Here is a 57,671-nt window from a genome sequence, read left to right on the forward strand (position 1 = left end):
GCCGCCGCTGTTTCCGCCGAACCGGATTATCGACGGCAAGTTTGCGACGCCGTACCGCCGTTACGAGCTGCCGCTGAACAGCTCCGACGGGGCGCATTTTATGCATGGCATATTGCATAAACGGCCTTGGCAGATTCATTCTGCCGGCATTTTGGAAAATGGGGCGGCCGAGGTCGTCTTCTTGATGGAGATGGGCCAAGACGGTGAAATGTTTTCCTATTTTCCGCATGAATTTACATACGAGCTTGCTTATACGTTGTCCGAGAAGGGACTGCACCAGCAGGTGCGAATTACGAATCACAGCGGCGAGCCGATGCCGCTCGGCGTCGGATTTCATACTGCGCTGCGGGTGCCGTTTCACGAAGAAGGCCGGGAGGAGGATTATCGCCTGGCGATCTCCGTAGCGGAGCAGTGGGAGGTAACGCCGCTGTTCGTATCGACGGGCAAGCTGCTGCCTCTGAGCGAAAGCGACCGGGCGCTGCGCGGAGAAGGCATACGGCCGACGGGAACTCCGTATGCGAATCATTTTACCGGCGGGCCGATGGAACGCGGCGGCAAGCCGTTCTATGGGGCGGCCTTGACGGATACGCGCCGCAACATCAGCCTCGTCTACGAAGTCGATCCGAAATACGGCCATTGGACCGTATGGAACGACGACGGGCTCAGCGGCTTCGTATGTCCGGAGCCTCAGACCTGGGCGAACAACGCGCCGAATGTGGATGCGCCGGAATCGCTCACGGGCTTTCAACTGCTTGCTCCAGGCCAGAGTTGGCATGCATGGACGCGGATGTACGCAGAGCGGGGATCATCCGGCAGCAAGCCTTGAGGGAGCTGTCAATCCGACTCTGCTCCCGGCGGCCGGGGGATTTTAGCGATCGATCGGTAAGTGATGCCAAAAAGATCTTTCATGGAGGGATGAAACGTTGTCACTGAATGTCGGATTTGTCGGTACCGGAGGCTTTACGAGATTTCACTGCAATTTGCTGACCCAAATGGACGATGTTAACATCCGGGCTTTTTGCGCGACGAGTCTGAATAAGGCGGAACGCGCCGCGTCGGAGTGGGACGGGGCTCAAGGGTATGACGGCATTCATGCGATGCTGGATGGGACGAAGCTGGACGCGGTATATATCTGCGTGCCGCCGATGGCCCACGGGGAAGCCGAGCGGGCGCTGATCGAGCGCGGCATTCCGTTCTTCGTCGAGAAGCCGGTCGGAATCGACCTCGACCTGCCTTCGGCGCTGCTTGAGAGCATTCAGGCGAAGAAGCTGATCACTTCGGTCGGGTATCACTTCCGCTATATGGACTCCACACAGCGGGCACTCTCCATGCTGGGAGAGCGGACGCTCGGAATGGGGCTCGGCTATTGGATGGGCGGCATGCCGCGCGTGCCGTGGTGGCGCAAGCAGGACGGCTCCGGAGGGCAATTCATCGAGCAGACGACGCATATCGTCGATTTGATGCGTTACACGATGGGCGAAGCGGTTGAAGTGTACGCGGCCTACGGCAGCCGGGTGATGCATCTGGTTGAAGAAGGCGTGACGACGCCGGATGTCGGCACGGTGACGATCAAGCTGGCGAGCGGCGCGGTGGCGACGCTGTCGAATACGTGCATCCTGCCCGGAGGCGGGCGAATCGGACTGCATCTGTATACCGATCAAGGCGTGATGGAGCTGACGAAGGAATCGCTGAAGGATACGGGCAAATCGACCGTATTCGAATACCGCAACCAAACCAATCCATACGCATGCGCGCACGAAGCGTTCCTGCATGCGGTCCGGACGGGAGATACCTCCGGTATTCTTTCGCCGTACGAGGATGCGGTCAAGACGCAGGCGATTGCGGTCGCCGCGCTTCGCTCGGCTCAAGCAGGAGCGCCGATTCGGTTGGCATAGTGAATAAATAGAGCGACGGGCAGCCTGTACGGGCTGCTCTTTTTGTCGTCATTTTATCGCCATTCGGCCAATGGTTAAGCGTTTAAGCAAAAGTAAGCGCACTCAATTTGAAACTTTTGTAAAATCGCAAAATGAGTCTTTTCACGGGAAAGGAACTGTGCTACGATACCTGAGTTTAGAGTCGGAGCAACGGTACTTTTAGCGAAAAGGTGGGCAACATGGAATCCATTCACGGACAACAAGAGCAAGGCAAACGGCCGGAGCAGTTCAATCTGTTTTTTCTCACGTGGCCGATCTTTCTGGAAGTTTTTTTGTTTATGCTTATGGGCATCGCCGATACGTTCATGCTGAGCGCCATATCGGATAATGCGGTCTCGGGCGTCGGAGCGGCGAATCAATATTTGTTTATCGCGATTTTGATTCTTGAGGTGATCGGCAACGGGGCGTCGATTGTCGTATCGCAATATATCGGCTCGCGCAAATATATCGAAGCGGCCCGGATTTCCGCGCATGCGGTTACGCTCAATTTGCTGATCGGTGTTGTGATCAGCGCCTGCTTCGTTCTGTTCAGCGGCAGGCTGCTGGAGACGTTGAACTTGTCAGGCGAAATTCTCGCCTTCGCCCGCAGCTATTTGTATATTGTCGGCGGCGGCATCTTCCTGCAGGCGATCATCAATTCGCTTGCGGCGATCATCCGCGTGCACGGCTTCACCAAGGCGGCTATGCTCGTGTCGTTAGGGATGAACGTCGTTCACATTGCGGGCAACTATACGCTGATCTTCGGACATTTCGGCTTTCCGGAGCTGGGAGTTCAAGGGGCGGCGATCTCTTCGGTAGGCAGCCGGGCGGTTGCGCTGCTCGTATTCTTGTGGCTGCTGTACCGCGTCACCGAGGTGCGGATCGAGGTCAAATATTATTTTAACCTGAGCAAGGAATATATCGGCAAAATATTGAAAATCGGCATTCCGTCGGCGCTGGAGCAGGTTATGTACCATATTTGCCAGACGATCTTCCTGTTCTATGCGACGTTCCTCGGAGCGGAGGCGCTGGCGGCCAGACAATATGCCGCTAACATCTCGATGTTCATCTACTTGTTCGCCATTGCGATCGGCATGGGAACGGCGATTATTGTCGGCAGACTGGTCGGCGGCAATCGGCAGGATGAAGCTTATGCGCGCGTATTGAAAAGCGTGAAATGGGCCAGCGCCGCGACGCTGCTGATGGTTGCGGTCGTTATCACGCTGCGCAAGCAGCTGATGGGCATTTTCACGGTAGACCCGGAAATTATCCGGCTCGGCGCCAATGTGCTGCTGCTGAGCATCCTGCTGGAAACCGGGCGGACGATGAACATCGTGCTCATCAACTCGCTGCGCGCCGCCGGCGACGCCAAATACCCGCTGTGGGTCGGCATGTTTACGATGGTCGGGATGAGCTTGTCGCTGGGCTATTTGTTCGTCTTCAAGCTGGACATGGGCCTTGCCGGCATTTGGCTGGCGATCGCATCGGATGAATGGGCCCGCGCGGTCATTATGTATTTCCGGTGGAAGAGCCGGGCCTGGGAAAAGCACGGTCTGGTCAAGGCGGAGTTCAAAGAGCAATCGGTCGGAGCTTAAATGCGGGGCACGAAGAGAGAGGAGCGCCGCTCCTCAAGCGGGATGCGCCTGCGGTTAAGAACCTTCCGTTCCACTTTTGTGGGACGGGAGGTTCTTTGGCATATGCGGAATTATCGTAGTGCAATCTCCGGAGAAGCGGACGATCCCGCTGCTGATCTCCAACCTGGGCTCCAGCTATTCCCCGGATTTCGGCGTCATCATGACGGCCATCGTCATTTCGACGCTGCCGACGGCGCTTGTGTTTTTCCTGATGCAAAAGCAATTTGTCGCGAATAAAGATGCTCAAGCTTCATTGGGTCCAGAGGCGTTCGTTTATTCGCTGTCCGCAGGCACCTTCATCTTCATTTGCGGGCGTCCCTTCTCGGCGCGGTACAGCAAGGAGCAGAGGATGGCAATCGCTCCGACGATCGTCATGCCCCAGAAAATGTTGGCGTACGCATGAGGAAGCGGGAGATTCCGCTGCATCGTAAGCGAAGTGCCGGTAACGGCGACGCTGAAGGCCCCGCTGAAAAACTGCATCAATTGGAACAATCCCATGCCAGCGCCGATATATTGTTTGGGCACGATGCGCGAAATTTCGTTGGATACGCTTGTCGTGAGCGCCGAGAAGCTGATGCTGAGCAGCATGTAGCTGGCGACGATGGCAAAGACGGAATGCACTGCGAATAAAGCGAACAGTCCGGCAGCGGCGGCCAGAGGCCATGGAGCGTAACGGAACAGCGCGCTGTTGCCGAAGCGGTCGATCATTTTGCCGATCCAGTTCGAGGCGAGCATCGACAGGACGGCTCCGGGGAACAGCACAAGCCCCGATTGCCCCGGAGACATGGCGTACAGATGCGCCAGCACTTGCGGAAGCAGGAATAGCGTGACGAAGCTGCTCATATAAGCCATGATGCCGAGCGCGCTTAAGTTCAAATACGATTTGTTGCCGAACAGCGCAGGCTGGACGAAAGGATTGGCCGTGCGTTTAATCCGCTGCCAGAACAGGATGAGGGCGAGCAGCCCGGCGGCGAGCATAATCCAGGAGCGGCTGGTCAGAAACAGCAGCATCCCTGTCGTTCCGACGCCGATCAGGACGGCTCCGGCGATGTCGAAGGAGCCTCGCTGAGGCCGTTCCTTGGGCAGCAGCCGGTAAAACACGGGCACAAGCAGCAGCGTGGCGGCGGTGACGAGGAACAGATCGTTCCAGCCCAAATACTGGGTGATGGAACCGCCGATTACGGGACCGAGGCCGAGGCCGAGCGAGCTGGCCGACATGACCGTCGCCATTGCTTTGCCCCGGCGCGTCAGCGGAATGTAGCGGGTTAGCAGGACGATGCCGAGGGCTGGAACCGAAGCCGCGCCGGACGCTTGAATCAGCCTGGCGATCAGCAGCGGGATGAAATGATGGCTGAAGAGGCCGAGCAGCGAAGCGAAGCCCAGCGACAAGAGCCCGATCATGAACAGCTTGCGGATCGGCACGAAATCCGACAAGCGGGAATACGTGATGGAGGAGATCGCGAAGACGATCGAATACCCTGTCACGATCCACGAAGCCGCAATCGCCGATAAGCCGAAGTCTTGGGTAATCTGCGGCAGGGCGAGATTGAACATCATCGTGTTCATCACGACGAGAATGACGGTGAAGCCGAGCAGCGGAATGATCAGCCGCTCTTTGAAGGCGCCGCCGGCGGCGGTCTCCGCCGATGGATCATGGATTGCGGACGGTTGGTTCATGAGGTTAAGCCTCCTTTAGTGGCATCATGCCGCTCCTCAGCATGCTGTGTCCGAAGGGCATGAGGGATAGTTTGTCATTTAGTTCGATTGTTATCGAACAATAGAAATATAGCACGGGTTGTGGTATAATTCAACAGGTAAAGTGTAAATTTCCGGAAAAGGGGGCGATGTAATTGAAAATTTTATATCATCCCGCCGCGGAGGAAATACAACTCGGTTCCGTCCTCTACGCGCTAAGCGACCCGACCCGACTCTGTCTTGTGCATACCATTGCGAAGCAAGGGGAGCAGTCCTGCAGCACGTTTGAAGTGCCGATAGCCAAATCGACCTTGTCTCATCATATTCGTACGCTCAGGGAAGCGGGAATCGTCCGCGTCCGGATTCAGGGAACGCAGCATTTTGTCTCGCTCCGGACGGAAGATCTGGAGGTCCGGTTTCCGAATTTGCTGAGTACGATTCTGCAAGCCGCGCAGAATCATACGGTGACTGAAGAATTATAAGGCGCGGATCACTTATGGGAGCTCTATCGGCTGGAGACTACGGGGAGATCACAAGTAACTCCGTCGAACAGACTCTTAGAAGTCCGGGAAGAAGCAGCCATCGCCAAGCGAGAGCCATCTAGATAAGCGTGAGCGTTCGCCTTTGTTCCCGGATTTCAACTCATTCAAGGACTAACCATTCGATAAATCCGGGGGATGAGAGCGAGCAGAAGATCGAATGGGTGCCGCAGCGGGCTTTTTCACCGCACTGGTAGAGCGCATACTGCAAAACGAGGATTCATGCTGCTTCGCATCATCTTTTTTTCTATGGACAAACTAGGCCCTTCCCGTAAGTCATATCTCGGGAGGGGCTTTTTGCCGTGCAAGCTTAAGAAATGCGCGGATTGCGGGGATATCCGCTCACTTCGACGCTGAGGAAAGCTAACGGACGTCACAGCTGTAAATACGGTGCAATCCGCCGATTTCAAATCATAACGGACATGACAGCACCTATTGACCCGAATCTGCTGCCGAAATGCGACATTGGCGTCAAATAGCTGCAGCCATGTCCTTTAGAAATCCAAAAGTGCGATATTGTCGTCAATAACGGCAGCTATGTCCGTAAGAGTTATCGTCAGGCTCATTGCTTCGAGAGCGAGCGGCTGGCACCGGACACGGGTTAACGAAACAACTCGATGAAGCGGAGCAGCGCCGCGGTCATCAGCGCATCCTTTCTGCGGATGAACACAGTATCGACCCGGGCGAACGGATAGCTGGCCGGATGAACCCGAAGCGTTCCGTCCGCGACCTGTCGTTCCACAACGGACAAGGGAAGCAGGCTGATGCCGAGACCTGCCCGCGCGCAGCCGAGGATCGCTTCGAGCGAGCCGAACTCCATCATTTTGTCCGGATACACTCCTTCGTGGTGGAGCCATTGCTGCAGCTTGGCCCGATAGGAGCAGCCGGAGCGAAAGACGAGCAGCGTGCGATTGCAAAGCTCCTTCACCGAGCCGATCGGCGGATGAGCGGCGTCGGTGATGAGCGCGAGCTCCTCCTGGAGCACCGTTTCCTGCGCTAGCTCGGGGTGATCCACCGGACCGGCGACGAAGGCGCCGTCCAGCTCGTAGTGGAGCACGGAGTGCAGGTGCTGCTCGGTAGGGCCGGTCACTAGGGTTAAATCGACGCCGGGATACCGATGATGGTATTGGGCGAGCGCATCCGGCAGCCTGACGGCGGCGGTCGTCTCCATCGAGCCTATGCGGAGCGGGCCTGACGGCGTATCTTCGTCGCGCATCGCCTTGGAGGATTCCTCGATCAGCTGGAAAATCCGCTCGGTATAGTCAAGCAGCGTCCGTCCTTTGGCCGTGAGCGTGATGCCGCGGTTATGACGGTAAAACAAAGCCGTCTGAAAATGCTGCTCCAGCTGTTGAATTTTGGTCGTCACATTCGATTGGGCATAGTTCAGCTCCTGCGCCGCGCGGGTGATGCTGCCGGTTTGTGTGACGGTTTGAAATATTTTCAAAGCATGCAGGTCCATAGAGGCCGCCTCCTTAACAATGAATAACGATTTAAGTTAATCTGTCATCTGTTTTAGTGATGGGTGGAATCTTTATTATGTATTATACCAGATGACAAAGCATCGTATATGATTATAGGGAGAATGGCGGGCCGACGGCCTCGCCGGTGTAATCGGGGGGATGATGATCATGACAGGACAGCCGCGGCGGCAAGTGGCGGGCGGGATATGGGCATTGGCAATCGCGATGGGAGTCGGCCGCTTCGCTTACACGCCGATTTTGCCGCTGATGCAGCAGGAGCTTCATTTCTCCGACGCCTTCGCAGGCTATTTGGCTTCCAGCAACTATGCGGGCTATATGCTCGGAGCGCTGCTGGCCGGAGTGATTCCGTGGCACGGCAGACGGGCGCTCTATTATAGAATCGGCCTGACGGCAAGCGTGCTGACGACGGCAGCGATGGGGATGACCCATTCGCCCTCTTTATGGTTTGCGCTGCGCTTCGCGTCCGGGATCGTGAGCGCCTTCGTCTTCGTGCTTGCTTCCGCGATGGTGCTGGATGTGCTGGCAGCAAGGGGAAAGACGGCTTGGTCCGGCCTGTTTTACGGCGGCGTCGGAGCTGGCATTCTGGCCAGCGGTTTGCTCACTCCGCTGTTTGCCCGCTTGGGAAGCTGGCAAGGCGCATGGATCGGGCTCGGCTTGTTCAGCGCGGTCGGCGCCGTGTTCGCTTGGATGTGGGTTCAGGAGGGAGAGTCCGCAAGCGGCGCGGGCAAAACCGCATCGGATTCCGCCGCCGCGCCGCCCGCTCGCTGGCTGCCATGGCTGATCGCCTCGTACGGCCTGGAAGGGCTCGGCTACATCGTGACGGGCACGTTCATCGTCGCCATTGCGGACCAAATCCCCGGATTTGCCGGACATTCGATCTGGGTATGGGTGCTGGTCGGCGCCGCGGCCGCGCCTTCCTGCATCCTGTGGTCCTCGCTGGCCAAGAAGCTCGGCTTCGTGAGGACGCTGCTGTGGTCGATGCTGCTGCAGGCGGCGGGCATCGCGCTTCCGGCCTGGTGGAGCGCTCCGGGCGGCTTCGTGATCAGCGCCTTGTTATTCGGGGCTACCTTCATGGGCATCACTACGCTGGCCGCGACGCTGGGGAGGCAGATGAGCCCGAACCGCAGCAGCCGGGTCATCGGCATATTAACCGCCGTATACGGCACCGGTCAAATGCTCGGGCCTGCAGGAGCCGGCGCGTTGTTTTCGCTGACCGGCGATTACAACGGAGCGCTTCTCGGAGCGGCGGCCGTCGTCCTGGCGGGAGGCTGCCTGCTCTTAACCGGATTGCGATACGATAAACAAAGGAGAGATCGCGACAATGCCTTACGTCAACATTAAGATTACGAAGGAACACGTAACGCCGGAGAAAAAAGCGAAGCTAATCCGCGGAGTCACACAGCTGCTGGCGGATGTGATGGGGAAAAATCCGCAAACGACGGTCGTCGTCATCGACGAGGTCGATACCGATAATTGGGGAATCGGCGGAGAAACGGTCACGGTACGCAGGCAGCTTGGAAAATAAAGCTGGCCGATAGCGCTTTACTTTTCCGTATTCCGGTGTATAATGATCGGCAAAGGATGGAAAATCCGAACTGGAAAGGGACGGTCGTCCGCTTCATGCGGCAATTCCGTTCCTTTTTTTGCGTTGTTCATAAGCCGCGGCGCAGTCAGTGCAACGCCCCAAAAAAACAGCCCCGGGAATGAACCCGGAGCTGTCCTGCGCTTTAGTGGATGTCTTTTTTCTTAAAGCGGCCGCCCTTCACATCGTGAATGTTGCCGATCGCCAGGAAGGCGTTCGGATCGTGCTCGTCGACGATCGATTTCAGCTTCGCTTCCTCCAGACGCGTAATGACGCTAAAGATAACTTTTTTGTTATCTCCGCTAAAGGCGCCTTCCCCGTTCAAATAGGTGACGCCGCGGCCTAGCCGGAACGTGATCGCCTGCCCGATCGTTTCCGAGTGATCGCTGATGATCCATACCGATTTGGATTGATCCAAACCTTCAATCGTAATATCGATCATTTTAAAAGCGATGTAATAGGCAATCAGCGAGTACATCGCATGGTCCCAGCCGAAGACGAAGCCGGCGCTGCTAAGAATAAACAGGTTGAAAAACATCACGATTTCGCCGACCGAGAACGGTGTCTTTTTGCTGAACAGAATGGCGACAATCTCCGTCCCGTCGAGCGAGCCGCCCGAACGAATGACGAGGCCGACGCCGATCCCCAGAATGATGCCTCCGAATACGGCCGCGAGCAGCGGGTCCAGCGTGAACGGCTTGATCGAATGGAGCAGCGAGCTGCCCAGAGACATGATCAGAACCGAGAACAGCGTCGATAAGGCGAACGTTTTTCCGATTTGCTTGTAGCCGATCATCAGAAACGGCAGATTGAGCAGCACCAGGAAGATCCCTAACGGAATGTTGGACAAGTGCGATAAAATAATCGAAATACCTACAATGCCGCCGTCGATAATATGGTTCGGAACCAGAAATACTTCCAGACCTAACGAGAAGAACGCCGCGCCGAAGAACATAAAAAAGATGCGCTGCATAAATTTGGTGCGGGTTACTTTTTGATGCTGAGCTGTCGTTTGTTCATTCGATACCGGAATATTAGTCATTGAAAATCCCCTCTTCTTACGCTTATTCTTCCTATCTTGCTGTCGGGAACGAATAAGCAAATGCCACGTAATCCGAGGTGTATTTCAACGGAGCAAGCACGACCTTCTTAAGAATTTTGGGTATTTTGGAATGTAAGAAAATGATATAAATCACCAGCAAAAGCAGATAACACGGATCGGGACGATGTTCTTGTTCGTGCCAAGGGATCGGGGGAGGGAGAGCGGGAACGGTAATTTTGAACGATTCGGGCGCAACCCGCATAAAGGCTGGAGTTTCGTTGAACGGACTCAGCACATTTTGTTCGAAGGTAACGTTCTGCGAGATGGGCGGAGTTAACGGGAACAGTACCAGGCCTACGACAAACCAGACCAGAACGACCCAGCGACGACTGCGATGAAAGCTTCCCATAGTTTCCCCTCCAATCCTTATTGATGTGATCCGCATAAGAGTCCATTTAAAATTGTAACAAAAAAAGCCCCGGTTCGTCATCTTTTTGTTGAGAACATGCCGGACGAACCTATACCTAGCCTTTACGGGCTAAGACATATATACTGTAGGTAACCATTGATTTCAGCTAAAGGCGGAAGGGCATGCTGTTCTATTTAACATTTTTGTTCATGTTTGTAAGCTTAACGACCCTTGGTATTTATTTAAGCATAAAGCATAGAAGGAACCGGCTTATCTTCTGGACGACTGCGATTATTTTTTGCACCGGGCTGGTCGGACCGCAGATTATTTTAGAGAAGCGGATCGTCCCCTCGCTGACTCATCATGGCAGCGCTTTTATGATCGATTCGATGAATCTTCTGACGGGAACCCTTAATTTTTTCATCAGTACATTTCCGTATTATGCGATCCTTGTCTTTTATCTCATTTACAATAACTATATGAGGAAGGACAAGTGGATGCTAGGCGCATTAAGCGTGCCGCTTTGGATGACTTTGCTGATTCAGACGGATCTGTCCGTAAATAAATTGAATACGGCGTTTATTTCCGCGTGGGGGCTTGTATACGTGCTGGCTGTTTGGTGGTTAGCGATTCGTCCCGTCGTCATGGAGAAAGATTTGCGGAAGCGCGCGCATCATATCGCGATAGCTTTGATGTTTTTGGTTCCTGTAACGATTTTAAATGTGTATCATTTTTCGTCCTCTGTGATGGGCGACCGGATCTTGATTTTCATCCCTTACCTATGTGTCGGAAGCATCCTGCTTCTTCTTATTTTATATCTTAGGGGAGCTTTTTTGGGGCTGCAGCGAAAGTCCATCCGGACGGTTCATGTCGGCACAGCAATCATTCATCATTCGTTGAAAAATTCGATCGGGAAAATTAAACTGAATGCACTCAACATCCGAAAGAGCCTGACCATGAAGCGCTATGAAGAGATAGAACCGATGGTAGACAATCTGTTAACGACCCATGAAGCCATGATGAAGACGATGGCCACTATTTCACGTGCGGTGAGCGACAAGACGGAATTACATAAAGAGAGGCATGACCTGGCCATCATCTTGGATGAAATTGTGGACATCTGTAAGGCCTTCTCGAATATTCGCGTGGACAAATGCTACAGGACTCTCATGCTGCCTGTGGATAGACAGCTCCTTTCGGAGTGTATACTCAATATATGCAACAATGCAATCGAAGCGATGGAGGGGGAAGGGACCCTTCGGATCAAGACTGAAAGCCGGAGAAGGAAGGTTCTGCTTTCTATCGGCGATAACGGGCCAGGCATGAACAGCGTGCAGCTGCACAATGTCTTCGAGCCCTTCTTCTCTACGAAGCATCGAACGAGGGAGCATTTCGGCTTGGGGATGTATCATGTCAAACGAGTTATGGAGGCGCATGGAGGCAAGGTGGAGATCAGAAGTGCGCCGGGCCAAGGAACTACGGTCATACTGACTTTAAGACAAACGGTTTAAGGTGGTGCTATGGATCGGATCAGGGCAATGTATGTCGAGGATGATCAAGAATGGAGAAGCGGGCTGCAGCAATTTTTGGCCGGGCATGAACAAATCGATTTGTTTTCCTGCGTGTCTACGATTCAAGAATGCTTCACGCTGCTTCGTAACGAACACGCCGATATTGTGATCATGGATATTATCTTGAATGATTCCAAGGCGTCGGGGCTGGACGCAGCGCTGGATATTACCGTTCAGTTTCCTTACGTCAAAGTCATTATGCTGAGCTCGCTGGATCAAGATGACGAGATTTTTAATGAAGCGTTTCTGAACGGGGCTTACGATTATGTGTATAAATACGATTTCGAGCAACTGCCCGAGGTCATTCTCCTTGCTTATCAAAACAAGTCGTCCAAATACGGCGATCGTCTCAGAAAGCTCGTCTATGAAAAAAAGCGAAGCATGCTCAGCGACGGGGACTGCAGCCTGTTACGGGCCATCCTGGACGGGAAAACGCAGTATCAAATTTCGGTGGAGCTTAGTGTCAGCCTGGCGGCCGTGAAAAAGCATGTCGGGAGAATCATGAAAAAATTTCGTTGGGAGAAGTCGAGCCTGGAATTAGCCGAGAAATGCAAAAAATGGGGCTTGCTTGACCCGTAAATGAAAACAACCGTGAAAAACTGCTCTTGGGCTCATCCCAATGAGCAGTTTTTTATTGTTTAGGAAATGATGCGCAGCAATTTCCAGTGGATATCCGTGGGCACCCCCGAAAGGAATGTCTACCCATAGAACGATCCCAGAGGAATGGTTAGACGCCGATCCAGCTTAGGCTGGATGCGGACGGAATAAGCTTCAGAGCATCACGTCACTTTTGGGGGATTGGTTCCTGACCAAACGGGCGGCAGGTAGACATATAAGTGTCTACTTACTTTTTGTCTCCATTCGTGATTATAATTTTCGGTAAGGATAAATAGGTCAGAAGTAAAGGAGCCGAGTCATTTGTATACCTGGAATAAGAAGTCTGGACTAAGCAGGTTAGCGCTTCTATTTTTTTCGCGGCGCTAACGTTCGTGCTATTTGCAGACGGGAAGGCGTGGGCCTCGGGCTTTGCCTCTGGGGCCGGTACGGAGGAGAATCCTTATGTCATCACAACGGCGAGTGAGCTTAACCTTGTTCGCAATGATTTGAAAGCGCACTATAGGCTGGGCAATGATATTGATCTGACCACGGAATACCCGGTCTGGAAACCCATTTAGCAGCGCAGGTGTCTTGCGGGCCAAATCCAGCGGACCGACGGAAACGGGGCAGTATATGATGAACAAGACAAAAGTGAATTCAGGCGAAACCTGGTACGCAAGAGCGTATCTGGTTTACAAGGATAGCGCAGGCGCCGAGACGGTCATCTACAGCCGAAGCGTAGTCTCGGGCACGATGCCGTAATCATGGAAAGAAGGGAGGTTTCGAAGTTGAAGAAGCAATATGAAAAGCCGCAAATAGAAATTGAAGAGTATGAACTTACCAACATCTGCTCCCTTTCGGGCGGACTAGGGGATGGGGAAGACTTTTAATGCAAGCCGTGAACAAAGTAACGATAGCGGATCTCCATATGGAATGCGGGATGATCGATACTTCCTTTTTTGATAAACGGTTGTCCGCATACAAAAATGACGCTTTTACAAATCGAGATATGTGGTTACAGACGGTTGCCTGCGACGAGGTGGAGGAACCGCCCGGCGAAATCATCGAGCAAGTGAAATCCGCTACCATCGTTCGTACAAGCGAACATCAATTATGCAGATATGTAAGGGATCAACAGACGGGGAAGCTTGCGACGGCATTCTATTACAACCGGGATTATTCCGAGGTGCGGATTCACCTATGGAAAGGACGAAATCATCCGATATTTTCGTTGACCGATTGGGAATATATTTTTACGGGAGCTGCCTTCAGCAATCGGTTAACTCAGCTTGGGGGGGCCGTCCTGCACGGCTCATCCCTGGCGTTTGAGCATCAGGGGATTGTCTTTTCGGCGAATAGCGGCATCGGCAAGTCCACGCATGCGAATCTTTGGAAGGAACGTTTTGGCGAGGACGTTGTGATCGTCAACGACGATAAGCCCGCGATTCGCTTTTACGAAGGAATCCCCTATATCTTCGGGACGCCATGGAGCGGGAAGACGGATCTGAACATGAATGTCCGGGTGCCCCTGAAGGCGGTTGTATTCATTCGGCGTTCCGAACGCAATAGGATAGAGCGGTTGAATGCCAGGGACAGTATCTTCGAATTAACCGCTCAAATCGAGAGGCCTTATTACGACAGCGGATTAGGCTTAAAGACGCTCGAAAGAATCGAGAATCTGGTCGCAACGGTTCCCGTCTACAGATTGCATTGCAATAAGAGTCAGGAAGCGGTTGAGGTCGTTTATGATGAAATTATAGCGAAGAGGGGTTTCAAATATGAAACTGGTAAACGGTTTTAGCATCCATACGATTGCTGACAGCCAAATCGTTGTGCCCGTAGGCGCCGCCACGATCAGCTTCAAAGGAATGATCACCCTAAACGATAGCGGGGCGTTTTTGTGGAAGCAGCTGGGGACGGACAAGACCGAAGCGGAGCTGCTTCAAGCGATGCAGGAAGAATACGAAATCGATGCTGCAACGGCGATAGCGGATATTCGCGAGTTTGTGGACAAGCTGCAGCTTGCGGGCTTGTTGGAGTAATCGTTCCGCTATGCACAGATCAAGCGCGAAGATCACTCCGGATCAGCTATCCGCCCTGCTTTTGCCGATGCTCGAACTAAATTGGAATGTAGCGATTCCCGTGACGGGAAACAGTATGTATCCGTTGTGGAAGCATGGGCGGGACGAGGTTGTGCTAACGAAATGCGATCCATATGCTTTGAAAAAGGGAGATATTGTTCTGTATCGAAGATCGACGGGGCAGATGGTTCTGCATCGAATTGTCAAAGTAAGGCCGGATAGCTACGATATGTGCGGTGACGCCCAATCGCAGATTGAAAGCAAGCTGCCGCAAAAAAATGTTATGGCCGTCGTTACTTCCTTTACCCGCAAGGGCAGGGAATACAGCTGCGGGCAGTTCAGGTATAGGGTATATGCGAGTGTATGGATGTGGATCTTGCGGCTTCGGCGGATTGGAACAATAAGAAGAATATGAAATGAGCGGAGGAATTGTGCAATGGAGCATCAACCGGCATACTTTATTTCCTTGCTTGCCGCCTTTATTCATCAAAGGAGGTCCCCGGAGCAGCGGCAAATCGAATGGGAGCAGGTTTATCAACTGGGGAACATTCACTTCGTCGGCGGAATGATTTATTTAATGGCCAAGACGCAAGAACAGGGAAATAGGCCTCCTGCTGCATTATTGCAGATGATGAAACAAGATTTCACCTCAACGATTGTAAGAGCGCTCCATCAGGAAAGCGAAATGCTTCGAGTTATTGATGAACTCAGCCGGCTGCAGATTCCCCATCTCATCTTCAAAGGTTATGCGATAAAAAACTGCTATCCGGTGAAAGAAATGAGAACGATGGGGGATATCGATATTTTAATCAAGCCCGAGGACCGGGAGAAGTCCCATGAGCTTTTGCAAAGTATGGGTTTTAAACCGGGGATTGTCACCGGCGAGGTTTGGAGCTATTCGAAAGGCACCGTCCATCTTGAGATTCATACGCAGCTGTTGGTCAACAATATTAACAATAAATTTGATTATATGAACTACTTCTCGGACGTCTGGGACAAGGCCGTCATGCAGCCTAACGGATATACCTACGAGTTCTCGGTAAACGATCATTTACTGTATATGCTGGTTCATATGGCGAAGCATTTTTACGGTTACGGCTGCGGAATTCGGATGGTCATGGATGCCGCTATGTATATGATCTATTTTGAGAAGGAGCTGGATTGGGGATATTTGGAGCGGGAGCTTAAGAAGCTGAATCTGGTTTTATTCGCGCACAACATATTCGCCCTATGCCGGCGCTGGTTTGAAGTGAGCCCTCCCATCAAGCTTCCGACGATGAAAGAGGGCCTTTATGAGTTGATCGGCGAATATATTTTATCGGGGGGACCTTCGGGGCGAACCAAAGGGAGCCTCATATCGTCATGCTGCGTCAGGTTTATACGAATAATAAGGAAGTCAAGAAGGCCCCTTTAACCATAGGGGTATACTTGGAAATTTGCTTTCCAGGCTATGAGAAAATGGCCGAAATTCCTTACTGTTCATTTTTGAAAACAATGCCGTTCTTGCTGCCCGCAGCCTGGATTCTTCGCATCCTCCGAAACATGCTGCTAAATAGCAGAGACACGTTTCGCTTCGTTTGCGGAATTGTACAAGGCAAAAAGGATTTTAAGCAGCAGTATGAACTGCTGCTGAGGCTGGGCTTATAGGCCTGGGCAAAAAAAGGTTTCGGCCATTTGAATCTGGAAAAGCGTCTGCAAGAGCGAGTGGAAACCTCGAAGTGGAAACCTCTATCGACCGCAGGCCGCGACGAAATCTCCGCCTTTTTAGATCCGTCCAAGAGAGTTTTCAACGTCCGACCGGCGGATGCCCGCCGCACTGCGGACAAAATAGTCCCCGGCTTAGGAGCCTTGGCGTACGGCTCGGAAGACGGAGACTGCGGATTGCGCGGATACCGGACATTTACATCAATTTAAGTATAATTCTAACTTCCTGGACGCAAATAAACACACTAGCCGGATTGACCACGAACCAACCTAACCCCGCAAGGAGCATGAATAAAAAGGTCGTGCGGGTAAGACTAAGCCAACGATCCGTTATGCGCAAAGTACTTCCCCTCCGTTCGCACTCTTTTGCCGGATAAGTATGCTTGGGCCCGTTAAAGCGTACGCGAGGGCCAAAAACATGTCCTATCGGCAATCAAACCTCCTTTGATCGCGGCCGTCGTCCAATCAACCGGCTCTCGGATCAAGGCGTTCTTATTATTTAAGATATGCAGAGAAAGGGAAGTCTGTCCGGGGGGAAGGCGGCGGCCGGCAAGATTTTTATCGTTTCGGGGCGGACGGAAGGACTCCGTTCCCCCATAACGCTTGGGCCAGCAGCTCGTAAGAGCGGAGCCGCTGCGCATAATCCGGTATGGCCGTAACGACGATAAACTCGTCTACGCCGTATCGGCGGGACATTCGCTCCAGCTGCGCCTTCACTTGCTGCGGCGCGCCGACGAGAAGCTTCCGTCCGGCAGCGGGAGAAGGCTCTGCTGACGAGGCGGCGGCTCTCGCTTCCGGCGGAACGGACGCTTTGACCCGCTCGGCGAGCTGCCGCGCTTCCTCCTCCGTTTCCGCGCAGACGACGCCGACCGCTACGATGGCGCGCGGGGCCGGGCCCAAAGGCGACGGGACGAACGCCTCGCGATAGGCGGGAATCACTTCGTCCGCCTCCAGGTCGCTCATAAACTGCCCGAAGACGTACCCGGCTCCGTGACCGGCGGCGTAAGCCGCGCTCTTACGGCTCGTGCCGAGGAGCCAAAGCTGCGGCGCTATGTCGGGCACCGGCCTGGCCGTAACCGGCTCCCCGTCCCAAGCGTAGCTTCCCTGCAGCAGCTTGGATAGCGCGTCGAGCGAATCCGGCATCTGCCGTACCCGCTCCAGAAAGTTGCCGCTGAGCGCAAGGGTGACATGGGCCGATCCGCCCGGTGCCCGGCCGATGCCGAGGTCGATGCGGCCGGGGTACAAGCTGGCCAGCATGTGGAACGACTCGGCCACCTTCAGCGGACTGTAATGAGGCAGCAGCAGCGCGCCCGACCCCAGCCGGATCGTGCGGGTTACGGCCCCGATCGAGGCGAGCAGCACTTCGGGCGAAGTACAGGCCAGCCCCGGCATATCGTGATGCTCGGCGGTCCAGTAGCGCGTATAACCGAGCTTCTCGGCGGTTTGGGCGAGCTCTGTCGCATGCTTCAAGGCGGCGCTCGGAGACGCTTGATTCAGGACGGGGACGAGATCAAGCACGCTGAGTCGGATCGTCGAATGTTCGTTCATGATTCCTCCGTACAATGGTAGTGGTTGGTGCTGCAAACGGCCGGGCATCATCCTATTTGTCGGACGGCGCTCAGTTTGCCGTCAACAAGCTGCGGATCGTGCCGTCGACGATCATCTTCGCTTGCGCTCCGGGCGGGCGAACGGGGCCGAAGCGCGGGATCAGCTCGCGCGCCGTGAGCGGCTCCGGCCGGTCAACCCAGCCGGCCAGGCAGGCCAGCGCGCCGAGAAGCCGCTGAGGCGCGACGCCCTCGCCTCGCAGCGAGGCAAGCGTCAGCGAGCGGTCGCGCTTGGACAGGCGCTGGCCGCCCTCGTCCACGAGCAGCGGGACGTGGGCGAATGCGGGCGCTTCCAGCGCAAGCGCCTCGTACAGCATGAGCTGCCGGGGCGTCGAGTCCAGCAGGTCGGCGCCGCGCAGCACGTCGGTGATGCCCATGGCGGCATCGTCGACGGTGACGGCGAGCTGGTAGCTGAACATGCCGTCGGCTCTCTTGACGACGAAGTCTCCGAGCGCGTCGCCTGAGAACGTATGCGTTCCGGACAGCATGTCGCGGAACGTTACTTCCTGCTGCGGCATGATGAAGCGCAGCGCCGGCGTCTTCCCGGCGGCTTTGACCTGCCGCTCCTCCGCCGTAAGGAAGCGGCACCGCCCGGGGTAGACGCCGCCTTCGGACGCCAGCCCGTGGGGAGCGCTGCCGATGGAAGCCAGCTCGCGGCGGCTGCAGTAGCACGGGTACAAGCGGCCGGCCTGCTGCAGCCGTTCGATCGCTTCCATGTACAGCGGCTCGCGGCGGCTCTGCGCATAAGGGGCATAGGGGCCTCCGATTCCGGGCCCCTCATCCCAATCGATGCCGAGCCACAAGAGGTCGTTCTGCAGCTGTTCGGCATAGGAGGGACGGGAGCGCGCTTGATCGATATCTTCGATGCGCAGCACGAATTCGCCGCCGCATTGGCGCATTTGCAGCCAGGCGGCGAGCGCGGTGAAGGCATTGCCGATATGAAGCAGTCCCGATGGAGTAGGTGCAAAACGTCCGCGACGGTTCATCCTCTCACGCTCCTTAACCAATACAAAAAAGAGCAGAATAGTCGCTCTGCTCGGTCTTCTTCAAGTTATGTGCGACGAACCCGGTAAGCTCGTCGTATGCAAGGATAAATCATGGCGGAGCCGACGGGATTCGAACCCGCGGTCTCCTGCGTGACAGGCAGGCATGTTAGGCCTCTACACCACGGCTCCACACTTTGTATTGCGTTTTTCAACACAAGATCGATTTTACCACAAATAGGCATAATCTGACAAGCCTTTTTCTGTCTCGGAATAGGAAGTCGGTCAGGACCGATAATAGAGGCTTGGTTGCCGTTTTATATGTTTCGCCCAGCAGGCCCGTTTGCATCCGCGTCCGTACGAAACTCGCAGTCGCTGCGGATATAACGGATGCCGTTGATCGTTACGCTGAACGGCGTAATTTTGGTAATAATCCCGCCGTCCTCGACGCGGACCGGAATATCGTCGGCCGTCCGTTCCCACACGGACACCTTCAGCTGGAACAAGGAAGCGGCGAAGAGCTCCGTATCCGTATATAAGGCTTTGGAAATAAGCAAGGGAGTCACCTCCTGCACAAGTAATCGGCCGCCAATCATTTTCGACATAATGGTATATGATTCGACATTCATCCGCTTTTTCCTTTTATTGCGAGAGAGGAATTTGTCCATGCCAAAAGGAGGCCGATCCGAAACGAACGGCGACCTCCTTTTAACAATAAATGTATGAAAATCGGGGCTATGCCTGTTTGGCTTCGGTAGTGATCATCCAGTTTACGCCGTATTTATCCTCAAGCTGTCCGAACAGCGTTCCCCAGAATTCGGGCTGGAGCGGATGTCTCACTTGACCGCCCTCCGCAAGCTTGCCGAAGGCTTCATGGGCTTCCGATTCAGTAGCAAATTCCAGACTAAGATGGATTTGGTTGCCGCGGTGAATCGGCATGAAAGCGGCGTCGCACATGAAAATCGGGATGCCGGCGGCTACCATGCTAAGGTGCAGCACTTTGTCCTTGAGCGCTTCTTCCGGATCGGGAAGCTGCCCGTGTGTCATGACGGAGATAATCTCGCCTCCGAGCGCCCCAATATAAAAATCAGCTTGGGCTTTCGCGTCCTCGGAAAATAAATAGGGGGTTAATTTAGCCATAAATACATCATCCTTTCTTAGAAAGAGAGTTTTAAATTCATTTGATTTGTATCCAAGTATAGCAGGTAAGACATACGATGATTTCTTACGGATTGCTATAATTACATGCCGAGCTAATATTCGGCGCCTTTCGGGTCGGAATCGTGCATAGCCCGCCAAACGGCCCCGCTTGCTCGCTGCTTGCTATATTTCTAGTATGGACGGGGTGCTGCGGGAGTAATCCTGCGCAATGAAGAGCGCGGCTATTCGGGCAAATAGCCTTTTTTAACTATAGCGTACCACTCCTCCAGCTTCTTGCCCTCGTAGACGCCGAGCTTCTCCAGAATATGGCGGGTGAATTCTGCGGCAGCGCTGCCGTTCGCGGTAATAACCAAGCTGTCGCTGACTGATTGGGCTTCGATATAGCCGACATCGCCGCGATAGTCCGGAGCCCCCTGCTTCATCCATTCCAGCCTGTTTCCGGTATGCTTGACGTTATCCAGGAAGCCGTGGCGGGCCAGCATCGTAGTCGCGTCGCAAATCGCGGCGACCGGTATGCCGTTGTCCAAACAGCGTTTGACCAGCCGGGCGGCCTGCTGATTGACATCCTCTCTCCACCCGGTGCCTCCGGGGACGATAAGCATGGCGATCTCCGCCTGGACGGGATCTTTCGTCAGATCATAATGGGGGATGACTTGAAAGCCTCCCATAGATGTTTTGGGCTTAGTATCGATTGCGACGGTTTTGACCCGATACCCGTTGTCCGGGTTATTAAGCTCGGCCGCCGCGTAGCTTGCCTCCCAGTCGGCGAAGCCGTCCGTTATGAAAATCCAAACTTCCTTCATCAACGATCCCTCCATTGTGATAAGTCCGCTTTTTACAGCAGCATTTCTCTTTCAGTATAATGGATCTTCCCTGACAAATACGGTCAGTCGATACGTTGATGCAAAACGCCACTTAAATTGACACTCAAGCGGCCAGTCAGTATATTTAGCTATAAAGTGACCGAAAATGAAGCATGAAGAAAGTGTCCGGAATTTATGAGCCGGCAAAAGGAGTACGCTATGAAAAAAATAAAGGCGCTGGTTATTGCGCCCTATCGCGGACTGGTGGAGCTAACCTCCAGTCTCACCGATCAGCTCGGCGATTTTGATGTGACCGTCGTGCAGAGGGACTTGTCGGAATCTTTGCCGATCCGCCAATATGAAGAGGACGGCTATGACGTCATCATCAGCCGCGGCGGGACGGCTCAGCTCGTCCGCGACCGCTCCTCGCTGCCTGTAGTGGAGATTAAAATATCCGGCTATGATATTTTGCGGCTTATTACGCTGCTGAAAGAATATACAACGCCGATCGAAATGATCGGCTTTCCGAACATTATCGAAGCGGTCGTAGCCGTCTCGCGGCTGCTTGACGTGCATATTCCGCACACGGTCATCTATGAGCAGGACGAAGTGAACGCGGCGCTGGAAGCGGCGAGGAAGAAAGGGGCGCTCGTCATTGTCGGCGGCACCAATACGGTGCGGCTGGCCAAGGAGCAGGGGCTTCAAGGCATCCTGATTACATCCGGCAAGGAATCGGTGCTGGAGGCGTTCGAGAATGCCGGAAATTTGTGCCGGGCCGTGGGCCGTTACAAGGCCGAGGGGCGTATGCTGAGCTCGCTCGCTCAAGGAGCGGAGCAGGGAATGGCCGCCGTGCAGGCGGACGGGAATGTGAAGTTCATGAACGCCGCTTTCCTGGAGCTGCTGGGAACGCAGTCCGGCCCGGAAGCCGCTCAGGCGATGCGGCGGCGTTTTCCCGCCTTGCCGGAGATGCTGCGTCAAGCGGAGGAGAAGCCGGATGATTCGGCCGCCGCATTCGAGTTATACGACCCGACGTTCCGCTATAAGCTGACGGCTGCCCGGGGCGAGGACGAGACGGCGCTTTTTCATCTGTATGTGCGCCCGGTGACGGAAAGCGAAAGCGATATTCAGGTGCAGCGCCTGGAGCCGTTCCTCGGAACGTTTCCGCATCTCATTCGGGCCCGCGCCGATTTTCGGGACTCGCTGGCCTTTGCGGCGGAGCGTCTGGAGCGCCGACAGCCCGTTACCGTATACGGCGAGCAAGGAACAGGCAAACGGATTCTCGCCGGCACGCTGTGGAGGCAGCTTCGGCCGGAGGGGGGAGAGCTGCTGGAAGTTACCGTTCTGCGAAGCTCGGACGAAGCTTACCGCCAGGTGAAGCAGCTGCTGGAGGGAGCGGAGGAAGGCAGCATGATCTATTTGCGCGGAGCGGAGCGCCTGTCTCCCAAATATCAACGAAGACTCGCGGATACGGTTGCCAAATGCGCGGCGCTCATGATGTTCTCCTTCGAGAAAGCGCCGGACCGGCTTCAGGAAGAAGGGCTTTTGGAGCCGGACCTGTTCGCGCTGATGAGCGGAGCGATCGTCGAGATGAAGCCGCTGCGCAGCAACCCGCAGGAGCTGGAGGAGCTGATCCGCATATTTATATCGGAGAACAACGAGAAATACGGCAAGCAGGTCGTCGGCATCCGTCCGAAGGCGCAGGAAGCGCTCTATGAATATGCTTGGAAGGGAAATTTGATCGAGCTGCGGGATACGGTGAAAGAGCTTGTCAAAGCGGCCGAAGGGGAATATATCGATGAGGAACTGATTGCCGCGCTGGAGAAACGAAGAACGGAGCAAAGCCAGCCGGGGGCCGCAAGAACGCTCAATCTGGACCAGCCCCTTCAGAGCATTCAGAAAGAGATCGTTCAACTGGTGCTGCAGGAAGAGAACATGAATCAGTCCCGCGCCGCCAAGAGGCTCGGAATCAACCGTTCGACATTATGGCGAATGCTGAAAGACCCGACATGAGAGCTTCGATAAACAGGGCATTGCCGCGGTTTGCAGGCTGTGTATTACCCATTTCGGGCAAGCGCTTATCATCTATGCAACCTATATTCGATTCTGAGTGAGTAATCATTCGGAAGCCGGATATAGGTTTTTTTGTTGCATAATGCAACTATTATTGTTTTATAATGCAGCGCTCATTAAAAATACGTCGTATAATCAAATATAACTGTTGATATTTTAAACGATATTATCTATAATTCATTAAGTGAGATTTATGATTCATTAATGTTGTTAATTAAAACGATGCAATCGACTTTGGAAAAAAAGGAGGCTTTTACGGTGGAATTAAAGGGGATTATTCCTGCGATGCTGACGCCGCTCACGGAAGAGAAGCGAATCAACGAGCCTGTAGTGCGCCAATTGGCTAACCGGCTTATCGAATCGGGCGTTCACGGCATTTTCATTCTCGGAACGAACGGCGAATTTCATTTGCTGACAGCGGAAGAAAAGCGGTTCATGGCTCGGATCGTCATAGAGGAAGTGAAAGGCAGAGTTCCCGTCATTGTGGGCACGGGAGGCGGGACAACGGAAGATGTGATCGAGCTTTCCAAGCAAATGGAGCAATTGGGAGCGGACGCCATTTCCGTCATTACGCCGTTCTTTATAGCGCCATCGCAGGAGGAGCTTATCGTTCATTATACGAAGATTGCCGAAGCGGTGAAGCTGCCGGTCATTCTGTATAACATCCCTGCGCGGACCGGAGTGAATTTGGAGCCGGAGACGGCGGCCGTCTTGGCCAAAATTCCGAATATCATCGGCATTAAGGACAGCAGCGGCAATTTCGCCAACATCGAGCATTATATTCGCGTTACGAAGGACGAAGCGTTCGACGTATATGCCGGAACCGACTCTTTAATTTTGAAGACGCTGCTTGCCGGCGGCGCGGGAGCGGTTGCTGCAACGGGCAATATGCTTCCGGAAACCGTCGTCTCCATCTATGAGAACTGGAGAAACGGCAATATCGGAGAAGCGCAAAAAGCGCAGGATGCGCTTCAGCCGCTGCGCGACACGTTCGCTTTGGGAACGCTTCCTTCGGTGTTGAAAAAAGCGGTGGAACTGCACGGCATCCCGGTCGGGCCTCCCAAATCGCCGGTATCCTCTTTATCGGGAGAGGCGCTAGAGAAGGTTCAAGCTATGGTCGATTTTTATAACGATCGCCGCTAGCCAATATTCCTACAAATTCAAGGGGTTGAATTTATGCAAACGCTATACCGGTTTCAAACCGCGGATCATATTGTCGCGGGCCGAAATTCGCTGCAGCGGGTGGGAGAGCATCTGCACCTGATCGGCGCCGATGTGCATAAGGCGCTTATTCTTACGCAGCCTTCGATCCAATCGTTAGGCTTCGTCGATACGCTGGTCGGCCAACTGGCGGACAAGGGCGTGCAGGCGGACGTCAGTACAAGCATTTTGCCGGAACCGACGATCGGTAATATCGAGCAAGTATTTGCCGCCATGGAGGGGGCAGCTTACGATCTTGTGATCGGCTTCGGAGGGGGAAGCGTTCTCGATTCCGCGAAAATTTTGTCCGTTCTGTCCACGAACGACAGTTCCGTCCGCGACCTGCTCGGAACGGATCTGGTTAAGAAGCCGGGGCTGCCGACGATCCTGATCCCGACTACCTCCGGCACGGGCGCGGAGGTGACTCCGAACGCGATCGTCACGCTGCCGGAGGAAGAGCTGAAGATCGGCATCGTCAGCCGATATATGCTGCCCAAGCTCGTCTTCCTCGATCCGATGCTGACGCTCGGCTTGCCGAAGCCGATTACGGCGGCTACCGGAATGGACGCGTTCACGCATTCGCTCGAATCGTTCATATCGAATAAGGCCAATCCGATCAGCGATATGTTCGCGCTGGAATCGATTCGGCTGATCTCCTCCAGCATTGTGGAAGCGTATCGGAACGGAGCATCCGTGGAGGCCAGGGAGAAGATGCTGCTCGGCTCCATGTACGGCGGCATGGCTTTGACCGCCGCAGGCACCGCGGCCGTTCACGCTTTGGCGTATCCGCTCGGCGGCAAATTCAAAATCGCCCATGGCGTCGCCAACTCGATGCTGCTGCCTCATGTGATGGAGTTCAACATGGACGCGATTGCGGACCGGCTGCAGCAAGCGGCCGAACCGATGGGCATCAATACGCAGGGGCTGACTTCTTCCCAGGCGGCAAGCAAGGTCGTCGAGCGCATCGTCGAATGGACGAGGCTGCTTGAGATTCCACAGGATTTGAGAAGCTTCGGAGTGAAGCTGGAAGACGTGCCGGAGATGGCCGTTTCGGCCTCGAAAGTAACGCGTCTGCTGAATAACAATCCGAAGGAGCTCAGCCTGCAGGATATGGAAGCGATTTACCGCAAATTGCTTTCTTAAAGGGATAAAGGGGGAACGGGCATGAGAATATCCGTTATTTCGGATGATTTGACAGGCGCAAGCGATTGCGGCGGACAGCTGATCCGCTATGGCTTCGACGTATCGGTCATTTTGGAGCCGCAGGCGGAAGGGCTAAGGAACAAGGATGCCGTTATTATCGATACGGACAGCCGCTCCGTAAGCGCGCAGGAAGCGTACCGCCGAGTGAAGGCAGCGTGCGAATCGCTCCGGACCGAGCCGTTCGATATCATCTATAAGAAGATCGACTCGACGATGAGGGGCAATATCGGGCAGGAGATTAACGCGGTATTCGATGCGTTCCGCCCGGAGCTCGTCGTCATCGCTCCCGGTTTCCCCCAGAACGGGCGCACGGTCGAAGAGGGCGTCATGTACCTCAGCGGCAAGCCGCTGCATGAGACGGAAGTGGCGAAGGACCCGAAGACGCCGGTCCGCGACTCGCTGATCACGAGGCTCATCCAAGAGCAAGCGGGCAAGGAGGTCGGGCATTTGTCCCGCAGCGATCTGCGGCAGCCGCCCGAGCATGTAAGCGCCAAACTGGCCGCGCTGCAGGAGCGGGGCGTCGCTTATATAACGGCGGACTCCGCGGACGCCGAAGATTTGGAGCGGCTTGCCCGGCATATGAAGCATACCGGCAAGTCCATCGTCTGGGTAGGCTCGGCGGGGCTGATGAGCGCGCTGCCGCAGGCTTACGGCTTCGAGCCTCAGACGAAGCGGGTCGCGCTTGCGGCGCACGAAACGCCGGTGCTGCTTGTCGTGGGCAGCGTCAGCGCGATCGGCCGCGAGCAGCTGCGGCGGCTGCTGGCGGAGCCCGGCACGGCCGGGATCGAGGTTCGCGCAGAGGAAATTATCCGCGAGGGCGAGCCCCAGCAGCTGGAGTGGAGCCGCGTGCTGCCGGAGGCGGAAGCGGCCGTGAAGGCGGGGCGCCATATTGCGCTGTATTCATCCAGCGAAGTGGAGCGCACGCAGCGGCTCGGCCGGGAGCTCGGCTGCAGCCCGGTCGACATCAGCAACCGGATTTCCCGGGTGCTCGGCGAATGGGCCGTGCGGATCGCGGATCGCTTCGATCTGCGCTACTTGTTCCTGACCGGCGGCGATACGGCGCGTCAAGTGTTTCAGCAGCTTGGGGCGGATGAATTTCATCTGCTGGACGAGGTGGAGCCCGGCATTCCGCTAGGAACCGTCCGCAAGCCGGGGAAAGACCTATATGCAGTGACCAAAGCAGGAAATTTCGGCTCGGAGTCGGCTATGATCAAGGCGGCCCGCAAGCTGCGAGGAGGAGAACGATGAAGCCTATTATCGGCATTACAATGGGGGATGCGGCAGGCATCGGCCCCGAGGTGATTGTAAAAGCGCTCGGACATGCATCGGTTTACGATATTTGCCGTCCGGTCGTCATCGGCGATTACGGTATTTTGCAGCGCGCCATCGACATAACGGGCACGCCGGTCCGGCTGCGGCGGGTTGAGCGGCCCGGCGAAGGGGCGTTCGTTCACGGCACGATCGACTGCCTGGATATGAACTTGCTTCCGGCGGACCTGCCGCTTGGCGTCATGTCTCCGCAGGCTGGAGACGCCGCTTTTCAATATTTGAAGAAAGCGGTTGATTTGGCCAAAGCGCAGGAGATTCAGGCGATCTGCACAGCGCCGCTGAATAAGGAAGCGCTGCAGAAGGGAGGCCATCTGTATCCGGGGCACACCGAGATATTGGCCGATTTGACGGGCACCGAGGACTATTCCATGATGCTGTCCTCGCCGAAGCTGAAGGTCATCCATCTGACGACGCATGTCGGTTTGATCAAAGCGATCGAGACGATCAATCCGGAACGGACGTACAAAGTCGTTAAGCTCGCTCATGAGACGCTGACCCGCGCCGGCTACGACAACCCGCGCATTGCGGTGTGCGGCATTAATCCGCATGCGGGCGAGAACGGATTGTTCGGCAACGGGGAGGAAGAGGAGAAGCTTATTCCCGGCATCGAGCAGGCGGCGGCCGAAGGCATCCGGGTTACCGGTCCCTATCCTGCGGACACGCTGTTTTTCCGGGCGGTGCGCAAAGATTTCGATATCGTCGTCGCCTGCTATCACGATCAGGGCCATGTGCCGATCAAGGTGCTGGGACTGGAGGAAGGCGTTAATATCACGGTCGGTCTGAAGGGCGGCATCGTGCGCACTTCCGTCGATCACGGCACCGCCTTCGACATCGCAGGCAAAAACATCGCCGACGAACGCAGCATGCTCGCGGCGATTCAATCCGGAGCCGATTTGGCTCCGAAGACTACCGTTAAATAGCTTGGATTACAGACAACCGAAAAGCTGCGGTGAATGAAGCGGGGCGAAGCCAGCGGGAACGGTTCCGCAGCAACGTTAGCGTTCACCGCCTGCTTTTAGAAGGAGCGACTACTACGATGAAAGTTGTATCGACATCGCCGTCCTTCGCCAAATATTCCAACGAACCTATCGAGTATTTGGAGAAGTACGGCATTGAGCTCATGCATTTGCCGGCAGATATTACGGAGGAAGCGTTTATCGCCGCGGCTCAGGACGCGGACGCCGCGATCGTTGCGTTTAATCAGATTACGGAGCAGGTTCTCGCGCAAGCGCCGCGATTGAAGCTGGTTTGCAAGCACGGCGTCGGCGTGGACAATATCGACCTGAAGGCGGCCAAGGAGCGTCAAGTGTGGGTGACGAACGTGCCTAACGCCAACAAGCATGCGGTGGCCGACTTCGCTTTTGCCTTGATGCTGTCGCTCGCCCGGCAAATTCCGCTGGCAAACGAGCTGACGAAGAAGGGAGAATGGCCGCGGATTTTCGGCACCGACGTATACGGCCGAACGGTAGGCATTATCGGCCTCGGCAGCATCGGCAAGGAGGTTGCGCGCCGGGCGGGCGGCTTCGATATGAATATACTGGCGTATGATCCGTATCCGGATCACGCGTTCGCCGAGCGGCATGGAGTGTCCTTCGTCACGCTGGACGAGCTGCTCGAACGCAGCGATTTCGTCACGCTGCACATCGCTTTGACGGAACAAACGCAACATTTTATCGGCAAGGATCAATTGAAGCGGATGAAAGAAAGCGCTTATTTGATTAACGCGGCCCGCGGAGGCATCGTTGAGGAAGAGGCTCTGCATGAAGCGCTGACCGAAGGCATCATCGCCGGAGCGGCATTGGATGTATTCGAGCAGGAACCGCTGAAGGAGCATCCGTTATTTGCGCTTCCTAATTGTATCGCTTTGCCGCATATCGCCGGCTATACGAGCGGGGCGGTGAACGCGCTGGGCATGACTTGCGTGCGCAATATCGTGAATGTTCTTGTGAACGGGCAAAGACCCGAGCATGTGATGAACGGCTTGTAAACGAGAATCGGATTCACTTACAACATCAAGAGACGGAGAGATACATCTTGCAAACACTGACTAAGAAATCTAATGTGCGCTGGGTCGTCGCCATTCTTATGTGGGCAGCAATAGCGATCAATTATATAGATCGAACGGTTCTCTCGGCGGCAGCGCCGTATATTACGAAGGAATTCGGCTTGGATGCCGCTCAGATGGGCGTCGTGCTGTCCGGCTTCTTCTGGTCGTACGCGCTGCTGCAGGTTCCGTCCGGCTGGGTGGCCGACCGGATCGGCCAGAAGAAAACGCTCGGCTTCGCCGTCGCTTGGTGGTCGCTCTCTACGGCGGTGACCGGTCTGGCGACAGGCTTCAAATCGATTCTCGGCTTCCGCATCGCGCTCGGGGTCGGCGAAGCCGCCGCTTATCCGAGCAACGCCGGAATTTCGTCCAAATGGTTTCCGGACAAGGAGCGAGCGACGGTAGCGGGGATTTTTGACAGCGGCTCCAAATTCGGCGGAGCTATCGCGATGCCGCTGATCGTCTGGCTGATTGCCATGTTCGATTGGAAAATGACCTTCCTCATCATCGGTTTGCTGGGCATCATTTGGTCGATTATTTGGATTTTGTACTTCAAGGAAACGCCGGAAGAGCATAAAGGCGTCAATGAAGCGGAGCTGAAGCATATCCGGGAAGGGCAGTTCAAACGGGAAGGTTTGGACGCCGAGCAGCCGATGAAATGGTATCAGCTGCTGAAGTATCGCAATATTTGGGCAATGTGCATCGGTTTCTTCATGATCAATTACAATTCGTATTTCTTCATTACATGGCTGCCGACGTACCTGGTGAAAGAAAGAGGCATGAGCTTGATCGAGATGGGCTTTATGGCTTCCCTGCCGCTGCTTTGCGCGATGGTCGTCGAGGTCATTGCGGGATGGCTGTCCGACCGCATTTATGCCAAAGGCTTATTGTCGCTGACGGCGACGCGCAAGCTGTTTCTTATTATCGGATTGTTGATGGCGTCTTGTATCGGCTTCGCCGCCTTCGCCCAATCGGCCGTGCTGGCTGTGGTGCTCTTATGCATCGCCAAATCGGGCACCACGGTCGCCGCTTCGCAAGTATGGGCGCTGCCTGGCGACGTAGCTCCGAAAAATATGACCTCCGTCGTCGCGGGCATGCAAAATACGGTATCCAATATGGGCGGCGTGGTAGGCCCGATCATTACCGGCTTTTTCGTCGCGGCTTACGGCTCCTTCGTACCGGCCCTGCTGTTCTCCGCGGCGCTGATCGTCATCGGAATTTTGAATTATTTGTTCCTGTTAGGCAAAGTAAAACCGATTCAAGCGGAACATGAATAGCTGCCGATAGGGGCGGGCGGTGTGCCGGTAACGGGGCTCCGCCCGCCCCATTTGGTTGCGGAGGCAGCTGCAAACGGCTGCACAAAAGCATAATAGTCCATGTTACAGGGCAGGTAAATCCATGGTTTCTTTTATTCGTTCGGAGTATTCTATACATTAGTTATTGAGAGGATAGTGCATTCTGTGCATTCATCGCATAATTTACTGTAAAGAAGGTTACTCCAGATGGAAGCATGGAAACGCAATTTGTACATTTTATGGTTCGGCACGTTTTTCAGCTCGGCGGGAATCGGGATGATTATCCCGTTTCTGCCGTTGTACGTACAGGAGCTGGGCATTCATGACGTGCAGAAGGCTGCGCTGTGGGCGGCGATGATCTTCGGCATCAATCATTTGATGATCGCCTTGGTGTCGCCGTTCTGGGGGAAATTCTCCGACAAGTACGGGCAAAAAGTAACGATGGTCCGCGCCGGGCTCGGCTCGGCGATTATCATTGCCGCGATGGGGCTTGTGCATACGCCGCTCCAGCTGCTGCTGCTGAGAGGGCTGTTCGGCACGATGGGGGGCTTCAGCGTCGGCGCGGTCGCGCTGATGGCCATCGAGACCCCGAAGGAGCAGGTCGGCAAAGTGCTCGGGACGCTGCAAACCGGCCAGGTGACGGGACAACTGCTCGGGCCGCTGCTCGGAGGTATCTTGGCCGAATGGCTCGGGATGCGCAATTCGTTCTTTTTTACCGGCATTTGTCTCTTTATCGCCGGATTGCTGGTGCTGTTCGGCGTTCATGAGAAAAAGAAATACCCGAAGTTCCGGTTTCAATGGCGGAGGGGCCAGGCGGCTGCGGAAGCTGCAGCAGGTCAATCCGGTGCGGCTGGGGCCAAATTCGAGAAAGTGCAGCTGAAGGATGTCGTGAAGCAGGCGCCGGTCATCTTGACGCTCTTCGTCTCGACGTTCCTCATCTCCGTCAGCTTTCAGAGCATCAGCCCGATCATTACGCTGTACGTAAAAAGTATGCACATCGAGAATCATGTAGAGATCATGGCCGGTCTTATCTTTGCGTCGAGCGCTCTGGGCACGATGATCTCGGCCCCGATCCTCGGGAGGATCGGCGACCGGTACGGTTATTTGAACGTGCTGCTCTGCTGTCTCCTGTTAATCTCGATCCTGTATATTCCGCAAGCGCGAATTACCGATCCGTGGGTTCTCATGGGAGCGCGTTTTCTATCCGGTCTATGCGTGGGCGGTCTTATTCCGTCGATCAGCTCGCTGCTTAGAAGCTTGACGCCGAAATCGATTCAGGGGAGCGTCTTCTCGTATAATGCCAGCGCAAGCTCGCTCGGCAACGTCTCCGGCTCCTTGTTCGGCGGGATCGTCGCCAGCCATATGGGCATCTCGGTCGTGTTCTATATTATTTCCGGCGTGTTCCTGCTGCATTTCGTCATGCTGGCCGCTCAGGCCAAACGAATTAACCGGACGAGCGAAAGCCGCCAATCCGCTGTCTAGCGGCAGCCGGCCCGCCGTTACGGAAGTTGGGCCGATGGAGAAGCGCACGGTTATGCATAATAAAAAACGGATTCGTATAGATGGAGAGATAGCGCGTTGAGGATGACGGACGTTTTCTTGACAGCTGCGATTCGTTAATCGGAACTGAGAAGTGCGAATGCGCTGCGGGGGAGACAGCGCAGGCATCCGACTGTCGTGGAACGCCAGCAAGTCAATCGCGCTCTTTTCTGCAGGCGCTCCTAGGTTCATCAAGAGCGCTCTGCCGGTATGCACAGAAGGCAGCGAATGGACGATACTCGTTCATTCGCTTTTTTTGTGTCCCCAAAATCGGATACGAAGGGTTGTGATGGGAATGATGCTTTATTTTGCAACGGTTTTGCCGGGAATGGATCGGGAGCTGTCGCAATTGGATGTCATGGGTCGATGCGGGGCGTCCAGGTACAATTCCATATAAAGTTAACGACAGCTGTGCGGGGAAGCATACGTATTCCCGGTTTGACGCGTTCGCAGCGTATGCGTGCGGGATAGAGAGACGCGATTCCCGTTGCCGTCATGGCGGTTCGGGGGACACGAACTGGAATTTTCGACTCGATAATGATGAGGAGGATGAGGTCTTTGCGCTAAGGCTGACGGACGCTGCATTCCGATACCGCTGCGGCGCAGGCTGCGGTTATTATTGTGCTGCCCGATGCTTGGGGATGTGAGAGAGATGCAAGACGGTCACCTGCTTGTCAAAAGCGGACTGCATGATGGAATTGGGCGATTTGCCCGTGACGCCGGACGTCCTTGAACTCGAGGGACAGCTCCGGAACAGGGCTGTGGAATAAAGGAATGCCTTTTCCAAGCAGCACCGGTACGGTCGAAACGATAAATTCGTCGATCAGTCCCGCCTGCAAAAAGTCGTCCGCCAAGCCCGCCCCGCCGACCGGCCATATGCTCTTGCCCTGCTGCCGCTTCAGCTTCGCGACGAACGAAGAGACGTCTTCACGAACAAACTCGACGTTCGGATCTTCAGGCGCAAGCGAGCGCGTAAACACATAGCACCGCTGATCGGGATACGTAAATTGCTTCGAGAGCGATTCGAGCTGATCGCACGTGGCGCGCCCCATAATCACCGTATCGATCCCCTGCATAAACGAGGCGTAGCCGTTGAATCCCTCTCTTTCGACGCCGATCAGCCAATCGATGTCTCCGTTTTCTCTGGCAATGTCCCGTCGAGCGATACCGCGATGTACAGCACGACTTTCCTTTTAAGTAACCCGACTTCAATAGCAATGTAACAAACCGAATATGACAACCGCTGACATATTGATATGGTACAATGAAAAATATAGAAGCTAACAAGCAAGGAGGGAGCTCGGCCTTGAGAGCGGATCGATTGCTGTCCATTTTGTTATTGCTGCAAAACCATGGAAGAATGACGTCGCGGGAGCTGGCGGAAAAGCTGGAGGTGTCGGAGCGGACGATCTTCCGCGACATGGAGGCACTTAGCTCGGCGGGCATTCCGGTGTATGCCGAGCGCGGCTCCGGGGGAGGCTGGGCTTTGACGGAAGGCTACCGAACGGATTTGACGGGAATGAAGACGGAGGAGATTTTCTCGCTGCTGCTGTCCATTCCTTCCAGCCTGCTCGATGACCTCGGAATAAAGGGCGACTTCGAAGCCGCCTTCCAGAAATTGTTGGCGGCGTCGCCGGACGCAATCCGGGAAAACGCCGAATGGGTAAGGCAGCGGATTCATATAGACGGCGCGGGCTGGCATCAATCGCACGAATCGTTCGAGCATCTTCGCACGGTGCAGGAAGCGGTGTGGGAGGAACGCAAGCTGTATTTACAATACCGCAAGGAAGATGCGATCGCGGAGCGCACCGTGCATCCGCTCGGGATCGTCGCCAAACGGAATATTTGGTATTTGGTCGCCGAAACGGACGGAGATATGCGCACGTACCGGATCTCCCGTCTTGCCTGCGCCCGTAAGCTGGAGGAGCGGTTCGAGCGCCCGGAGGGGTTCGATCTGGAGACGTATTGGGAACAATCTACGGAGCGGTTCAAGAGAGCGCTACCCAAGTACCCTGCGCGGGTTCGCGTCAACGAAAGGCTGCGTGCGCGCATCGGTCGAGAGCGTTATGCCAAAATTAGCGGCGGCCAGGAAGAAGCGGAGGACGGCTGGCTGGAGCTCGACGTTGAATTCGAAACGCTCGAATCCGCCTGCGAAATCATTCTCAGCTACGGCCCGCACGCGGAGGTGTTGTCGCCGCTGGAACTAAGGATGAAAGTCGTAGAAGAAGTGAAAGCGATCGCGGCGGTCTACGGAATGTGAAGCTGCGGCCCGGCGAATAGCGCCGTCTTTGCGCGCGGAACATGGCCCGCTTAACGTCGGCACCGGTCGCAATTTCTTCGTCTTCAATTCCGTTCATGGAATGCAGCCGGGCGCGCTCGTGAACATGGCGGAGGCCGCGCGTCGGCGATGTCATCATGGCGCATCATTTTAGTTGCTTTAGGGAAAGGAGCTGAACGGCACTTGCAGCCTGTGCACACTCGCGGCGGCGGCAGGGCGTCCCGGCCGCATCTGCTTACGGTCGGTGCGATGGCGGCGATGGCCGCCGTGATCGACCTGATCGTCCACCAAGCGCTCGGCCATGGCTTGGCCGCGCTGCTGCTGGACGCCGGCCCGCTGCGGCTGACGGGCCTGGACGCCGCCTATGCAAGCGACGGGCTCGCTCCCGCCGCGCGGCGGACGCTCGCCGCAGCCGGAGCGGCGGCGAATATCGCCTTCGGCCTCGCGGTGATGCTCGTCCAGCGCGCATATCGCCCGAAGCGGCCGCATGTCCGCTACGGCTTCTGGCTGCTCGGCCATACGAATATGTATATGGCCGGCGGCTGCATGACGGCGTTCGCCTTCGCGCAGCGCGGCGACGTCGGGGCTTTCCTGAGCGGCCTGGAGCCGCCGCTCCTGCTAATGGCCAGGGCCGGCTTCGCCGCGCTCGGCCTAGCCGTCTGCTTGTCCGCGCTGCTGCATGGCGCGCGGACGCTGGAGCCGTTCGCAGCGGGTTCCCGCGCTGCGGTCAGACGGACCGCCGTTCGCCTGGCGGTCCTGCCTTACGCCGTGATCGCGGCGATGGCGCTGCTCGGCGGGGCGCTGCACGGCGCCGGGGGCGGCCTGGCGGAGCAAGCGGCGTACTCCTTGTGGGCGAGCCAATGGTATCTGCTGCTCACCCCTCTCGCGGTCAGGCCAGCCGAGGAGAAGCGCCCGCTCGTTCCGGGACGTTCGGCGCCGCTCATCGCCATGGGCATTGCGGCGGTGATTGCGTATATCGTTTTTCTGGCTCCCGGCCTGCCGTTCTAACCGTTATAGTGCCGAAGGGAGGGGGCGGCCAACCGCATTCATGCTGCCGGTAATCGTTCTCTCGCTGTCTGGAATCGGCACCGAAGCTGCCGACCGACGATGGAAATGAAGCGCTGCCGCTTGCGGGAATGGAGGCTAACGGACACAGCTGCAGTTATTTCGTTAGGATCGGCTGCTTTTCAACGGCAGCGGACACCACAGTGCTTATTGACTCCCATTTGTTACTGAATTATATATTTTTAGTCAAATAACTGCGCTTATGTCCGTTACAACTCCAAAAGCTTGATATTCGTGTACATAGAGGCCGCTGCGTCCGTTAGATTTTTCTCGGTGCTGTACGGCGATGCAGAACAGCCCGAGCAGCCCGAACAGCCCGTGGGGACACAACCCCGGCGAGTTTGCTCATCCTGCAGATCCGCAGTCCGTGCAGCCCCACAAACGGGAGGCCTTCTGTTATAATGAAGCAGAAAGAAAGGATGGGGTGGCAGAGATGATCAAATTGGTAGCATTCGACGTGGACGGTACGCTGCGCGACCGGGACTACTTGCCCGACTCTACGCGGGCCGCATTGCAGAAGCTGAAGGAACGGGGCGTCGCGCTGGCCCTATGCACGGGACGGAGCGAGTACGAGATGGAATCGCTTCGCAAGGAGCTCGGCATCGATTGGGCGATTACGTGCAATGGCAGCCATATCGGATACCGCGGCAAAACTGTCTTCGGCAGCGCTTTTCCGAAGGATACGGTGCGCCGTTGGCTGGAAGAAGCCGAGCGGCTGAAGCATACATTTTTGCTGTACGGTTCGGAGCTGATGTTCATGAACCGCGAGGAAGATCCTCATTTTCGCCAAAGCCAGCGGGAAATCGGCTTTATGGAGCCGGTAACGCTGCCTTCTCCGGAAGAGGTTCCCGATATATATCAATGTATCGTATTTTGCGAGGAGCATGAAGAAGGCGTCTACACCGGGGGACGGAAGGACGCGTATTATATACACCGTTGGCGGCCCTGGGCCGTCGATATTAACCCTACCGGCATGAACAAAGCCGTAGGTCTACGCAAGCTGATGGACCATCTGGGGCTTCAGCCCGAAGAAGTCGCCGCGTTCGGCGACGGCCACAACGACTTTGAAATGATCGAGCTGGCAGGCAGCGGCATTGCCATGGGCAACGGCTCGGACGAGCTGAAGGCCAAAGCCCGTTATGTGACCCGGACGCTGCAAGATGGCGGTATCGCCTATGCGGTAGATCAATGGATTTTACCGGCTTAGGCCGGCAGGGGAGTCAAGCGCGAACAACCCGAGAGGATAAGAACTCGAGGTCATACCTCGCAATAAAGGAAGGAGCAGGCTGCCTATTATGCAGCTGCTCCTTTTTGACATTGCGGCAGGCAGCATGTTCAAGGCTCCCGCAATGCGCCTGAATCCGCTTTAGAAGCCAAGGGGCCTGCTTGCGGCCAGATTGGGACCCGCTAGGCAGCCCATCCGCTTCCTTGCGATTAGCCGGAGGTTTTACCGCATGCGGCAGGTTTGCGGCAGCGGCTCTCAGCCTTGGGTTTGCTGCTCGGTCAGACTCGCTAACGAAACTTCCCGCTCTTGTTCGGGACTGTTCAAAGGATAAATGCGCGCCGTTCCGTTATCTTCGAATACCTGCTGAATATAGACCGGAACTCCGTCGCAAGTAACATTGGCCATCACCGGAGAAGCGGCTATTTCTTGCGCTCGCTGCATATTCATCATTTCATACCTCCATAAAGAATATCGTCCCAAACGGGCTGCTATTTAGTATGCGCAGCTTGCAGACGGTTTATTTTCTTTGGACGAAACGGAGGGGAAACCGGGGGCGGCGGAAAAAACAGCCTTAATCATTTTCTCCCCGATAAAGGTGAACGGTGCGTGGTACAATGGTTCACGGAAGTTTAGCGAGGTTTCTACGGCGGCTTTCCTGGGAATAACGATGAAGCTGAGGTTAATTTTAACACTCAGCAACCTTTTAGCGGCAAGCCTCGTTTAAGATTACGCGCAGCTACAGTTTTTTTGTAACCGCAAGAAAGGATGAGAGCATAGATGACTTCTGCTTCGCAAGGGATGGGGGCATTATTTGGCAACAGGTTCGTACAGGCGATCCTGTTATCCGGATTATTTCTGCAGATCGGCATTTGGGTCCGGAATTTCGCCGTCCTGTTATTCGTCATGGATCAGACGGGCGGCGATCCGTTCGCCGTATCGATGATTTCCGTAGCGGAATTTGCGCCGATCTTTATATTTTCGTTTATAGGAGGCACGTTTGCCGACCGCTGGAAGCCGAAGCGGACGATGGTATGGTGCGATGTGTTGAGCGCGGTTTCCGTATTCGCTGTTTTACTCACGCTTGTGTTTGCGACATGGAAGGCGGTCTTTTTCGCGACGCTCGTTTCCGCCATTTTATCGCAGTTTTCGCAGCCGTCCGGGATGCGCCTGTTTAAAACGCATGTGCCCGGCGAGCTCATTCAGATGGGGATGTCCATTTATCAGACGATGTTCGCCCTGTTTATGGTGCTGGGACCTATTCTCGGGACATTTGTTTACCAGCATTACGGGATTCAGACGGCTATTTTCATTATGGGGGTCGCGTTTTTGCTGTCCGCCGCCGTTCTGTTGTTTCTTCCCGCCGACCCGGCGCCGTCCGAGAATAAGCCGGTTACCAGGCTGAAAGAAGAGATGGCCGCCGGCTTCAGGTACGTTCTCTCCAAGCAGGTGCTGAGCACGCTCGGCGGCTGTTTCTTGACGGCCGGTCTGGCGCTCGGCTTGATCCAGCCGTTAGGCGTGTTTCTGGTGACCGAGCGGCTTGGCTTGCCCAAGGAAAATATTCAATGGCTGATGACCGCCAACGGGGTGGCGATGATCATCGGCGGCGTTCTTGCGATGACCATGTCCAAAAGCTTCAAGCCGCAGACGATGCTGGTCATCGGGATGATCGTAAGCGCGGCCGGCATGGTGGTAACCGGCTTGTCGACGTCCTTGTGGCTGACGCTCGGCGCGCAATTTGTTTCCGGCTTGGTGCTCCCGGCGATTCAGATCGGCATTAATACGATGATTCTGAGCAATACGGAAGAATCGTATGTAGGCCGGGTCAACGGGATTCTCAGTCCGCTCTTTATGGGCGGAATGGTGTTGACGATGAGCATGTCAGGTTGGCTGAAAAGCATGTTTCATATCGTAGCTATGTACGAAACGGCTGCCGTTTTGTTCGTCATCGGTGTTCTGGTCATGCTGCCTTTGTACCGTGGCGGAGTGCGGAGCGAGGCCGGTTCGCCCGGAGAGGCGTAACACCCGGTGAAATGTAGAGCGACCGCCCGGATTCATATTCCGGGCGGTTTTTAAGCTGGGCGGGTACAGACAAGAGACCTCCCCAGTATAGCTTTCAGGGAAGAATACCCAAGAACGTTCGGCGCCGATAGCCGGCGTTTAGCGGAGGGCATTCTCCGTTACCTGCGGATTAGAGGTTATCTTTGCGGAAATACGGATGAGCGCTGCCACAAAATTCGTCTTTTTCGCAGTACGAAATCGAATGTTGGTAGACTGGCACGCAATGGTGGCGGTTAACAACCTCAACCGGATGAATGACTTGAACGAGTTGCGGGTGATAAAAGTTTCTTACTATTCTGCGCGGATCAGTAATAATCGGATCCGCTGGCGGGCAACAATGTCTATGCGAACGATATGCCATTACCTATCAGCTCCTCTCATGATCTGAGATAGTATACGACGATCGCCGGCCGGCGGCTTGTGCCCTTGCCTAATTTATACAGAAACATAAATCGTCCGGTACAGGCACCGGCGCGGACTTCAAGCAGGAAAAAATGCTGCGGGAAGAGGGGAACGAGCGCATAATTATCGGCTGATAATAATTATCATTATTGGCTATACTGTATTTGAGCAAGCAAAAAGACAGCCCATATCCCGATAGGCTGCCTTTCCGAAAAAAAATTAGATCTTCGATTCAAACGTTTTGCAGTCGGTTTCCGCCGAGTTTCTGGCTTTATCGTTGTGATTGCTGACTACATAAATAGAAGAAGCGTTGCACTGATTGCCTGCAGCCCAATACTTACAGGAGTTGACTTCGCACATTACGTCTCTCGCCATGGATTCTCACCTCCTTATCTAACTAGCATGGGCAAATCAGGCACGGTTTTATACTCCGCGCCCGGCTAAATCCGGGCTTTTTTGCTGTTTAGGAAATGAAGCGCAGCCATATCCTGTGGATATCCGGGTTCTCCCCGAAAGTAAAGTCTACCCTAGAACGATCCCAGAGGAAGGGTTAGACGCCGATCCAGCTTAGGCTGGATGCGGACGGAATAAGCTTCAGAGCATCACGTCACTACCCTGGAAATTACTCTTGGTACCCCATTTCCATTGTCTGTGGTGCCGCGTAGCGGCATGGATGGCTTTTGGGCGATTTGTTCCCGTACCAGCATGCGTAAAAACGCGGTGAAAAAATGACGGTTAAGCAAGCGGAAAACTTTTTTTGCTCTCTGTTGTCCTCTCCCGTTGTTGACAAAAGACGCCGCTGCTTATATATTAATAGTAATAATTACTATTAGTTACTATCAGTTTCGTGTTGTATAAAACCGTATATTCGTGTATCATCAGTGTTGTTTAACGACAATTACACATCGTGGGAATGGGTGTTCCGGTAAATACCGGAGCTTAATAGGGAAGTTCGGTGCAACACCGACGCGGTCCCGCCACTGTAACGGAGTAGTCCAAGCGAACATGTCACTGATCCAGGTAATCGAACCGGATCGGGAAGGCCGCTGCCGACGTATGATTCCGGAGCCAGGAGACCTGCCTGTTCTGACAGCACTGCTTTGACCTACGGGAGATGGGGAAGTGTTAAGACGGCCGTCATGCGTCCACAGGGACTGTTACGGGCATCTTTACCTTATTTTCTATCGGGTGAAGATGCCTTTTTTTGGTATGCGTTGCAGATTGCGAATCGGGAAGAAGGAGGAATGCGGTTATGGCAACCTGGGATTTATCGCAAACGAGTCATCATGTACTGATTTGCAACGGGGGCAGCTGCTCCCGCAAAGATGCTGACGCGGTGACGTTGGCGATTCGCGAGGAGATTACAGCGCATGGAGCGGACGACCGGATTCATACGACCCGGACGCAGTGCAACGGCCGCTGCGAGGACGCTTGCGTCGTGACGGTTTACCCGCAAGGCGTCTGGTATAAAGAGATTACCCCGGATATAGGCAAAGCGATCGTCAGAGAGCATCTGATCGGGGCAATCCGCTAACCAGCCGTGCCGTTTACGGCTATGCAGACGGAGTTTTTACTCCGACCGGACACGGAACGCCCGGCCTGCTGAAGACGGAAGCCGCCCGCAGGAAGGCAAAGCAGTAATGTAAAGATGAATTCAAGAAGAAGGATGGCAAACGAACATGTTGAAAAAAACGTACTTATTATCAATCTTATGGCTGTGCATCATGATCGGTCTGCTGGGCTGCAGCGCAGGAGCGCCGCAAGCGCAGCAGACCCCGGAAGCCGCATCCGCTGCGGCGAATCAAGGCGAAGTCGTGCTGGCCGCTCCCCGCGATTTGGCTCCGGGGCCTCAGGATGCGTACTACACGAGCCTGATTCTTTATGTGTGGGAGCCGCTGGTGGCATCGGGTGAAGACGGGCAGCCTGCGCCGAAGCTGGCGACATCATGGACGATGTCGGCGGACGGCAAGGAATGGACGTTCAAGCTGCGCGACGGCGTCCAATTCCATGATGGAGAGAAGGTGAACGCGGATGCCGTGATCGCTAACTTCAACCGGTATAAGCAGGTAAGCCCTAAGAGCTCTCCTTTTTACACGCTGGATGTGAAAAGCGCCTATCCGGGTCTTCAGGATGTGGTCAAAGTGGACGAGATGACTTTCAAGCTTGTCTTCGATAATCCGCAGCCGACACTGCTGTATTCGATGGTCAATTTTGCCAGTCCGATCTATAGCCCCAAAAATTTCGATGAAAAAGGCGACTTCAACGGATTGCCTCAAGGAACGGGCCCGTTCAAGCTGATCGAGCATCAAAAGGATCAATTCGACCTGCTCGAAGCTTATGACGGGTATTATGGCGACAAGGCCAAGACGAAGCGCATCCGCGTTCGCGTCATTCCAGATCCGGACACGAGGCTTGCGGCGCTCAAGTCCGGGGAAATTATGGGCGTTATGGATTTGGGAGCCCTTCCGCCGGCTCTGGCCAAAGAATTGCTCAAGGACGACCGCTTCGAGGTGTCCGCTACGAAATCGACGATTTCCCACTACATTCACCCGAACGGGAAAAAGCCGCCATTTGACAATCCGAAGATGCGTCAGGCGCTCAGTCTTGCGATCGATCGCGAGCAGCTGGTCAAGGAGCTGTACTTGGGATACCCGACATCTACCGTCAACATTTTGAATGTCACGTCGCCGTTCTATAAGGAGATCAGGCCGGAGTATAATTTGCCGGAAGCGAAAAAGCTTGCGGCCGAGGCGCTTGGAGGCGGCAGTCAAAAAATCGATCTGATCGTCCCTACATACGGTCTGGACCGTTATCCGTACAAAGCCCAGGCCGAGCTGCTGCAATCGGTGCTGAAGGAGCTGAATCTGGACGCGAACATCCGCATTCTCGACGGCGCGGCCTTCAAGGAAGCCCAATCGAAGGGGGACTTCGATCTCGCGCTCGCTACGCAAGGCCTGCCGAACGGCGACCCGTATACGATCTTCACCAACTACTTGTCGAGCGCCGGTTCCAGCAATAAAAGCTACAGCCTCGGCTACAAGAACGACCGGATCGACGGGCTGCTGAACCAGGCCAAAACGACGCTGGGCATGGATGAGCGCAAAGCGATTTACAACGAGATTCAAACGATTGCGGCACAGGATTTGCCGACGATCCCATTATTCAACGATGCGAGTTTGATCGCGTATAACAAGAAAATTAAAGGCTACAAGGCGACGGTCTACGGAACGACGCTGGCTCAGCTGGAGTGGGCTCAGTAAAATGGCTTATCTGATTCGCCGCATCGCGGCTGCCATTCCTATCCTGATCGGCATCTCTCTTGTCGCCTTCGTCCTCAGCGCAGCGTCCCCAGGCGATCCCGCCGTTGAAGCGTTGACTCAAAACGGTGTGAAGGAGCCTTCCGAGCAGGAGATCGCAGCGATGCGCGAACAGCTGGGACTGAACGATCCGTTCGCCGTGCAGTACGGCCGCTGGCTGTTCAAAGCGGTGCAGGGGGATCTGGGTACCTCGTATATGACCAAGGAATCGGTCAGCGCGGAGATCGTCCGCAGACTGCCGGTTACGCTGAGCGTATCGCTGCTGGCCGTCCTGTTTGCGGCGGGCGGCGGCATACCTCTCGGCATGCTGATGGCGCTTAAGAAAAACGGCCCGCTCGATCACGTCGGACGAGCCGTCGCCCTGATCGTCGTCTCGGTGCCGGGGTTTTGGCTGGCGATTCTGCTGATTACGCTGTTTTCGGAGAAGCTGCATTGGCTGCCGACCAGCGGCTACGGCAGCTTGCGGCATCTCATTATGCCGGCCGTCGTGCTGGCTTCCGGGACGAGCGCCGTCTTGATGCGTTTGACACGCGCTTCGCTGCTGGAAGTTTGGAATCATAACTACATCTTGACGGCTAAAGCCAAAGGACTGCATGACGCGCTTATTATGCTGAGGCATGCGCTGCGCAACGCGCTTATTCCTCTCGTTACCGTGTTAGGAACGTATTTCGGCGCCATTCTGGGCGGCTCGGTCATCGTGGAAGTGATCTTTGCGCTGCCGGGCATCGGCAGATTCGCCATCGACGGCATTTTCCGCAGAGATTATCCGGTTATTCAAGGCTATGTCGTTTTCACGGGCGTCGTCTACGTCGCCTTCAACTTGCTGGTGGACTTCTCCTATGTGCTGATCCATCCGCAAATGCGGTTAGGAGGGAAGCTGCGATGAAGCCGAATTTTGGCCAGGACAAGCCGTCCGTTCACGCGTCTTCTCCGCAAGGGGAGTCGACGCCGTTACCGTCTGTCTCCCGGCGGTCGGCCGGAAGCTTGCTTACGGTGCCGAACGTCATCGCCCTATCGATTCTTGCCGTTATAGTGCTGGGCAGCTTGCTGGCCCCGCTGATTGCGCCCTATGACCCGAACCGGGTGAACATGGCCGAGCGGCTCGCCCCGTTAACTTCGGAGCACCTGCTCGGAACCGATACGCTCGGGAGGGATGTATTCAGCCGCATCTTGTACGGCGGGCGCGTCAGCATTCTCCTCGCGCTGGCGGTGACGGCCGCCACGATGCTGATCGGTCTCGTTGTCGGCACGGCGGCCGGCTATTTCGGCGGTTGGATCGACGATACGATACAGGCCGTCATTCATATTTTTCAAGGGCTGCCGGGGCTCAGCCTGATGATTGCGATAGCGGGCACGCTGGGGCCGGGCGTGCAGAGCATATTCATTGCGCTCATTCTGACATCCTGGGCGGATTTCTCGAGGGTTGTCCGCGGGGAAGCGATGAAGCTGCGCGAAGAGGCCTACGTTGAAGGCATCCGCGTACTGGGAGCCGGACACGCTTATATTTTGGCGAGGCATATCGTTCCGAATATGCTCGGGCCTTTGACCGTGCTGTTTACGGTGCGCATCGGGCGGGTGATTCTGTCCATCGCCTCGCTCAGCTTTCTAGGACTCGGGCTGCAGCCCCCGACGCCGGACTGGGGCGTGATGGTGAACGACGCGAGACCGTATTTCCGCAGTTATTTTCACCTTATTCTCGCGCCGGGCTTGTGCATCGCCGCGGTATCCTTCTCGATCAACTGGCTGGGAGACGGTCTTAGGGATTGGCTGGACAGCAAAAACTCCAATGAACAATCGTTACTGTAATCAAGAAGACCGGCATGGCCTATGCGCCGCCTGCTATTTGAAAATGACTATGAAATGCGGGAGATGAGGAAGGTGAGCGATACGCAGCCGCTGCTCAGCCTGCACGATGTGCGGGCGTCGTTTCGCACTCCCAACGGCATCGTACATGCGGTTCGCGGAGTGTCGATGGAGCTGAAGCAGGGACAAATTTACGGGCTGATCGGAGAAACGGGCAGCGGCAAGTCGGTGCTCGGACTGACGATCCCAGGGTTGCTTCCGGCCGAGGCAGAAGTGTCGGGGAGCATCGTCTACAAGGGCCAAAGTCTGCTGGAGCTGGACCCGCGCTCCAGACGCAAGCTGCGCGGGCGGGACATTGCGCTGATTCCGCAAAACCCGGCGTCGTCTTTGAACCCGGTGCTGTCGATCGGGTATCAGCTGCTGGAAGCGATCCGGCTGTACGGACGGATCGGGCGCAAGGAAGCGCGCGAGCAGGCAATCGGCCTGCTGGAGGAGCTCGGCTTGCCCGAGCCCCGGAGGCAGCTGCGCGCGTATCCGTTCCAGCTGAGCGGCGGCATGAAGCAGCGGGTGCTGGCGGCGATCGGCACCGCAGGCGCGCCGTCGCTGCTGATTGCGGACGAGCCGACCAAAGGGCTCGACGCCGTCGTCCGCAATCAGGTGGCGAGCTTGCTGCGCGCCGCCGCCCGCCGCACGGGCGCGGCGATGCTCGTCATCACGCATGATTTGCACGTCGCGCGGGCGCTGTGCGACCGGATCGGCGTCATGTACGCCGGGCAAATCGTGGAGGAAGCCGCGGCGGCGGAGCTGTTCGTCTCGCCCCGCCATCCTTATACGCGGGGCCTCCTCGGATCGCTGCCGGGCCGGGGAATGGCCGCCATTCCGGGAGCGAGTCCGAGCTTGACGGAGATGCTGCCCGGATGTGCCTTCCACCCGCGCTGCGGCGAGCGGCTTGCGTTATGTGCGGCCGCGCAGCCCCAGCTACAGGCGATTGCCATGAGACAGGACGGGGGCCGCAAGGGGGAAGCGGATTCGGCCGGATGCAAAGCGAGGTGTTTTCTGTATGATTCGGGTCGAGCATCTGAGCAAACGGTTTCGGAGCGGACGATGGAGCCGGCGAGCGTCCCTGGCCGTTGACGGGGTATCGCTCCATATCGCCAAGGGCGAGACGCTGGGACTTGTCGGGGAGAGCGGCTGCGGGAAGTCGACGCTTTCCCGACTGATCATGAAGCTTGCGGAGGCCGACGAAGGAGACATTTATTTCGACGGCCGCCGGATAACGGGACTCGGCATGAAGGAGATGAGGCCGCTGCGCCGACAAATGCAGATGATCTTTCAGCATCCCGATTCCGCGCTCAATCCCCGGCAGACGCTGCTCGACAGTCTGCTCGAACCGGTCCGCCTGCACCGGACGATGGACCGGGAAGCGGGCATGGCCAAAGCGTTGGAGCTCTTGGAGCTGGTCGGTCTAAGCAGCGGCATCCTGCTGCGCTACCCCCATCAAATTAGCGGAGGGCAAATCCAGCGGATTGTGATCGCCCGCGCTTTGATGCTGAATCCGGCGTTTCTGGTGCTGGACGAGCCGACCTCGATGCTCGACGTATCGGTGCAGGCGCAAGTTATCGAGCTGCTGCGGCAAGTGCAGCAAACGTTCTCCATGACCTATCTGTTTATTTCCCACGATCTGGAGCTTGTCCGCTGCGTAAGCGACCGGATCGCCGTCATGCGCAGCGGGCAAATCGTCGAAACCGGCGGCAGCGGACAGCTGATGGAAGATCCGCAGCATCCGTATACCCGCAAGCTGGTCGACGCTTTTCGGGCGCTGCGTTATTGAACGCAGCGCCGACGCCCTTCTTGTCCTGCGCCTACGCGCAGCGGGCGTTCCAGGTCGGCACGCCGGATGAATCTATGGAACCGAAGTCGCCGCTCTTCTATGGAAGGGCGGTTTTTTGCCGTTCGGCAGAGCTTCCAATCGCTTGGCGTTTCGTATAAAACCCCGTTGATAAATAACAGGCAATCGGCTCATACTAACGATACCCTATATTTTCCGGTCCAGGATACAGACCCCTGCGAAGGGATATTCTGAAGATCGACGATACCCGAGGTACATTCCGATGAACTCTACGCAACGACCAGCAACGACAGCGGATCAAGCCGGTCTGCAGCCCGATCTTTCAGCCAGCCTTACCTCCATCCTGACGGCGCTGGGACACAGCGAAGATTTGATCGTGAAGGAAATCGCGTATGGCGAAGGAGAAAGCTGCAGCCGGGTTGCCCTGCTCTACATAGACGGACTCGTCGACAATATGCTGCTTCATACGACCGTCATTGAGCCTCTTATGGCGTTAAAGAGAGGTGGAATGCCGTTACCGGGCGTTTCTGGGCTGCTGCCGTTCCTTAGGGACGATGTGCTCGCCGCCGGCCATATCAGCGTGCTGGACAGTATGGACTCGCTCTTTGACGCGGTGCTGTCGGGAGATGCGGTCGTGCTGATCGACCGCTCGCCCGCCGGTCTGCGAATTTCCGTTACCGGAGGAGAGGAGCGCAGCGTAAGCGAGCCGACCCAGCAGACGGTTGTGCGGGGACCGATGGAGGCGTTTACGGAGAGCATCCGTACGAATACATCCCTGATTCGGCGCAAGATTAAGGACCCGAACCTATGGCTGGAATGCAAGACGATCGGCACGGTGACGAAGACGAACGTTTGCGTGATGTTCGTCCACGGCGTCGCCGACGAGCGGATGATAGACGAGGTCCGCAAGCGGCTCGACGCTATCATGATTGACGGAGTGTTGGAGGGTGGGTATATCGAGGAGTTTATCCAGGATAAAGGATATACCCCGTTTCCTACGGTTTACAATACGGAACGGCCGGATACGGTGGCAGCGGCGCTGCTGGAAGGGCGGGCGGCCATTCTGGTGGACGGGACTCCTTTCGTGATGCTCGTTCCCGCGTTGTTCGTCCATTTCTTTCAATCGGCGGAAGACTATTATCAGAGGGCGGATATTAGCACGCTGCTGCGGATGATCCGGTATTTGTCCTTTTTTATATCCATGCTGGCCCCGTCTTTTTACATTGCCGTTACGACCTTTCATCAGGAGATGCTGCCTACAAGCCTGCTTATCAATTTGGCTGCGCAGCGGGAAGGCGTTCCGTTTCCGGCTTTTATCGAGGCGCTGCTGATGGAGACGACCTATGAGATTTTACGGGAGGCGGGGGTCAGGATGCCGCGTACGGTCGGGCAGGCCGTATCCATCGTAGGCACGCTCGTTATCGGACAGGCGGCGGTGGAAGCGGGGGTTGTCTCTGCGGCGATGGTTATTCTCGTTTCCATTACCGCCATCTCAAGCTATGTCATCCCCGCTGTGAACATGTCGATCTCGGTTCGGATGATCCGATTCCTATTGATGGGATTGTCGGCGACGTTCGGATTGTATGGCATTCTTGTCGGTATACTCGGGCTTGTGATCCATTTATCCGGTTTGTATTCTTTCGGCATCCCGTACATGAGTCCGTTCGGCCCTTTTATACTCAAGGATCAGAAGGATTCGTTATTCCGGCTGAGATGGCCCCGCCTCAACCTGCGTCCGCGCCTGCTCAACCGGAACAATCCGGTTCGCCAAAAGTCGAATCCATAAAGAGAGCGGAAGGAGATGTCCACATGAAACGGCTTGCCGCGGCGGCGCTCGCTTCCATACTGCTGCTGTCGCTCACAACCGGCTGCTGGAACCGCAGGGAATTGAATACGCTCGGCATCCAGCTCGGCACGGCCATCGATAAAAAGGGCGATCAGGTGCAAGTCGCCGTGCAGGTCGTCGAGCCTTCCGCGATAGCCGCCAAGGTAGGGAGCAACGATCTGGCGCCCGTTGTGATGTATAAAGCGACGGCGCCGACGGTGTTTCAAGCGTTCCGTAAAATGACCGAGGTCAGTCCGCGTAAAGTGTACGCGGCGCATATACGAGTTCTGGTGCTGTCGGAGGAGCTGGCCAAAGACGGCGTGGGCAAAGCGCTGGACCTGTTGTTCCGGGACTCGGAATCAAGGACGGATTTTTACGTTATGGTGGCCAAAGAAAGCAAGGCCGAAGACGTGCTCAAAATATTGACGCCGCTGGAGAAAATTCCCGCGAACAAGCTGTACAACTCTCTCGAAACGTCGTCCAAAGCTTGGGCGCCGACAACGACCTTCACGCTCGACCAATTTATCGAACAGCTCGTCTCCGAAGGGATGAATCCCGTATTGACCGGCATTGTCGTCAAAGGAAACCGGCAGCTCGGGGAAACCAAACGCAACGTCGAACAAATCGAGCCGGAAGCCAGATTGGAATATTCCACCTTGGCGGTATTCAAGAAGGATAAGCTGATCGGCTGGCTGGATGAGGAAGAAAGCCGCGGGTACAACTACATTATGAACAATGTGAAAAGCACGGTAGGCAGCGTGCGGTGTCCGGACGGGGGCAAAATCGACCTGGAGTCGATACGGGCCCAAAGTACGATTAAAGGAAGCGTCGTGAACGGGGAGCCGGTTATCGATATTTCGGTGAAGGGCGAATCGAATATCGGCAATGTCGAATGTAAGATCGACATCGAAAATCCGGAAACAATGCAGATGCTGCAGCGGGAAGCGGAGCAGGCGCTGGTCAAGCGGATGAAACAAACAGTGAAGGTGGCCCAAAGCAAATATAAAGTAGATATGTTCGGCTTCGGGCAGGCGATTTACAGATCGAATCCCCAAGAGTGGAAAAAGCTAAAGGACAACTGGACGGAACGGTTTCCGAAGGTCAAAGTCAATTATAAAGCGAAGGTGCTGCTGCGCAAGCTGGGAACGACCGGAAATTCATTTCTGAACGATGTGAAGGAGTGACGGATTCATGATCCAAACCATCTCGCTGCTGGCAGCCGTGCTGCTCGCCGCTATTCTGCAGCTTCCTCCGTTAATCCGCAAAGGCTGGTTTCGGGAGGCGGCGGTCTTCTCCGTCTTGCTGGCGCTGGGAACGTTATGCAGCGTAGCGGCGGTGAGGCTGATCGACGTGCCGAGCCCGCTGATCGTCTTGAAAATCGTGTATGATCCTATCAGCCGTTTGTTTTTTCCTACATCCTGAATAAAAGGTGAGCGCCATGCTTAGTAACGGCAAAATCAGCATACAGCAGTTGGCGGTTCTCGTTATTTTGGTTACGGTCGGAGACTCGATTCTGATTCTCCCGTCCATTACGACGAACGCGGCCAAGCAGGACGCCTGGCTGTCCGGAATCATCGGGATTGCCGGCGGTCTTATCGTCCTTGCGATCGCGCTATATGCGAGCAGCCTGAAGCCCGAGTTCACTTACGTCGAATTCACCCGGTTTCTCCTCGGAAGCTGGGCCGGCGGGGCCGTGTCGCTGCTCTATTTGCTTTATTGTTTGTTTAATGCGGCAGCCTTGCTAAGGGAAATCGGGGATTTCATTACTACGGAGATGATTCCGGAGACGCCGGAGCGGGCCGTCCATTTCATTCTGATCCTAGTTCTGCTTTATGCGCTGGTAAGAGGAATTGAGGCGGTGGCGAGAGCGGGAGAAATTTTGCTGCCCTGGTTCGGCTTGTTCATCGTGGCGCTGATCATTTTGCTGCTGCCGCAAGCCAAATTCGTCAAACTGCTCCCGATCATGGGGGACGGGGTCGCGCCTGTGCTGCGGGGAGCGGTTTACGTCGCGTCGTATCCGTTTGCGGAGCTGTCCAGCTTGCTGATGATTCTTCCGTACGTCAAGCGGGGGAAGCATATGCGCAAAGATTTTATGCTCGCCGCCTTGATCGGCGGGATCTGCGTCGTCTCGGTCATCTTTGTCAGCGTCGTTGTGCTCGGTTCCTATATTACTGCCCATCAAGTGTATCCGGCTTACGGATTAGCCAAGAAAATTAGCATCGGGCATTTTCTGGAACGGCTGGAGGCGTTGCTGGCGATCGTGTGGATTATATCGACTTTTTTCAAATGCACGTTATTTTGCTATGCGTTCAGCTGGGGGACGGTACAGCTGTTCAACCTGCGCAGCCAACGATTTCTGCTGATTCCGTTCGGTCTGCTCCTATTCGGGCTGGCCTACTGCCTGTCTCCGAATTTGACCTTCTACAACGAATTGCTAGAGCATCATTGGCTCTTCTGGGATTTGACGATGATGCTTGCCATACCGCTGCTGCTGGTCTCCGTGTATTTCGCAAGAAGACCCCGGCTGCGCGGGTCCTCATCCAGATAAAGGCCTGGGAATCCTCTCGGTTCTGTTTTTCCGTCGGCCGGCGTCTGCGTACGGAACGCGGCCGGCTTATTTGGCGTCGGCGGACGAAGACGGCGCGCCCGCTACCGGCGGCTCATCTGTTTGCGGTAATCGCGCGGGGTCATCCCTTCCAGCATTTTGAACGTTTGTCCGAAATGGGCCAGCGTATTGAAGCCGACGCGGCTGGCGATTTCGGCGATGGAATATTCGGTGAGGGCCAGCTCTCGCTTGGATTGGCGGATGCGGGTATAAATCAAATATTCCGAAATGGTAACGCCGGTCGTTTCCTTAAACAGATGGCATAAATAGTAAGGGCTTACATAAATCATCTCGGCCAGCTGCTTCAGCTTGATCGGCTCGCTGTACCGTTCGGATAAATAGCGGATCACCTGCTCGACTCTCGAATTGACCGAGCTGCGCGGTATAGGGGACGCGCCTTCGGATGCCTGGCTTCGAATCAAACGGGCGATTTCCAAAAGCAGCTCGTTTAAGCAGAGGGAGCAGCCGATTTCGAAAAAGTCCGCCCGCTTGCGATTTTCTTCTTCCATCCGCGTCAGCAGCGCGTTTATCTTCACCAGCGTTTCGCCGGATACGCGCAGGTGACGGCGGGTCCAATCCGAACCGGTATGGAATAACTCCAAAAATGGAGGGGCAGCCTGGGGCAGCAGCAGCTCCGGCAAAAAATTGACGACGCTTCGCGAGCAGTCTACTCCCAGGCTGGGCGCGCTTTTGTGAGACTCGAACTCGGAGATGAGCAAGATGTCGCCTCCGGCAAGAGGAAAGATCCGATCCTCAATAAGAAAATTGCCGGAGCCCTGTTGAAAAATATAGATTTCATATCCCGGATGCGCATGAAAATCCATATAAAAATGTTTGTCCGTAGCGCGATGCTTAATAAAAAAAGGACGCATCCGCAGCCGTTCCTCCACTTCGTAAATCCGCAGCCTCTGATCCTGGCCGTTCGGCATCGTACTGTCAGCCCCTTCCGCAAATTTCTCTATACCTATAACTTACCTGGAGTTCAAAATGAACGCAATATATTGATAAATAAGGGCAATGCGGCGAAAGATTCGCTGCTCGCTTCCTGTTACAATGGGGATGACCGGTCGAAAGAAGGAAGAGAGTATGCCTTTCATCAGCAAAGGTGCGACGCTGGCGGCGAGCGTCGGCTTGACCGCCGTTCTGGCTGTCGCCATATGGTTCTATTACGGGAAGGGGAATCCTGCGAGCATGAATGCGCCTGACTATAAGTCTTATGTTATCTCGACCTACGAGGAGCTGACCCGCAACCTCAACTACGATGCGATGCGCAAGCGGCTGAACGATCCGCGCAGGCTTGCCTTCTTTGCCGCGATGGCGGCCGATATGCACAAGCTGACTGGCAATGCCAAGTATGCGGAGCAAGCGGAGAAGACATTCCGCGTGCTGATGGATGAATGGCGGCGCAATCCCGAATTGTACCGAAAGCACGACAATCCTTTTTTTGTTGCGGAGCCGCTGCTTCATGCGTATGCGTATCTCCAATCGGCGGGGAAGCTTGAAGACGGCGACGAGGAGCTGCTGCGCGCGTATTTGCCTTATGCCAACGCCCGTCAAATGACAGATAATAATCAAGGCCTGTCCCGGGCGGTCGGAGCCGCCGAAGCGCTGAGATTGTTTCCGGACCATCCGGACGCCGCCAAATGGAAAGCCAATATCGATGAGCTCTGGAATTATTGGTATGCGAACAAGGACTTAAACGAGAACGCCGGGCATTACAATGCCATCGGGTTAAGCGCGGTCATCCGTTTGGCGGAGCTGACGGGAAGGACGCAGCAGCTGCAAAACGGCGAAGCTCGCAGCATGTTCGAACGTTACCGCGATCAGCTGTCGCCTTCGGGAGCCGTTCCGGAATACGGCGACGATTATTTCGGCAGCGAATGGCAGGCATGGATCTATGTGTTTGAAGCGGCGGCGCGGATGTACGACGATTCGTCATTTTTGGAAGCAGCCTGGAAAACGTTCGCTTTCCATTCAAAGAACTACCCGCTTCGTTATGCTCCCGGCTCCTTCGACGACAATCTGTGGTCGGTAGTCATTTTGTACCCGCTGGCCGAGGTTCTGTCGCTGCCCGAGACGAGCCTCGGAGCAAGCGGGGCGGAAGCCGGCAGCTTGGTGACGCGGCGCAACGAACCGGGTCGTCCGGGAACGCCGGATAAGCTGATCCTCGGAGCGGACCGCGCGCCCGGAACGCCTTACGTCATGAGCGAGCTGTACGGAAGGGGCTACCATTCCCATACGAACCGGATCGGAGCGCTGCTGTATTACGAGGCGGGCGGTATTCCGCTGTTCCACGGCTTGACCAGACATAACCGTTCGGCCACCGACGCTAACATCGTTGCGCTGCTGCCGCCCGACGAGCCGTACCCCGCTGCGGTCTCTGCGCCCGAGCCGGGGGTATGGCAGCATGAATCGATCCCCGTGCGCGGTCTGATCGCGGGATCGATGCTGGATCAGGAGAGCTTTACGCTCGACGCGATCACGCTTCGTCTGGCGGCGAATAAGCCGTATACGTTCGCTATCGACCATTTGCGGCTGGAAGGGCCGGCCGGCGTCAAGGTGATCGACGATTTCGAAACATTGGCTCAGTGGGAACGCGCCGACCGGCCTTACTCGCTAGGGACGAATGCCGTGGAAGGCAATCATGCGCTGCACGTACGCGTCAAGCCGGGCGCCAGCTTGTTTTACAGAAACAAAGGCTATCGGACGACGTTTAGCCTGCAAGATTATACGACGATCAAATACGATTGGACTTACATCGCTGCGGAGCGGACGGACATCGACTTCATCTTCCGCGTTACGGTGAATCCGACAGACAGCGTTCCGGTTGATGTTGATTTCTATCCGTCGGATACGAATCTGGTTCCGCTGCTGAAGCAGGCCGAAGCGGAGTCCCGCCGCAAGGACAGCTACGGGCTCATCCGTCTGGACGAATATTATACGTTCGACAGCAAGCTGACCCGGCAAATGGTGCTTACGGAAGAAGGAGCATTGATCTTGGTCGACGAGCTGCTGCCGGGCCCGCTGGCGTCCGGGTATACGGCCGGCCCGCTATGGAATTTGTATTCTCTGGAAGCGCAAGGACCGAACTGGTTCGACTCGCCGGGAGAGGCGAGAAGCTGGTATAAGCCGGACGGAACGGAAGCATCCGCCGCCCCGTCGCTGCTCGTGTATTACGCGCCGGGGGAAGGGAGGACCTTCGGCGCTGTGAACGTGCCGATGAACGGCGGAATGAAGCCGTATACGACCTTCGCCCGGCAGACGGTCGCTTCCGGGAGCAAGGTGCGCTTCGTCACCTTGCTGATTCCGCACGGCTCAGGCGAAACCGCTGCCGAGATAGCGGCTTCGATCCGGGTCGATGACAGGCCGGAGGAGACGCTGGCGGAATTTACGCGCTCCGGCCGGACAGTGCGGGTGAGCATCGGCGGCTCTGGTATGTGGAGCGTCGAGAGAGTTCAATAACATAAAACATGCAACGGCCTAGTCGCAATAAGCGATTGGGCCGTTTGTTTACTGTCTTCCGGGCAATGAAGCTCATTGATGCCCTTACGACTTATGCGTATTCCGACAGCAGCATCAGCGCCAAGCCTTGTCCGTACAGCGTATCCTTGAACGGAATGAGGTTATAGTCCTCCAAGCTTTCCTTCACGGGGGTGCCTCCGGATACTCCGATCACTCTGCCCGCTTCATCGATCCTGCCGATGATCGCCATAGCGGTGCGGTCCGCCGCTTCGCGGTGCTTCCCGTCGAGCAGCCCGCATTCGATGGCCCTTATGATGCCTGCGGCAATTCCGGCGCTCCCCGAAGTCTCCTCGTAGAAGTCGGGCCGGTCCAAAACCGTATGCCACAAGCCCCGTTCATTCTGGTAATCGAGCAAGGCCGTCATAAGCCGGACGTATCGTTCGCTTAAGCCGGCCGGAATATCGGCGAGACCGGCGACGCTCTGTATGATGCAAGGGAAGCCCAGCGCGACCCAAGCGTTGGCCCGGGTCCATCTCGCCCCCGACATATGATGGCGTTCCCCGCAGTTCCAGCCATGGAACAGCACGCCGGTTGCATCGTCCTGCAAAAGACGCAGATGCAGCTCCAATTGACGCAGCGCCTCTTGCGCATAGGCTGCGGAGCCCAGCATTCCGGCAGCTTGCGCGAGGAACAAAACGGCCATATAGACCGTATCGGCCCATACTTGCTCCGGGAAAGCGGCTGGTTCCGTGACGGTATGCTCGAAGGCTCCTTCCCGCGTACGGGGCGCTTGGTCCATCAGCCATTGAGCGGTTGCGCGGACGCTTTCCGTATAGCTGTCGTCGGGCGCGACGCTGTGCAGCGCGGGCAGCAGGGCGAACGGCGCCGTGGAATTGACGGTTCTATGAACGCATGATTTTCCGAGATTACGGGCTGTCCAGCCGGTTAAATAACGGAGCGCGTCCCGGCTGCCGGTTTTTTCAAAATAGCGCCAAATCGCAAGGACTCCGACCCCGGGTATCCAATCCCACAGATCGATATTCATTCGGTTATCCGCCGATGAGCCGGAAATCATGAATGCGTAGACGGAAGCGGCCTTGGCGCGGGCAAATTCGGAAGAAATAGCTTGTGCTTGCAAATGCAGTCCCTCCATGATCAAGATGCTTACCCCACCTATTATATAAGACCGGCGGCGCGCATACTTTCGGCATGTTGCTTGATTTTATAGGAATATTGTTCATCTGCAGCCGCGAATTTGACCGGAAAAGGCACGGATTTGCATCAGGGACAGGCACAGCGGGTGTTCAACCGTTTGGAAAGATAGCAATATTCCTATAATTGAGCGCAAGATGAAGACAGAAACCGCGATGCGGCTTTGTTATAATGAAAACACCAAATATAAAGCGCTTACATCACGCTCTGCGCAAGCTGCCGGGCGTCATGTATAACGGAAAGAGGGATAAGCATGTACAAGAAAGTTTTCGCCGCCGCCGCAGTATTGACGGCATTATGGATGCTCGCCGCTTGCTCGGGGAAGAGAAAGCTGCGGAAAACCCGGGCGAAGCCGCCGCGAAGACGGGGGAGAAGCCGGTTACCGTCAAAATTTATCAATGGGTAGCCGTATCGGATGACCAATGGCAGCAGCTGTTCGTCGAGCCTGTCCGCAAGAAATACCCTTATATCACATTGGAACAAGTGGTCCGCGGGAAAGGGAGCAATCCGGACGAGCTTGTCGCATCGGGGGGATTTCCGGATATTTTCACTATCGCCAACGATGTGCGCGCCTACACGTCGCTAGGTCTTACCCAGGATATGAGCCAACTGATGAAACAGGAAAATGTCGATGTAAGCCGATTCGATCCCGCTCTTGTGGAAAGAAGCAAGGTGGACGGTCAAATCGTCGCGTTTCCTTTTTACAGCAGCCCGACGGCTTTGTATTATAACAAAGATATTTTCGATAAATTCGCCGTGCCTTACCCGCAAGACGGCATGTATTGGGAGGATGTCATCAACCTGGCCAAACAGGTAACGAAGATGGACGCCGGCTTCCAGTACAAAGGCTTGCATCCGCAAAGCATATTCGCGATGAAGGGCGGCTTGCCGATCGATCTGCTGGACGCCAAGACGGATGAGCCTACGATAAATAACGATCAATGGAAACAGCTGCTGACGCTCTATACGAATCTTGTGACCATCCCGGGCAACGAACCGAAGGGGGGAGCTTTCGCCGATGTGGTGAACGCCTTTGTTAAGGATAAAAATACCGCGATGGTCATTTCAAATATTATGCCTTCTTTGCAGGAAGCGTCCAAGAACGGCTTGAACTGGGATATGGCGCAGCTGCCGAGCTACAAAGGCTATGACGGGCTCAAAGGCTTGGGAGACACGATGTATATGGGGATTAACAAAGTGAGCAAGCATCAGGAAGACGCGATGAAGGTGCTCTCCGTACTCGCCTCGGAAGAAGTGCAGACCGCGATGGCCAAGAAATACGGATATTATCCGGTGCTGGCCAGCCAGGCCGTCAAAGACGCTTTCGGCGCCGAAATGGATTTTTTGCAAGGGAAAAACGTGCAGGCGATCTATAAAGGCCGCATCGCGCCGTATGTGCCGGGCTCGATGTATTCCGGCAACGCCGACGTCCGCAAAATTTTTAACGGCAAGGTCGCGGATGCAGTTGCGGGCAAAAAAGACGTGAACACCGCGCTCCGCGAAGCCGACGAAGAAATCGCCAAGCTGATGCCGCAGATTAAACAAAAATAAACGATTTCTCCATCACTTCTAAAAGGGTAGTGAAAAAGTCCGCTGCGATGTCCATTTGATCCTCCAATCGCTGTTGAAAACGGATTCTTTGGATTGTTTTTTCGTTTTTATGTGGAGAGAATCCGTTTTCAAAGGCGAACGCTTACGCTTTTCCAGATTCAAATGGCCCCTCCGCTCTTTTTTCACCAGACTTCTAAGAGTCTGTCCGACGAAACAGGAAAAGCATAGTTTCGTCGCGAAACTTAACTGTAATCTGTTTATCTGGTAAAAAAGGGTGTGTGGTTAATGGCAAAATTTAAATCTTACTCCACGGAACAAGGTGAATTGTTTCCGATGTATTTGAGCGATTGGATCCCTGAAGATCATTTAGTGCGGCTTGTTAGCGACATCGTGGATCAGTTGGATCTCACGGTCATGACAAATCGGTATTCCCATCGCGGAGAAGAAGCCTATCACCCCGCCATGCTTTTGAAGTTATGGTTCTATGGCTATGCTACGGGTGTGTTCACCTCCCGGACCCTTCGTCAGGCTATGGATGAAAATATTCCTTTTCGTTGGCTATGTGGCGGCCATCGACCGGATTTCCGTACGCTCAGCGATTTTCGAAAGGATCACCTCGAATCATTACCGGGACTTTTCAAACAAGTGGTACACATCGCCATACAGCTAGGGTACGTGTCCCTCGGTCATGTCAGCATCGATGGTTCGAAGCTGAAAGCCCATGCATCGAAGCATAAGTCGATGTCGCGAGATCGGATGAACCAGGAAATCGAGCGTCTGGAAAAGGAAATCCGCGAAGCTCTCGAGCAAGCCGGCCAGATAGACGACCAAGAGAACGAAGAGCCCCTTTCGCTGTTGCCGGAATCGGTGACCAATCGCCAATCCCGACTTGAAAAAATCAGAGAGGCGCTCAGACAGTTGGAAACTCGCAAACCGGTAGAGGAATCGAAGACACCGGACAAAGATCAATTCAACTTTACCGATCCAGATTCCCAAATCATGGATACGAAAACCCAAGGCGTCATCCAAGGATATAATCCGCAAATTGCCGTAGATGCGGATCAGGGATTCATCGTCGGACTGCAGATGAACCCTAGCAGCAGCGACCAACACCAATTCCAGCCGGTGCTCGGTTCCATCCGCAACATAACGGGAAAGGTGCCCGAGAAAGTGAGTGCGGACGCAGGGTACTTTAGTGCGGACAACATTCAGGCGGCGACGAAGGCCGAGACCGACGCCTACATCGCGGCAACCCGTGAAAACAAGCAGCACGGGAATCCGTACGATAAAACCAACTTTACGTATATCCCGGAAACGGATACCTATGTGTGCCCAGCGGGACAAACGCTGATCCACAAGTACACATACTATGAAAAGGATCCTCAAAAAGCGACTCAATGGGTGTATATGAGCGATGCCTGCCTGACCTGCCCGTTTCAAAAGGACTGCGTTAAGTCCGGATCCGGTAAACGAAGGGTCAAACGCAATGAAGGCGATCCGATCCGAGAAGCCATGAGAACCAAAGTGCAAAGCGATGCCG

At 55.4% G+C, this 57,671-nt stretch carries 52 protein-coding genes, 1 tRNA gene, 1 pseudogene and 1 riboswitch (2 of these 55 running past the window's edge); of the genes and pseudogenes, 39 read left to right on the forward strand and 15 right to left on the reverse strand.

What is annotated here, in order from left to right; genetic code table 11:
* From SK3146_RS25470 to SK3146_RS25485, 4 genes and pseudogenes are all read left to right on the forward strand, one after another.
* Positions 1-826, forward strand: partial view of an aldose 1-epimerase gene (locus SK3146_RS25470; RefSeq protein WP_249861398.1) — the 3' portion only. Its footprint begins 200 nt before the window's first position; the window shows 826 of its 1,026 coding nt (coding positions 201-1,026); its start codon lies beyond the left edge, outside the window; the stop codon is at positions 824-826.
* Positions 827-923: 97 nt separating this feature from the next.
* Complete coding sequence (locus tag SK3146_RS25475; protein WP_249861399.1) at positions 924-1,895, forward strand: Gfo/Idh/MocA family protein; 972 nt, start codon at positions 924-926, stop codon at positions 1,893-1,895.
* A 218-nt stretch (positions 1,896-2,113) separates the two neighbouring features.
* Positions 2,114-3,508, forward strand: coding sequence for an MATE family efflux transporter (locus SK3146_RS25480; protein WP_249861400.1), 1,395 nt, complete (start codon positions 2,114-2,116; stop codon positions 3,506-3,508).
* Between the two features lie 109 nt (positions 3,509-3,617).
* Positions 3,618-3,779: pseudogene (locus SK3146_RS25485) on the forward strand (carbohydrate ABC transporter permease); the annotation flags it as partial.
* Positions 3,780-3,820: 41 nt separating this feature from the next.
* On the opposite strand, the gene SK3146_RS25490 reads toward SK3146_RS25485, so the two are convergent.
* Positions 3,821-5,224, reverse strand: a complete 1,404-nt coding sequence (locus SK3146_RS25490; RefSeq protein ID WP_249861401.1) for an MFS transporter — start codon at positions 5,222-5,224, stop codon at positions 3,821-3,823.
* Between the two features lie 173 nt (positions 5,225-5,397).
* On the opposite strand from SK3146_RS25490, the gene SK3146_RS25495 reads away from it, so the two are divergent.
* A complete protein-coding gene (locus SK3146_RS25495) occupies positions 5,398-5,724 on the forward strand; it encodes an ArsR/SmtB family transcription factor (RefSeq protein ID WP_249861402.1) in 327 nt (108 codons plus the stop codon).
* Positions 5,725-6,382: 658 nt separating this feature from the next.
* Here the strand turns inward: SK3146_RS25495 and SK3146_RS25500 are convergent.
* On the reverse strand, positions 6,383-7,240 hold the full coding sequence (locus SK3146_RS25500) for a LysR family transcriptional regulator (RefSeq protein ID WP_249861403.1): 858 nt from the start codon (positions 7,238-7,240) through the stop codon (positions 6,383-6,385).
* A 169-nt stretch (positions 7,241-7,409) separates the two neighbouring features.
* Between SK3146_RS25500 and SK3146_RS25505 the strand changes: the two genes are divergently transcribed.
* Together SK3146_RS25505 and SK3146_RS25510 are read left to right on the forward strand one after the other, a co-directional pair.
* Positions 7,410-8,603, forward strand: a complete 1,194-nt coding sequence (locus SK3146_RS25505) for a YbfB/YjiJ family MFS transporter (RefSeq protein WP_249861404.1) — start codon at positions 7,410-7,412, stop codon at positions 8,601-8,603.
* Positions 8,584-8,787: a 2-hydroxymuconate tautomerase family protein gene (locus tag SK3146_RS25510; protein WP_249861405.1), complete on the forward strand. Its 204-nt coding sequence runs from the start codon at positions 8,584-8,586 to the stop codon at positions 8,785-8,787. Before SK3146_RS25505 ends, SK3146_RS25510 begins: the two co-directional genes overlap by 20 nt.
* A gap of 202 nt (positions 8,788-8,989) precedes the next feature.
* Here the strand turns inward: SK3146_RS25510 and SK3146_RS25515 are convergent, their stop codons facing one another.
* Together SK3146_RS25515 and SK3146_RS25520 are read right to left on the reverse strand one after the other, a co-directional pair.
* Positions 8,990-9,886 carry a YitT family protein gene (locus SK3146_RS25515; protein WP_375295555.1) on the reverse strand — a complete coding sequence of 299 codons (897 nt, stop codon included), beginning with the start codon at positions 9,884-9,886 and terminating at the stop codon, positions 8,990-8,992.
* A gap of 31 nt (positions 9,887-9,917) precedes the next feature.
* A complete protein-coding gene (locus tag SK3146_RS25520) occupies positions 9,918-10,295 on the reverse strand; it encodes a hypothetical protein (protein WP_249861406.1) in 378 nt (125 codons plus the stop codon).
* Positions 10,296-10,504: 209 nt separating this feature from the next.
* On the opposite strand from SK3146_RS25520, the gene SK3146_RS25525 reads away from it, so the two are divergent.
* From SK3146_RS25525 to SK3146_RS25555, 7 genes are all read left to right on the forward strand, one after another.
* Positions 10,505-11,806, forward strand: a complete 1,302-nt coding sequence (locus tag SK3146_RS25525; protein WP_249861407.1) for a sensor histidine kinase — start codon at positions 10,505-10,507, stop codon at positions 11,804-11,806.
* 9 nt (positions 11,807-11,815) lie between these two features.
* Positions 11,816-12,445, forward strand: a complete 630-nt coding sequence (locus SK3146_RS25530; protein ID WP_249861408.1) for a response regulator transcription factor — start codon at positions 11,816-11,818, stop codon at positions 12,443-12,445.
* A 609-nt stretch (positions 12,446-13,054) separates the two neighbouring features.
* Positions 13,055-13,225, forward strand: a complete 171-nt coding sequence (locus tag SK3146_RS25535; RefSeq protein ID WP_249861409.1) for a hypothetical protein — start codon at positions 13,055-13,057, stop codon at positions 13,223-13,225.
* Positions 13,226-13,352: 127 nt separating this feature from the next.
* Positions 13,353-14,264: a hypothetical protein gene (locus SK3146_RS25540; RefSeq protein ID WP_249861410.1), complete on the forward strand. Its 912-nt coding sequence runs from the start codon at positions 13,353-13,355 to the stop codon at positions 14,262-14,264.
* On the forward strand, positions 14,242-14,505 hold the full coding sequence (locus tag SK3146_RS25545; protein ID WP_249861411.1) for a PqqD family protein: 264 nt from the start codon (positions 14,242-14,244) through the stop codon (positions 14,503-14,505). Before SK3146_RS25540 ends, SK3146_RS25545 begins: the two co-directional genes overlap by 23 nt.
* Positions 14,506-14,515: 10 nt before the next feature.
* The gene (locus SK3146_RS25550) at positions 14,516-14,959 is read left to right on the forward strand and encodes a S24/S26 family peptidase (RefSeq protein ID WP_249861412.1); all 444 of its coding nucleotides are present in this window, start codon (positions 14,516-14,518) and stop codon (positions 14,957-14,959) included.
* 21 nt (positions 14,960-14,980) lie between these two features.
* Positions 14,981-15,958: a nucleotidyltransferase domain-containing protein gene (locus tag SK3146_RS25555; RefSeq protein ID WP_249861413.1), complete on the forward strand. Its 978-nt coding sequence runs from the start codon at positions 14,981-14,983 to the stop codon at positions 15,956-15,958.
* An 848-nt stretch (positions 15,959-16,806) separates the two neighbouring features.
* Here the strand turns inward: SK3146_RS25555 and SK3146_RS25560 are convergent.
* The 6 genes from SK3146_RS25560 to SK3146_RS25585 all read right to left on the reverse strand — a co-directional run bounded on the left by SK3146_RS25560 (position 16,807) and on the right by SK3146_RS25585 (position 20,799).
* Positions 16,807-17,796, reverse strand: a complete 990-nt coding sequence (locus SK3146_RS25560; RefSeq protein ID WP_249861414.1) for an MsnO8 family LLM class oxidoreductase — start codon at positions 17,794-17,796, stop codon at positions 16,807-16,809.
* Positions 17,797-17,866: 70 nt separating this feature from the next.
* A complete protein-coding gene (gluQRS, locus tag SK3146_RS25565; protein ID WP_249861415.1) occupies positions 17,867-18,838 on the reverse strand; it encodes a tRNA glutamyl-Q(34) synthetase GluQRS in 972 nt (323 codons plus the stop codon).
* Between the two features lie 112 nt (positions 18,839-18,950).
* Positions 18,951-19,027: transfer RNA gene (locus SK3146_RS25570), tRNA-Asp, on the reverse strand.
* A gap of 125 nt (positions 19,028-19,152) precedes the next feature.
* Positions 19,153-19,440: a hypothetical protein gene (locus tag SK3146_RS25575; protein WP_249861416.1), complete on the reverse strand. Its 288-nt coding sequence runs from the start codon at positions 19,438-19,440 to the stop codon at positions 19,153-19,155.
* Between the two features lie 130 nt (positions 19,441-19,570).
* On the reverse strand, positions 19,571-19,975 hold the full coding sequence (locus SK3146_RS25580; RefSeq protein WP_249861417.1) for a VOC family protein: 405 nt from the start codon (positions 19,973-19,975) through the stop codon (positions 19,571-19,573).
* Positions 19,976-20,217: 242 nt separating this feature from the next.
* Positions 20,218-20,799, reverse strand: coding sequence for a type 1 glutamine amidotransferase family protein (locus SK3146_RS25585; protein WP_249861418.1), 582 nt, complete (start codon positions 20,797-20,799; stop codon positions 20,218-20,220).
* A 219-nt stretch (positions 20,800-21,018) separates the two neighbouring features.
* Between SK3146_RS25585 and SK3146_RS25590 the strand changes: the two genes are divergently transcribed.
* The 8 genes from SK3146_RS25590 (at position 21,019) to SK3146_RS25625 (ending at position 31,422) form a co-directional block, all read left to right on the forward strand.
* Positions 21,019-22,809 (forward strand): PrpR N-terminal domain-containing protein, encoded by a 1,791-nt coding sequence (locus SK3146_RS25590; protein ID WP_249861419.1) that lies wholly within the window; start codon positions 21,019-21,021, stop codon positions 22,807-22,809.
* Between the two features lie 318 nt (positions 22,810-23,127).
* Positions 23,128-24,012: a 4-hydroxy-tetrahydrodipicolinate synthase gene (gene dapA, locus SK3146_RS25595; RefSeq protein ID WP_249861420.1), complete on the forward strand. Its 885-nt coding sequence runs from the start codon at positions 23,128-23,130 to the stop codon at positions 24,010-24,012.
* 33 nt (positions 24,013-24,045) lie between these two features.
* Positions 24,046-25,212 (forward strand): iron-containing alcohol dehydrogenase, encoded by a 1,167-nt coding sequence (locus SK3146_RS25600; protein WP_249861421.1) that lies wholly within the window; start codon positions 24,046-24,048, stop codon positions 25,210-25,212.
* 21 nt (positions 25,213-25,233) lie between these two features.
* Positions 25,234-26,520, forward strand: coding sequence for a four-carbon acid sugar kinase family protein (locus SK3146_RS25605; RefSeq protein ID WP_249861422.1), 1,287 nt, complete (start codon positions 25,234-25,236; stop codon positions 26,518-26,520).
* Positions 26,517-27,521 carry a 4-hydroxythreonine-4-phosphate dehydrogenase PdxA gene (pdxA, locus tag SK3146_RS25610; protein ID WP_249861423.1) on the forward strand — a complete coding sequence of 335 codons (1,005 nt, stop codon included), beginning with the start codon at positions 26,517-26,519 and terminating at the stop codon, positions 27,519-27,521. Before SK3146_RS25605 ends, pdxA begins: the two co-directional genes overlap by 4 nt.
* A 116-nt stretch (positions 27,522-27,637) precedes the next feature.
* On the forward strand, positions 27,638-28,588 hold the full coding sequence (locus tag SK3146_RS25615) for a phosphoglycerate dehydrogenase (RefSeq protein ID WP_249861424.1): 951 nt from the start codon (positions 27,638-27,640) through the stop codon (positions 28,586-28,588).
* A 47-nt stretch (positions 28,589-28,635) separates the two neighbouring features.
* Positions 28,636-29,922 (forward strand): MFS transporter, encoded by a 1,287-nt coding sequence (locus SK3146_RS25620; protein WP_249861425.1) that lies wholly within the window; start codon positions 28,636-28,638, stop codon positions 29,920-29,922.
* A gap of 225 nt (positions 29,923-30,147) precedes the next feature.
* Positions 30,148-31,422, forward strand: coding sequence for an MFS transporter (locus SK3146_RS25625; protein WP_249861426.1), 1,275 nt, complete (start codon positions 30,148-30,150; stop codon positions 31,420-31,422).
* 731 nt (positions 31,423-32,153) lie between these two features.
* On the opposite strand, the gene SK3146_RS25630 is transcribed toward SK3146_RS25625, so the two are convergent.
* Positions 32,154-32,555: a dihydrofolate reductase family protein gene (locus SK3146_RS25630; protein ID WP_249861427.1), complete on the reverse strand. Its 402-nt coding sequence runs from the start codon at positions 32,553-32,555 to the stop codon at positions 32,154-32,156.
* 230 nt (positions 32,556-32,785) lie between these two features.
* On the opposite strand from SK3146_RS25630, the gene SK3146_RS25635 reads away from it, so the two are divergent.
* The 3 genes from SK3146_RS25635 (at position 32,786) to SK3146_RS25645 (ending at position 36,029) form a co-directional block, all read left to right on the forward strand.
* Entirely contained in the window at positions 32,786-33,739 is a 954-nt protein-coding gene (locus tag SK3146_RS25635) for a helix-turn-helix transcriptional regulator (protein ID WP_249861428.1), read from the forward strand.
* Positions 33,740-33,886: 147 nt separating this feature from the next.
* Entirely contained in the window at positions 33,887-34,765 is an 879-nt protein-coding gene (locus SK3146_RS25640; RefSeq protein ID WP_249861429.1) for a hypothetical protein, read from the forward strand.
* Between the two features lie 490 nt (positions 34,766-35,255).
* Positions 35,256-36,029, forward strand: coding sequence for a Cof-type HAD-IIB family hydrolase (locus tag SK3146_RS25645; protein ID WP_249861430.1), 774 nt, complete (start codon positions 35,256-35,258; stop codon positions 36,027-36,029).
* Between the two features lie 273 nt (positions 36,030-36,302).
* Here SK3146_RS25645 and SK3146_RS25650 read toward each other — a convergent pair whose 3' ends face one another.
* Positions 36,303-36,494, reverse strand: a complete 192-nt coding sequence (locus tag SK3146_RS25650; protein ID WP_249866439.1) for a small acid-soluble spore protein H — start codon at positions 36,492-36,494, stop codon at positions 36,303-36,305.
* A gap of 351 nt (positions 36,495-36,845) precedes the next feature.
* Here SK3146_RS25650 and SK3146_RS25655 point away from each other — a divergent pair, with 351 nt between their 5' ends.
* The gene (locus SK3146_RS25655) at positions 36,846-38,066 is read left to right on the forward strand and encodes an MFS transporter (protein WP_349655164.1); all 1,221 of its coding nucleotides are present in this window, start codon (positions 36,846-36,848) and stop codon (positions 38,064-38,066) included.
* Between the two features lie 660 nt (positions 38,067-38,726).
* Here the strand turns inward: SK3146_RS25655 and SK3146_RS25660 are convergent.
* Positions 38,727-38,882: a DUF1540 domain-containing protein gene (locus SK3146_RS25660; RefSeq protein WP_249861432.1), complete on the reverse strand. Its 156-nt coding sequence runs from the start codon at positions 38,880-38,882 to the stop codon at positions 38,727-38,729.
* A gap of 523 nt (positions 38,883-39,405) precedes the next feature.
* Positions 39,406-39,606: riboswitch (cobalamin riboswitch) on the forward strand.
* Between the two features lie 153 nt (positions 39,607-39,759).
* Between SK3146_RS25660 and SK3146_RS25665 the strand changes: the two genes are divergently transcribed.
* The 10 genes from SK3146_RS25665 (at position 39,760) to SK3146_RS25710 (ending at position 49,849) form a co-directional block, all read left to right on the forward strand.
* Positions 39,760-40,041: a (2Fe-2S) ferredoxin domain-containing protein gene (locus SK3146_RS25665; protein ID WP_434006822.1), complete on the forward strand. Its 282-nt coding sequence runs from the start codon at positions 39,760-39,762 to the stop codon at positions 40,039-40,041.
* 145 nt (positions 40,042-40,186) lie between these two features.
* Positions 40,187-41,767, forward strand: a complete 1,581-nt coding sequence (locus SK3146_RS25670) for an ABC transporter substrate-binding protein (RefSeq protein WP_249861433.1) — start codon at positions 40,187-40,189, stop codon at positions 41,765-41,767.
* Position 41,768: 1 nt separating this feature from the next.
* Positions 41,769-42,710: a nickel ABC transporter permease gene (gene nikB, locus SK3146_RS25675; RefSeq protein ID WP_249861434.1), complete on the forward strand. Its 942-nt coding sequence runs from the start codon at positions 41,769-41,771 to the stop codon at positions 42,708-42,710.
* Positions 42,707-43,630: an ABC transporter permease gene (locus SK3146_RS25680; RefSeq protein WP_249861435.1), complete on the forward strand. Its 924-nt coding sequence runs from the start codon at positions 42,707-42,709 to the stop codon at positions 43,628-43,630. The genes nikB and SK3146_RS25680 overlap by 4 nt, the downstream gene beginning before the upstream one ends.
* A gap of 72 nt (positions 43,631-43,702) precedes the next feature.
* Positions 43,703-44,761: an ABC transporter ATP-binding protein gene (locus SK3146_RS25685; RefSeq protein ID WP_249861436.1), complete on the forward strand. Its 1,059-nt coding sequence runs from the start codon at positions 43,703-43,705 to the stop codon at positions 44,759-44,761.
* Positions 44,688-45,458: an ATP-binding cassette domain-containing protein gene (locus SK3146_RS25690; RefSeq protein ID WP_249861437.1), complete on the forward strand. Its 771-nt coding sequence runs from the start codon at positions 44,688-44,690 to the stop codon at positions 45,456-45,458. Before SK3146_RS25685 ends, SK3146_RS25690 begins: the two co-directional genes overlap by 74 nt.
* A gap of 280 nt (positions 45,459-45,738) precedes the next feature.
* Positions 45,739-47,262: a spore germination protein gene (locus SK3146_RS25695; protein ID WP_249861438.1), complete on the forward strand. Its 1,524-nt coding sequence runs from the start codon at positions 45,739-45,741 to the stop codon at positions 47,260-47,262.
* 23 nt (positions 47,263-47,285) lie between these two features.
* On the forward strand, positions 47,286-48,485 hold the full coding sequence (locus tag SK3146_RS25700; RefSeq protein ID WP_249861439.1) for a Ger(x)C family spore germination protein: 1,200 nt from the start codon (positions 47,286-47,288) through the stop codon (positions 48,483-48,485).
* A gap of 7 nt (positions 48,486-48,492) precedes the next feature.
* Complete coding sequence (locus SK3146_RS25705) at positions 48,493-48,723, forward strand: hypothetical protein (protein ID WP_249861440.1); 231 nt, start codon at positions 48,493-48,495, stop codon at positions 48,721-48,723.
* A gap of 16 nt (positions 48,724-48,739) precedes the next feature.
* Positions 48,740-49,849: a GerAB/ArcD/ProY family transporter gene (locus SK3146_RS25710; protein WP_249861441.1), complete on the forward strand. Its 1,110-nt coding sequence runs from the start codon at positions 48,740-48,742 to the stop codon at positions 49,847-49,849.
* A 101-nt stretch (positions 49,850-49,950) separates the two neighbouring features.
* On the opposite strand, the gene SK3146_RS25715 is transcribed toward SK3146_RS25710, so the two are convergent.
* Positions 49,951-50,835, reverse strand: a complete 885-nt coding sequence (locus SK3146_RS25715) for a helix-turn-helix transcriptional regulator (protein ID WP_249861442.1) — start codon at positions 50,833-50,835, stop codon at positions 49,951-49,953.
* A 130-nt stretch (positions 50,836-50,965) separates the two neighbouring features.
* On the opposite strand from SK3146_RS25715, the gene SK3146_RS25720 reads away from it, so the two are divergent.
* Complete coding sequence (locus tag SK3146_RS25720) at positions 50,966-53,368, forward strand: hypothetical protein (protein ID WP_249861443.1); 2,403 nt, start codon at positions 50,966-50,968, stop codon at positions 53,366-53,368.
* 91 nt (positions 53,369-53,459) lie between these two features.
* Here SK3146_RS25720 and SK3146_RS25725 read toward each other — a convergent pair whose 3' ends face one another.
* Entirely contained in the window at positions 53,460-54,506 is a 1,047-nt protein-coding gene (locus tag SK3146_RS25725; protein ID WP_249861444.1) for a glycoside hydrolase family 88/105 protein, read from the reverse strand.
* Between the two features lie 245 nt (positions 54,507-54,751).
* Between SK3146_RS25725 and SK3146_RS25730 the strand changes: the two genes are divergently transcribed.
* Together SK3146_RS25730 and SK3146_RS25735 are read left to right on the forward strand one after the other, a co-directional pair.
* Entirely contained in the window at positions 54,752-56,131 is a 1,380-nt protein-coding gene (locus tag SK3146_RS25730) for an ABC transporter substrate-binding protein (RefSeq protein WP_249861445.1), read from the forward strand.
* Positions 56,132-56,416: 285 nt separating this feature from the next.
* Positions 56,417-57,671, forward strand: the 5' portion of a protein-coding gene (locus SK3146_RS25735) for an IS1182 family transposase (RefSeq protein WP_249861446.1). The gene runs 233 nt beyond the window's last position; only the first 1,255 of its 1,488 coding nucleotides appear in the window; it begins with the start codon at positions 56,417-56,419; its stop codon lies off the right edge, out of view.

The sequence above is a fragment of the Paenibacillus konkukensis genome, assembly GCF_023523925.1.
Taxonomy (GTDB): Bacteria; Bacillota; Bacilli; order Paenibacillales; family NBRC-103111; genus Paenibacillus_S; species Paenibacillus_S doosanensis.

Excerpts from the sequence above, each read along its gene's own strand:
- SK3146_RS25480 (WP_249861400.1), top strand. The coding sequence starts at position 2,114 with ATGGAATCCATTCACGGACAACAAGAGCAAGGCAAACGGCCGGAGCAG.
- SK3146_RS25490 (WP_249861401.1), bottom strand. The coding sequence starts at position 5,224 with ATGAACCAACCGTCCGCAATCCATGATCCATCGGCGGAGACCGCCGCC.
- SK3146_RS25500 (WP_249861403.1), bottom strand. The coding sequence starts at position 7,240 with ATGGACCTGCATGCTTTGAAAATATTTCAAACCGTCACACAAACCGGC.
- SK3146_RS25505 (WP_249861404.1), top strand. The coding sequence starts at position 7,410 with ATGACAGGACAGCCGCGGCGGCAAGTGGCGGGCGGGATATGGGCATTG.
- SK3146_RS25510 (WP_249861405.1), top strand. The coding sequence starts at position 8,584 with ATGCCTTACGTCAACATTAAGATTACGAAGGAACACGTAACGCCGGAG.
- SK3146_RS25515 (WP_375295555.1), bottom strand. The coding sequence starts at position 9,886 with ATGACTAATATTCCGGTATCGAATGAACAAACGACAGCTCAGCATCAA.
- SK3146_RS25520 (WP_249861406.1), bottom strand. The coding sequence starts at position 10,295 with ATGGGAAGCTTTCATCGCAGTCGTCGCTGGGTCGTTCTGGTCTGGTTT.
- SK3146_RS25525 (WP_249861407.1), top strand. The coding sequence starts at position 10,505 with ATGTTTGTAAGCTTAACGACCCTTGGTATTTATTTAAGCATAAAGCAT.
- SK3146_RS25530 (WP_249861408.1), top strand. The coding sequence starts at position 11,816 with ATGGATCGGATCAGGGCAATGTATGTCGAGGATGATCAAGAATGGAGA.
- SK3146_RS25540 (WP_249861410.1), top strand. The coding sequence starts at position 13,353 with ATGCAAGCCGTGAACAAAGTAACGATAGCGGATCTCCATATGGAATGC.
- SK3146_RS25545 (WP_249861411.1), top strand. The coding sequence starts at position 14,242 with ATGAAACTGGTAAACGGTTTTAGCATCCATACGATTGCTGACAGCCAA.
- SK3146_RS25550 (WP_249861412.1), top strand. The coding sequence starts at position 14,516 with ATGCACAGATCAAGCGCGAAGATCACTCCGGATCAGCTATCCGCCCTG.
- SK3146_RS25555 (WP_249861413.1), top strand. The coding sequence starts at position 14,981 with ATGGAGCATCAACCGGCATACTTTATTTCCTTGCTTGCCGCCTTTATT.
- SK3146_RS25560 (WP_249861414.1), bottom strand. The coding sequence starts at position 17,796 with ATGAACGAACATTCGACGATCCGACTCAGCGTGCTTGATCTCGTCCCC.
- gluQRS (WP_249861415.1), bottom strand. The coding sequence starts at position 18,838 with ATGAACCGTCGCGGACGTTTTGCACCTACTCCATCGGGACTGCTTCAT.
- SK3146_RS25575 (WP_249861416.1), bottom strand. The coding sequence starts at position 19,440 with ATGTCGAAAATGATTGGCGGCCGATTACTTGTGCAGGAGGTGACTCCC.
- SK3146_RS25580 (WP_249861417.1), bottom strand. The coding sequence starts at position 19,975 with ATGGCTAAATTAACCCCCTATTTATTTTCCGAGGACGCGAAAGCCCAA.
- SK3146_RS25585 (WP_249861418.1), bottom strand. The coding sequence starts at position 20,799 with ATGAAGGAAGTTTGGATTTTCATAACGGACGGCTTCGCCGACTGGGAG.
- SK3146_RS25590 (WP_249861419.1), top strand. The coding sequence starts at position 21,019 with ATGAAAAAAATAAAGGCGCTGGTTATTGCGCCCTATCGCGGACTGGTG.
- SK3146_RS25600 (WP_249861421.1), top strand. The coding sequence starts at position 24,046 with ATGCAAACGCTATACCGGTTTCAAACCGCGGATCATATTGTCGCGGGC.
- SK3146_RS25605 (WP_249861422.1), top strand. The coding sequence starts at position 25,234 with ATGAGAATATCCGTTATTTCGGATGATTTGACAGGCGCAAGCGATTGC.
- pdxA (WP_249861423.1), top strand. The coding sequence starts at position 26,517 with ATGAAGCCTATTATCGGCATTACAATGGGGGATGCGGCAGGCATCGGC.
- SK3146_RS25615 (WP_249861424.1), top strand. The coding sequence starts at position 27,638 with ATGAAAGTTGTATCGACATCGCCGTCCTTCGCCAAATATTCCAACGAA.
- SK3146_RS25625 (WP_249861426.1), top strand. The coding sequence starts at position 30,148 with ATGGAAGCATGGAAACGCAATTTGTACATTTTATGGTTCGGCACGTTT.
- SK3146_RS25630 (WP_249861427.1), bottom strand. The coding sequence starts at position 32,555 with ATGCAGGGGATCGATACGGTGATTATGGGGCGCGCCACGTGCGATCAG.
- SK3146_RS25640 (WP_249861429.1), top strand. The coding sequence starts at position 33,887 with ATGTCATCATGGCGCATCATTTTAGTTGCTTTAGGGAAAGGAGCTGAA.
- SK3146_RS25645 (WP_249861430.1), top strand. The coding sequence starts at position 35,256 with ATGATCAAATTGGTAGCATTCGACGTGGACGGTACGCTGCGCGACCGG.
- SK3146_RS25650 (WP_249866439.1), bottom strand. The coding sequence starts at position 36,494 with ATGAATATGCAGCGAGCGCAAGAAATAGCCGCTTCTCCGGTGATGGCC.
- SK3146_RS25655 (WP_349655164.1), top strand. The coding sequence starts at position 36,846 with ATGGGGGCATTATTTGGCAACAGGTTCGTACAGGCGATCCTGTTATCC.
- SK3146_RS25660 (WP_249861432.1), bottom strand. The coding sequence starts at position 38,882 with ATGGCGAGAGACGTAATGTGCGAAGTCAACTCCTGTAAGTATTGGGCT.
- SK3146_RS25665 (WP_434006822.1), top strand. The coding sequence starts at position 39,760 with ATGGCAACCTGGGATTTATCGCAAACGAGTCATCATGTACTGATTTGC.
- SK3146_RS25670 (WP_249861433.1), top strand. The coding sequence starts at position 40,187 with ATGTTGAAAAAAACGTACTTATTATCAATCTTATGGCTGTGCATCATG.
- nikB (WP_249861434.1), top strand. The coding sequence starts at position 41,769 with ATGGCTTATCTGATTCGCCGCATCGCGGCTGCCATTCCTATCCTGATC.
- SK3146_RS25680 (WP_249861435.1), top strand. The coding sequence starts at position 42,707 with ATGAAGCCGAATTTTGGCCAGGACAAGCCGTCCGTTCACGCGTCTTCT.
- SK3146_RS25690 (WP_249861437.1), top strand. The coding sequence starts at position 44,688 with ATGATTCGGGTCGAGCATCTGAGCAAACGGTTTCGGAGCGGACGATGG.
- SK3146_RS25695 (WP_249861438.1), top strand. The coding sequence starts at position 45,739 with ATGAACTCTACGCAACGACCAGCAACGACAGCGGATCAAGCCGGTCTG.
- SK3146_RS25700 (WP_249861439.1), top strand. The coding sequence starts at position 47,286 with ATGAAACGGCTTGCCGCGGCGGCGCTCGCTTCCATACTGCTGCTGTCG.
- SK3146_RS25705 (WP_249861440.1), top strand. The coding sequence starts at position 48,493 with ATGATCCAAACCATCTCGCTGCTGGCAGCCGTGCTGCTCGCCGCTATT.
- SK3146_RS25710 (WP_249861441.1), top strand. The coding sequence starts at position 48,740 with ATGCTTAGTAACGGCAAAATCAGCATACAGCAGTTGGCGGTTCTCGTT.
- SK3146_RS25715 (WP_249861442.1), bottom strand. The coding sequence starts at position 50,835 with ATGCCGAACGGCCAGGATCAGAGGCTGCGGATTTACGAAGTGGAGGAA.
- SK3146_RS25720 (WP_249861443.1), top strand. The coding sequence starts at position 50,966 with ATGACCGGTCGAAAGAAGGAAGAGAGTATGCCTTTCATCAGCAAAGGT.
- SK3146_RS25730 (WP_249861445.1), top strand. The coding sequence starts at position 54,752 with ATGAAAACACCAAATATAAAGCGCTTACATCACGCTCTGCGCAAGCTG.